51 protein-coding genes and 1 riboswitch (1 of these 52 running past the window's edge) are annotated in these 57,671 nt (G+C 53.0%); of the genes, 12 read left to right on the plus strand and 39 right to left on the minus strand.

The annotated features are described in order from the left end of the window. On the plus strand, positions 1–372 hold a 372-nt coding region (locus J2Z18_RS23320; protein WP_210095445.1), incomplete at its 5' end, for an IS3 family transposase. A gap of 152 nt (positions 373–524) precedes the next feature. On the opposite strand, the gene mnhG is transcribed toward J2Z18_RS23320, so the two are convergent. The 6 genes from mnhG to J2Z18_RS23350 are packed head-to-tail and all read right to left on the minus strand — an operon-like array spanning position 525 to position 6,361. Then, the gene (gene mnhG / locus J2Z18_RS23325) at positions 525–926 is read right to left on the minus strand and encodes a monovalent cation/H(+) antiporter subunit G (protein ID WP_040738260.1); all 402 of its coding nucleotides are present in this window, start codon (positions 924–926) and stop codon (positions 525–527) included. Between the two features lie 4 nt (positions 927–930). After that, entirely contained in the window at positions 931–1,203 is a 273-nt protein-coding gene (locus J2Z18_RS23330) for a Na(+)/H(+) antiporter subunit F1 (protein ID WP_007128406.1), read from the minus strand. Continuing rightward, on the minus strand, positions 1,200–1,679 hold the full coding sequence (locus tag J2Z18_RS23335) for a Na+/H+ antiporter subunit E (protein WP_007128407.1): 480 nt from the start codon (positions 1,677–1,679) through the stop codon (positions 1,200–1,202). Before J2Z18_RS23335 ends, J2Z18_RS23330 begins: the two co-directional genes overlap by 4 nt. A 5-nt stretch (positions 1,680–1,684) precedes the next feature. Then, complete coding sequence (locus tag J2Z18_RS23340; protein WP_007128408.1) at positions 1,685–3,166, minus strand: Na+/H+ antiporter subunit D; 1,482 nt, start codon at positions 3,164–3,166, stop codon at positions 1,685–1,687. Further along, complete coding sequence (locus J2Z18_RS23345) at positions 3,159–3,497, minus strand: Na(+)/H(+) antiporter subunit C (protein WP_007128409.1); 339 nt, start codon at positions 3,495–3,497, stop codon at positions 3,159–3,161. Before J2Z18_RS23345 ends, J2Z18_RS23340 begins: the two co-directional genes overlap by 8 nt. Positions 3,498–3,499: 2 nt before the next feature. Next, complete coding sequence (locus J2Z18_RS23350; protein ID WP_007128410.1) at positions 3,500–6,361, minus strand: Na+/H+ antiporter subunit A; 2,862 nt, start codon at positions 6,359–6,361, stop codon at positions 3,500–3,502. 245 nt (positions 6,362–6,606) lie between these two features. Here J2Z18_RS23350 and J2Z18_RS23355 point away from each other — a divergent pair, with 245 nt between their 5' ends. Next, the gene (locus tag J2Z18_RS23355) at positions 6,607–6,852 is read left to right on the plus strand and encodes a hypothetical protein (RefSeq protein ID WP_007128411.1); all 246 of its coding nucleotides are present in this window, start codon (positions 6,607–6,609) and stop codon (positions 6,850–6,852) included. A 31-nt stretch (positions 6,853–6,883) separates the two neighbouring features. Here J2Z18_RS23355 and J2Z18_RS23360 read toward each other — a convergent pair whose 3' ends face one another. From J2Z18_RS23360 to J2Z18_RS23370, 3 genes are all read right to left on the minus strand, one after another. Beyond that, entirely contained in the window at positions 6,884–7,510 is a 627-nt protein-coding gene (locus J2Z18_RS23360) for a DedA family protein (protein WP_007128412.1), read from the minus strand. Positions 7,511–7,635: 125 nt separating this feature from the next. Continuing rightward, positions 7,636–7,911, minus strand: coding sequence for a hypothetical protein (locus J2Z18_RS23365; RefSeq protein ID WP_007128413.1), 276 nt, complete (start codon positions 7,909–7,911; stop codon positions 7,636–7,638). Between the two features lie 27 nt (positions 7,912–7,938). Next, complete coding sequence (locus J2Z18_RS23370; RefSeq protein WP_007128414.1) at positions 7,939–8,145, minus strand: hypothetical protein; 207 nt, start codon at positions 8,143–8,145, stop codon at positions 7,939–7,941. A gap of 310 nt (positions 8,146–8,455) precedes the next feature. Between J2Z18_RS23370 and J2Z18_RS23375 the strand changes: the two genes are divergently transcribed. The 4 genes from J2Z18_RS23375 to J2Z18_RS23390 all read left to right on the plus strand — a co-directional run bounded on the left by J2Z18_RS23375 (position 8,456) and on the right by J2Z18_RS23390 (position 12,092). Next, positions 8,456–8,866, plus strand: coding sequence for a VOC family protein (locus tag J2Z18_RS23375; RefSeq protein WP_007128415.1), 411 nt, complete (start codon positions 8,456–8,458; stop codon positions 8,864–8,866). 284 nt (positions 8,867–9,150) lie between these two features. Beyond that, positions 9,151–10,191 carry a UCP032817 domain-containing protein gene (locus tag J2Z18_RS23380; RefSeq protein WP_007128416.1) on the plus strand — a complete coding sequence of 347 codons (1,041 nt, stop codon included), beginning with the start codon at positions 9,151–9,153 and terminating at the stop codon, positions 10,189–10,191. 280 nt (positions 10,192–10,471) lie between these two features. Then, a complete protein-coding gene (locus J2Z18_RS23385; RefSeq protein WP_007128417.1) occupies positions 10,472–11,047 on the plus strand; it encodes a sigma-70 family RNA polymerase sigma factor in 576 nt (191 codons plus the stop codon). Further along, on the plus strand, positions 11,037–12,092 hold the full coding sequence (locus J2Z18_RS23390) for a hypothetical protein (protein WP_208604278.1): 1,056 nt from the start codon (positions 11,037–11,039) through the stop codon (positions 12,090–12,092). The genes J2Z18_RS23385 and J2Z18_RS23390 overlap by 11 nt, the downstream gene beginning before the upstream one ends. Positions 12,093–12,212: 120 nt before the next feature. On the opposite strand, the gene J2Z18_RS23395 is transcribed toward J2Z18_RS23390, so the two are convergent. The 9 genes from J2Z18_RS23395 to J2Z18_RS23435 all read right to left on the minus strand — a co-directional run bounded on the left by J2Z18_RS23395 (position 12,213) and on the right by J2Z18_RS23435 (position 20,198). Continuing rightward, the gene (locus tag J2Z18_RS23395; RefSeq protein ID WP_210095446.1) at positions 12,213–12,869 is read right to left on the minus strand and encodes a GAP family protein; all 657 of its coding nucleotides are present in this window, start codon (positions 12,867–12,869) and stop codon (positions 12,213–12,215) included. Then, a complete protein-coding gene (locus J2Z18_RS23400) occupies positions 12,866–13,642 on the minus strand; it encodes a MerR family transcriptional regulator (RefSeq protein WP_007128420.1) in 777 nt (258 codons plus the stop codon). Before J2Z18_RS23400 ends, J2Z18_RS23395 begins: the two co-directional genes overlap by 4 nt. Before the next feature lie 374 nt (positions 13,643–14,016). Next, on the minus strand, positions 14,017–14,493 hold the full coding sequence (locus tag J2Z18_RS23405; protein ID WP_007128422.1) for a hypothetical protein: 477 nt from the start codon (positions 14,491–14,493) through the stop codon (positions 14,017–14,019). 249 nt (positions 14,494–14,742) lie between these two features. Continuing rightward, a complete protein-coding gene (locus J2Z18_RS23410) occupies positions 14,743–15,765 on the minus strand; it encodes a hypothetical protein (RefSeq protein WP_007128423.1) in 1,023 nt (340 codons plus the stop codon). After that, entirely contained in the window at positions 15,762–16,118 is a 357-nt protein-coding gene (locus tag J2Z18_RS23415) for a PadR family transcriptional regulator (protein WP_007128424.1), read from the minus strand. The genes J2Z18_RS23410 and J2Z18_RS23415 overlap by 4 nt, the downstream gene beginning before the upstream one ends. A gap of 278 nt (positions 16,119–16,396) precedes the next feature. After that, the gene (locus tag J2Z18_RS23420; RefSeq protein WP_007128425.1) at positions 16,397–17,434 is read right to left on the minus strand and encodes an NADH:flavin oxidoreductase/NADH oxidase; all 1,038 of its coding nucleotides are present in this window, start codon (positions 17,432–17,434) and stop codon (positions 16,397–16,399) included. Positions 17,435–17,539: 105 nt separating this feature from the next. After that, positions 17,540–17,974 carry a MarR family winged helix-turn-helix transcriptional regulator gene (locus J2Z18_RS23425; RefSeq protein ID WP_007128426.1) on the minus strand — a complete coding sequence of 145 codons (435 nt, stop codon included), beginning with the start codon at positions 17,972–17,974 and terminating at the stop codon, positions 17,540–17,542. A 302-nt stretch (positions 17,975–18,276) separates the two neighbouring features. Then, positions 18,277–19,077: a Cof-type HAD-IIB family hydrolase gene (locus tag J2Z18_RS23430; RefSeq protein ID WP_007128427.1), complete on the minus strand. Its 801-nt coding sequence runs from the start codon at positions 19,075–19,077 to the stop codon at positions 18,277–18,279. A gap of 272 nt (positions 19,078–19,349) precedes the next feature. Next, on the minus strand, positions 19,350–20,198 hold the full coding sequence (locus tag J2Z18_RS23435; protein WP_007128428.1) for a bifunctional 5,10-methylenetetrahydrofolate dehydrogenase/5,10-methenyltetrahydrofolate cyclohydrolase: 849 nt from the start codon (positions 20,196–20,198) through the stop codon (positions 19,350–19,352). Between the two features lie 71 nt (positions 20,199–20,269). Continuing rightward, a riboswitch (ZMP/ZTP riboswitch) is annotated at positions 20,270–20,349 on the minus strand. Positions 20,350–20,498: 149 nt separating this feature from the next. Here J2Z18_RS23435 and J2Z18_RS23440 point away from each other — a divergent pair. The 5 genes from J2Z18_RS23440 to J2Z18_RS23460 all read left to right on the plus strand — a co-directional run bounded on the left by J2Z18_RS23440 (position 20,499) and on the right by J2Z18_RS23460 (position 26,035). Further along, positions 20,499–21,509: a permease gene (locus tag J2Z18_RS23440; protein WP_007128429.1), complete on the plus strand. Its 1,011-nt coding sequence runs from the start codon at positions 20,499–20,501 to the stop codon at positions 21,507–21,509. 31 nt (positions 21,510–21,540) lie between these two features. Then, positions 21,541–22,491 carry a TIGR03943 family putative permease subunit gene (locus J2Z18_RS23445; RefSeq protein ID WP_007128430.1) on the plus strand — a complete coding sequence of 317 codons (951 nt, stop codon included), beginning with the start codon at positions 21,541–21,543 and terminating at the stop codon, positions 22,489–22,491. A 15-nt stretch (positions 22,492–22,506) separates the two neighbouring features. Further along, entirely contained in the window at positions 22,507–23,700 is a 1,194-nt protein-coding gene (locus tag J2Z18_RS23450; RefSeq protein WP_007128431.1) for a CobW family GTP-binding protein, read from the plus strand. A 398-nt stretch (positions 23,701–24,098) separates the two neighbouring features. Next, positions 24,099–24,650, plus strand: coding sequence for a P-loop nucleotide/nucleoside kinase family protein (locus tag J2Z18_RS23455; protein ID WP_007128432.1), 552 nt, complete (start codon positions 24,099–24,101; stop codon positions 24,648–24,650). A gap of 257 nt (positions 24,651–24,907) precedes the next feature. Beyond that, positions 24,908–26,035 (plus strand): hypothetical protein, encoded by a 1,128-nt coding sequence (locus tag J2Z18_RS23460; protein WP_007128433.1) that lies wholly within the window; start codon positions 24,908–24,910, stop codon positions 26,033–26,035. Positions 26,036–26,127: 92 nt separating this feature from the next. On the opposite strand, the gene J2Z18_RS23465 is transcribed toward J2Z18_RS23460, so the two are convergent. From J2Z18_RS23465 to J2Z18_RS23520, 12 genes are all read right to left on the minus strand, one after another. Beyond that, positions 26,128–26,577 carry a macro domain-containing protein gene (locus J2Z18_RS23465; RefSeq protein ID WP_007128434.1) on the minus strand — a complete coding sequence of 150 codons (450 nt, stop codon included), beginning with the start codon at positions 26,575–26,577 and terminating at the stop codon, positions 26,128–26,130. 328 nt (positions 26,578–26,905) lie between these two features. After that, the gene (locus J2Z18_RS23470; RefSeq protein WP_007128435.1) at positions 26,906–27,922 is read right to left on the minus strand and encodes an ABC transporter substrate-binding protein; all 1,017 of its coding nucleotides are present in this window, start codon (positions 27,920–27,922) and stop codon (positions 26,906–26,908) included. Positions 27,923–28,067: 145 nt separating this feature from the next. After that, positions 28,068–29,036, minus strand: coding sequence for an ABC transporter permease (locus tag J2Z18_RS23475; protein ID WP_007128436.1), 969 nt, complete (start codon positions 29,034–29,036; stop codon positions 28,068–28,070). 43 nt (positions 29,037–29,079) lie between these two features. After that, the gene (locus tag J2Z18_RS23480) at positions 29,080–30,579 is read right to left on the minus strand and encodes a sugar ABC transporter ATP-binding protein (RefSeq protein WP_007128437.1); all 1,500 of its coding nucleotides are present in this window, start codon (positions 30,577–30,579) and stop codon (positions 29,080–29,082) included. Positions 30,580–30,723: 144 nt separating this feature from the next. Beyond that, entirely contained in the window at positions 30,724–31,707 is a 984-nt protein-coding gene (locus tag J2Z18_RS23485) for a substrate-binding domain-containing protein (RefSeq protein WP_007128438.1), read from the minus strand. Further along, positions 31,704–33,500, minus strand: a complete 1,797-nt coding sequence (locus J2Z18_RS23490; RefSeq protein ID WP_007128439.1) for a cache domain-containing sensor histidine kinase — start codon at positions 33,498–33,500, stop codon at positions 31,704–31,706. The genes J2Z18_RS23485 and J2Z18_RS23490 overlap by 4 nt, the downstream gene beginning before the upstream one ends. After that, positions 33,497–35,116, minus strand: a complete 1,620-nt coding sequence (locus tag J2Z18_RS23495; RefSeq protein ID WP_007128440.1) for a response regulator transcription factor — start codon at positions 35,114–35,116, stop codon at positions 33,497–33,499. The genes J2Z18_RS23490 and J2Z18_RS23495 overlap by 4 nt, the downstream gene beginning before the upstream one ends. Positions 35,117–35,234: 118 nt before the next feature. Next, positions 35,235–35,777 (minus strand): NADPH-dependent FMN reductase, encoded by a 543-nt coding sequence (locus J2Z18_RS23500; protein ID WP_007128441.1) that lies wholly within the window; start codon positions 35,775–35,777, stop codon positions 35,235–35,237. A gap of 103 nt (positions 35,778–35,880) precedes the next feature. Then, positions 35,881–37,593 carry a VOC family protein gene (locus J2Z18_RS23505; protein WP_007128442.1) on the minus strand — a complete coding sequence of 571 codons (1,713 nt, stop codon included), beginning with the start codon at positions 37,591–37,593 and terminating at the stop codon, positions 35,881–35,883. Then, the gene (locus J2Z18_RS23510) at positions 37,590–38,150 is read right to left on the minus strand and encodes an NADPH-dependent FMN reductase (RefSeq protein WP_007128443.1); all 561 of its coding nucleotides are present in this window, start codon (positions 38,148–38,150) and stop codon (positions 37,590–37,592) included. The genes J2Z18_RS23505 and J2Z18_RS23510 overlap by 4 nt, the downstream gene beginning before the upstream one ends. A gap of 186 nt (positions 38,151–38,336) precedes the next feature. Next, entirely contained in the window at positions 38,337–39,005 is a 669-nt protein-coding gene (locus J2Z18_RS23515; RefSeq protein ID WP_007128444.1) for a response regulator, read from the minus strand. Further along, positions 39,002–40,699 (minus strand): GAF domain-containing sensor histidine kinase, encoded by a 1,698-nt coding sequence (locus tag J2Z18_RS23520; RefSeq protein WP_007128445.1) that lies wholly within the window; start codon positions 40,697–40,699, stop codon positions 39,002–39,004. The genes J2Z18_RS23515 and J2Z18_RS23520 overlap by 4 nt, the downstream gene beginning before the upstream one ends. Before the next feature lie 421 nt (positions 40,700–41,120). Between J2Z18_RS23520 and J2Z18_RS23525 the strand changes: the two genes are divergently transcribed. After that, entirely contained in the window at positions 41,121–41,408 is a 288-nt protein-coding gene (locus J2Z18_RS23525; protein ID WP_210095447.1) for a CD3324 family protein, read from the plus strand. Positions 41,409–41,820: 412 nt separating this feature from the next. Here the strand turns inward: J2Z18_RS23525 and J2Z18_RS23530 are convergent, their stop codons facing one another. The 9 genes from J2Z18_RS23530 to J2Z18_RS23565 form a co-directional block, all read right to left on the minus strand. Continuing rightward, positions 41,821–46,053: a glycoside hydrolase family 2 protein gene (locus tag J2Z18_RS23530; protein WP_210095448.1), complete on the minus strand. Its 4,233-nt coding sequence runs from the start codon at positions 46,051–46,053 to the stop codon at positions 41,821–41,823. Further along, positions 46,046–46,606 (minus strand): hypothetical protein, encoded by a 561-nt coding sequence (locus tag J2Z18_RS23535; RefSeq protein WP_007128449.1) that lies wholly within the window; start codon positions 46,604–46,606, stop codon positions 46,046–46,048. The genes J2Z18_RS23530 and J2Z18_RS23535 overlap by 8 nt, the downstream gene beginning before the upstream one ends. Continuing rightward, on the minus strand, positions 46,603–46,725 hold the full coding sequence (locus J2Z18_RS30835) for a hypothetical protein (RefSeq protein WP_007128450.1): 123 nt from the start codon (positions 46,723–46,725) through the stop codon (positions 46,603–46,605). The genes J2Z18_RS23535 and J2Z18_RS30835 overlap by 4 nt, the downstream gene beginning before the upstream one ends. Positions 46,726–46,852: 127 nt before the next feature. Beyond that, on the minus strand, positions 46,853–50,629 hold the full coding sequence (locus J2Z18_RS23540; protein ID WP_244152649.1) for an Ig-like domain-containing protein: 3,777 nt from the start codon (positions 50,627–50,629) through the stop codon (positions 46,853–46,855). A 126-nt stretch (positions 50,630–50,755) separates the two neighbouring features. Further along, on the minus strand, positions 50,756–52,282 hold the full coding sequence (locus J2Z18_RS23545; protein WP_007128452.1) for an ABC transporter substrate-binding protein: 1,527 nt from the start codon (positions 52,280–52,282) through the stop codon (positions 50,756–50,758). Between the two features lie 36 nt (positions 52,283–52,318). Next, positions 52,319–53,203, minus strand: coding sequence for a carbohydrate ABC transporter permease (locus J2Z18_RS23550; protein ID WP_007128453.1), 885 nt, complete (start codon positions 53,201–53,203; stop codon positions 52,319–52,321). An 18-nt stretch (positions 53,204–53,221) separates the two neighbouring features. Beyond that, on the minus strand, positions 53,222–54,241 hold the full coding sequence (locus J2Z18_RS23555; RefSeq protein WP_007128454.1) for an ABC transporter permease: 1,020 nt from the start codon (positions 54,239–54,241) through the stop codon (positions 53,222–53,224). 320 nt (positions 54,242–54,561) lie between these two features. Continuing rightward, complete coding sequence (locus J2Z18_RS23560; protein ID WP_007128455.1) at positions 54,562–56,871, minus strand: helix-turn-helix domain-containing protein; 2,310 nt, start codon at positions 56,869–56,871, stop codon at positions 54,562–54,564. Between the two features lie 35 nt (positions 56,872–56,906). Continuing rightward, on the minus strand, positions 56,907–57,671 hold the 3' portion of the coding sequence (locus tag J2Z18_RS23565) for an AraC family transcriptional regulator (protein ID WP_007128456.1). 168 nt of this gene lie beyond the right edge of the window; the window shows 765 of its 933 coding nt (coding positions 169–933); its start codon lies off the right edge, out of view; it ends in the stop codon at positions 56,907–56,909.

Consider the following 57,671-nt stretch of genomic DNA (forward strand, 5'->3'; position numbering starts at 1 on the left):
CGGATCGGACGCCACAACAATTTAAAGCTTGTGCTGGAGACCGTACAAGCAGCTGTACATAAACGCAAAGTAGCCAACCTGCTGCTCCACAGCGATCAGGGCTTCCAGTATACTCACAAGGAGTACCATGCTTTTTTGAAGCGTAAGAAAATTAAAGTGAGTATGTCGCGTAAGGGAAACTGCTGGGATAACGCTTGTATCGAGAGCTTCTTTGGACACCTGAAGTCAGAATGTCTTCGACTCGACACTTTCTCGACCGAGGAAGAGCTCGTAAAGGCAATTGAACGATATATCCATTTTTACAACCATGAACGTTTTCAACAAAAACTAAACAACCTTAGTCCGGTTGAGTACCGAACTAGGGTTGCTTAAGGCTGCTTTTTTAGGCTGTCTACTTGACAGGGTTAAGTTCAGGGTCGGCGGCTTGCAGAACATGCTTATTTATATCGTTTAAAACATTCCGTTTCTGGCGTTCCAATTTTAGCGTTCCGTCTTTTCCTTCGACGGGCAAGATCTTGCAGAGGCTACACATCCTTGATCTTCTCACCGGATTCGGCTTTCCCGGCTTGCAGCTGCTCCCGCTCGCGCCGGAGCACAGGCTTCAGATCGTCATGGACGCTCCCCTCCCACAGGGACACGCCTGAACGATAGGCTGCCCGTCCGTTCAGATGACCCGCCACCGGGCCGGTAATGAACACAAACACGATCCCAAGAAGAAGCTTAACGCTGATATGGTCCAGATAGAAAGCGAAATACAGGAAGGCTCCGGCCAAAATCATCAGAACACCGAGCGTAGCGCTCTTGGTAGCGGCATGGGAACGCATATACACGTCCGGCAGCCGGACGAGGCCAAAGGCGCTTAAAGCGCCTAGAAGCGCACCGAGAAGCACGATAATAGCAATCAGAAACTCACCGATCCGGCTCATCATTTCAGCGGTCAATGACATCACCCCTCTCAATGTATCTGGCCAGCGCTGTCGTTCCGATAAACGTTAATATCCCGATCAGCAGGATAATGTCAACATATACCGAGGTCCTGAACAGCATGCAGAGCACAGCGATGATCGAGAGCAGCAGAATGCCGATGGTGTCCAGCGACATGATCCGGTCATTCATGGACGGTCCCTTGATCAGCCGGTACAGACAGGCGAGAATCGCCAGCGACAATATGATGAGCGAAGCAATCAGTATCCCGTTAATCATGTCCGGGTCACCTCCTTAATCGCGCGCTCGAATGTTCCCCGGATCTGTTCCGACAGCTCGTCGGTATCTTCGATATCCATCGCGTGTATATACAGGGTCTGGCCGTCCGGGGATACTTCCAGTGTAAGGGTTCCCGGCGTCAAGCATATGAGGCATGAGAGCACGGTAATTTCCCAATCCGTCTTCAGCTCGGTCCTATACGCGAAGATGCCGGGCCGCACATTTAGCTTCGGCTGCAAAATCTGGCCAATCACGGTGACGCTCGACTTGAACAGCTCTTTGAAGAACAGGAGCAGCAGCAGCAAAATCGACCACAGCCTCCGCATATAAAAGCCATCCGGCCAGAATCTCCGCAGCAAGAAAATCATCAGCATGCCTATGATATAGCCGACAATGAATTGCTGCGGGGTCGGCTCGTCTTTCAAAAACATCCAAATCATCGCAATGACGATATTCAAAAGGATTTGTTGTCCCATAACCACTACTCCTTTAATACGGCGTTAATGTACAGGGACGGATCCGTCAGCACCGCTCCTGCCTGCGAGGTATACGAGTATACCCACTCGGAGCCGACACCCATCAGAATGACGATCAGCGTTAAGCCGATCGCCGCACCGTATGCCGTGCGAGGAATTTTGACCGGCTGCTGCTCCCGGCGGGCCGGTGAATCGCCCCAGAACGCGCCCATGAACACCTTGATGAGTGAATACAGCACGAGCAGACTGGATAGAAGCCCAATGCCGCTGAGCCAGTAATGCCCTTCCTGCAACCCGCCCTGGAGAATTAACACTTTCCCCAAAAATCCGCTGAGCGGCGGAATGCCGACGAGCGCAAGCAAGGCGATGAAGAACATCCAGCCAATCCAAGGATATCGCTTTATTAAACCGCCCATCTCACCCAGCTTGGCCGTGCCGGCGCTCGTAATGATCATGCCTCCCAGGATGAACAGCAGCGCCTTGGCAGCCATGTCGTGCAGCAGGTAGAATACCGTGCCGTTCAGCGATGCTTCGCTGACCGAGGCGATACCAAATGCGATAAATCCGACGCTGATCACGATGTTATAGTTCAAGACGCGGCCGATGTCTTTGTACGCTACAGCCCCGAGTCCTCCAAGAATCATCGTCGCAGCCGCCATCCATCCGATGATCATATGGATGCCGCCGGTTTCGTGATAGAAGATCAAGGTGAAGGTCCGAATAATGGCATATAGACCAACCTTCGTCAGAAGGGCACCGAACAGCGCCGTCACCGCGGCGGGAGGGGCGTTATACGAGCCCGGCAGCCAGAAGAACAGAAACAATCCGGCTTTTAATGCGAACACGATCAGGAACAGAATGCCGATCACCGACAGAATGCCCTCCTGCTGCACCTCGGCTACGCGCAGGGAGAGATGGGCCATGTTCAACGTGCCGACCGTGCCGTACAAATACGCAACAGCAGCTACGAATAGTGTGGATGAAATAATGTTGATCAGCATGTATTTGAGCGTTTCCCGCAGCTGTCGCTTGGTGCCCCCGAGGACGATCAGTGCATAGGAAGAGATCAGCATCACCTCGAAGCAGACGAACAAGTTGAACAGATCTCCGGTCAGAAACGAACCGATAACACCGGCAAGCAAAAACTGAAAAAACGTATAAAAATAATGCTTTTCCCTTTCCTCCCCGATGCTGCGAAAGGCGTAGAACAGACAGGCTGCCGCTACGAGAAGCGTCATGAGCACCAGCAAAGCCGCAAGCATATCCGCCACGAACACGATGCCGTGCGGCGGAAGCCATCCGCCCATATGAAGCGTCTGGATGCCTTCACTGTCCACCTGATATACGATAAACAGGGCAACAAGAACATTCAGTGCAACGCTGATTGCACTCATCCAGCGCTGAAGCCTAATATTCTTCGCACAGAAGATAAGAAGAACGGCGGTAACCAGCGGGATCAGCAGCGGAAGGACAATTACATTATTCATCGTCCTTCCCCCTTAGCTCTTCCATATTGTCCGTGCCGAGGCGCTGATACGCCTTGTAGGCTAGAACGAAGAAGAATGAAGTGACCCCGAAGCTGATTACGATGGATGTCAGAATGAGCGCCTGCGGCACGGGATCCACATAAGAGGATGCCTCCTCGCCCAGCAAGGGAGCGGCGCCGGTCTTCAAACGCGACATCGTCAGCAGAAGCAGATGGACTCCATGGGTCAGCAGGTTCGTGCCGAGTATGATGCGCAGGAGGCTTTTGGACAAGATCTGATACACACCGACCGCAAAGAGAATGCCAATGGCCAGCGACATGTATAATTCCACGGTTATTGATCCCTCCCGATTGAATTGATGATGGTCATGGTGACGCCTACAACCGCAAGATAGACCCCGAGATCAAACAGAACGGCAGTCGCTAGCTCGGTATCTCCTAGCAAAGGCAGATCGAAGTGCCCGAAGGCATGGCTCAGGAACGGCACACCGAGCACCAGCGAGCCGATGCCTGTAAGAAGCGCGATGAGCAGTCCCATGGCCGTCACCTTCCGGAATTGAACCGGAATGACATTGCGCGTCACGTCCATGCCGAACGCCATGGACAGCAGGACAAGCGCCGCCGCTGTCATTAATCCGCCGATAAATCCGCCTCCCGGCTCGTTGTGCCCGGCACTGAAGAGATACCAGGAGAAAGTGACCACGATGAAAATAACGACCTTCGACACCGTGCGCAGGATGACGTCGTTTCTGCTAGGCAGGTAAACCTCTTGGTATGGATCACGCTGTCCAAGTAATTGCTCACCCAAATCTACCCTGATCAACGCATAGATGCCTAGCGAAGCGATGCCGAGCACCATGATTTCGAGCAGCGTATCGAATCCGCGGAAGTCCACAAGAATAACGTTGACGATGTTCTTGCCGCCTGCGGATGGATAGCTTTCCTTAATGAAGAAATCAGCGATGGAATCGAACGAGCGTCCAGTGCTCGCCGCCAGCGCAATCAGTGTGACGACGACCCCGACGCCGGCTGATATCAGCAGATTCCTCCATTTCAATCCCATCGGAACCTTCTCCCGCTTCAGCTTCGGCAAATGATAGAAACACAGCAGGAACAGCATGACCGATACCGTCTCGACAATCATCTGCGTAAGCGCCAGGTCCGGTGCGCGAAACAGCACGAAGAACAACGTAACCATATAACCGGCCGCCCCCGTCAGGATGATGGCCATCAGACGCGTTCGAACGAAAGGCAGCACCAGCACAGGGATAACCAGCGCGATGATGGCCACGGCTTCATAGAAAGAGATCGGCGCGTACGAGCCGCTGCCGCCGAAATGGATATCTCCGATCAGCAGCAGTCCTCCCCCCAGAGCCAGGATGAAGAAAGCGAAAATATAAATCACATAATGACGAACCGATCCGGTCATATACGTCGACGTTATCGATTTCCCTCCTCCCTCCAGCGCGCGCAGCCCCCGGTCGTATAGACGATTCAAGGTAAAATTCTTGGTCAAGGCTTGGTTCAGCACGCCGACGGAACCATGCAGCTTATAGAGCAAGGAACCGATGACGATGATGCCGATCGTCATGAAAATTTCCGTCGTCCAGCCATGCCACATTTCGATCTTGACGTGGAAGGTGTCGCCGGGTTCGAGCAATGCGGGATGGATTGCCGTCATCGCCGGCTCGATCAACGAGTAGGACAGCAGATTCGGGAACAGCCCGAAGATAATCGCTAGCGAAGCCAGTACAACCGGCGGAATGAGCATGCCGATCGGGGCTTCGTGCGGCTTCTTCTCAAGCTTTTCAGGCTGATACTTCCCGGTGAAGGTTTTGAACACCAATATCATGCTGTACAAGAACGTGAATACGCTCGCTGTCCAAGCGACCACCGGAATAAGAATTCCCCAGGTTTCGGCATCCCAGAAGTTCATCTGTGACGCTTGAAGGACAGCTGTAAAGAACATCTCCTTACTAAGAAACCCGTTAAACGGCGGCAATCCCGCCATAGAAAATGCGCCAATCAACGCGACGGTGAACGTAATCGGCATGAGATTCAGCAGGCCGCCAAGCTTGCGCAGGTCGCGCGTTCCCGTCTCATGGTCCACAATGCCGACCACCATGAACAGCGCACCTTTAAAGATGGCATGGTTCATCAAGTGAAAGATCGCGGCCGTTGTCGCTTTGGCATAGATGACGGAATCCGGCCCTGCGCCGAAGTAGGCGGCAGCCGAGCCCAGTCCGAGCAAGCTCATGATCAGTCCAAGCTGGCTGACGGTCGAGAAGGCAAGCAGCGCCTTCAGATCCGTCTGCTTGATGGCTCTCAGTGACGCGTACATCAAAGTGGTCAAGCCGGTGATCGTGATGATCCAGAACCACCATGAATGGCCTGCAAATACCGGGCTGAAGCGGGCAACCAAATAAATGCCCGCCTTGACCATCGTTGCCGAATGAAGATAGGCGCTGACCGGGGTCGGCGCCTCCATGGCATCCGGAAGCCAGATATGGAACGGGAACTGGGCGGATTTCGTGAATGCACCCAGCAGGATCAAGATCATGGCCGGAAGGAACAGCGGTTCTCCCGTTATGGTTCTAATAGAAGCGACGATCTCCCGAATGCTGAAAGTTCCGGTCATCACGTAGAGCACGATGAAGCCTGCCAGCATGGCCAGCCCGCCGAACACCGTGATGAGCATGGATTTCAGCGCTCCATATCTTGAACGATCCCGGTGATGCCAGAAGGCGATCAGAAGAAACGACGAGATGCTCGTCAATTCCCAGAACCCGTACAAGACTAGCAGATTGTCAGACAATACGACGCCGAGCATAGCTCCCATGAACAAGAGCAGATAAACATAGAAGCGCTGGACGGCCTCTTTGGTGCGATCCATATAAAAGATAGAATACAAGACCACAAGGGAACCGATCCCCGATATTAATAGTGCAAATATTAAGCTGAGACCATCCAGGTACAACGTTATGTCGATACCGAGCGATGGAATCCACGCTGCCCGTACATGCTGCGGTTCACCTCCCTGAATGGTCGGTATTCGCCCCAGAAAGTACGCGAATAAGATGACGGGCACCGGCAGGACCGCCCAGCCGGCATGGATTCGACTCAAGGGCTTTCGCAGCAGCATAACCCCAAGGGCGACGATAAAAGGTGCCAGAACGGCGATGTGCAGCAATGACAAAATCTACTCCTCCTATAGTCTGAATTTTTCCTGCATTTAGTATTTCCCCAAATATCCGGTTCAAAGACCAGAAAAACACAAAAAGAGCCCGCTGTTGGCAGGCTCCTCCGGGTAAAACATATCGTATTGTCTCGCGTCACACTGATGAAAAGTATATATGCAGATCGCTGCTTTGTCAAAGATTTCTTCGGGAATGAAAATCATGGAATGGGGACAACACTGTAGGGAAAGGAGTGAGATGTATCATGGTAAAAAAAGCCATTCTATGCGTCTTGGTTTTCATCGTGCTGCTCGCCGCGGCATATTTGGCGGATTCCGCCTCGCGCACCCGATACCGGCCGGGAAGCTCCCAGATGATGCAGCAGCCGGGAGGAACCTTGGAAATCTATCAATCCGAAGATATCCGGAATACATCATCCGGCTTCTCGCCGCGTGAATATATTAAGATCCTCCGGGGCATGCCCGAACCCTCTTCCGACGACACTCCGTAATGAAGCCTATGAACCGTTGGATCGTCATGACTTAACCGTGGATCTGAACCTCCTTGTCGCACTTTAAGCGTTTGCTTCTTCTTCTGGACAAGATCAGGATGAGGGCCAATGCGAGTACGGCCACTGCCCCTGCCAGATAATATCCGTATCGGTTAATGAGCGCACCGATATGGTCAACCACTTGATCGCCGACGTACATGCCCAAGGAAAAATAGCCCACGGTCCATAACAATGATGCCGAATAGGAAAAAAGCGCAAATTTCCGGTAAGGCATCCCTTTCATGCCAACCGCATAGGGAGTCACGTTACGAAGAATCGGCAGAAACGCGCTGATGCAGATCGCATAATTGCCGTATTGGCGGGTCAGCCGTTCGGAGACGTCAAGGAATTGCCGGATACTCTTTTTGTCCCCAAAACGGTCCAACAGACGGCTAGCCGTAAAGCGGCTAAGCATAAAGCCTACGGTAGCTCCGGAGCATACCCCGAGATATAACATCACAAACGAAGGGAACGGCGCTAATATTTCGGATGCGGCCAGCGCCCCGCCCGTCATGGCAACGACCTCGTTGGGCACAGGCAGACCGATAACCCCAAGGCATAAGACGAGAAATAAAGCGTAATGCCCGATTTGTTCAATAAAATTAAGCAGCGTGTCCACGCGCCGGCCCCCTAATCCGTCCAAAAGTATATAACCAGCTTACTGAATGCTCGGCATTCGGAAAACGTGCTCAAGACGAGGTTCATAACTAGACCTGAGACTAGGAATTGTTGGGTGCGGGACGATTAAAGTTGTTTGAAAGCCTCGATGAATGTCCGGGGATCCTCTTTCACCGTATAGGAATATACGCCCTGCTGGGTATGCAAATACAAGAATCCCCCCTCCCCGCCAATCGTACGATACGAGAGATCAAACACCTGACCCAGCGGAAAAACCCGATACTTTGTAACGATTCTGTCTTCGTACAGGTACATCTTCCGCCTTTGCTCTTCGGTTCTTTGTTCGATGCCGTCCACGACGCGATTGATTTTGTAATAAGGCTGTACTGCGATCCAATTCATGGTCTCCCTCCTATTGGGCTGGGCTCCTCATTTGGAAGAAGGTTTTCGGTTGTTCTTGCTCCTCCCTCGCCTCTTGATCCATTCCATGAGCTCAAGGCACCCGATAAATAACACAAACACTGCAAATAACGCGCCTGCCCGCATGGGTTCAATGAGTCCCGCTGAAGAAGCGGCAATCCCGGCGATGCCTACGATAACGATCCCGAGCACGGATAGCTTCCATCCTGTAAACATATGTATGCTCCTATTAATTACGTAATTAGTGCATCTTATGAATCTTCAATGTGCCAATATATCGCTCGCGCCAGATTCAATGCACTTTAAAATTGTTTTCCATTTCAGTTATAGGGCCTATAAGCAACCATGTCAAATCTGCATTTGAATCTGGCTGCTGCACGATGCTCAGCGTCGACGCTCGGATCACAAGCCCTGCAGGCATGATCCGTAAGCACGAATAGCAATTGAGAAGAAATGCGATGCCGTCAGGTATGATAGATTAACATTGATCGATGCGATATCAAGTTGAAAGGATTGAGGAGAGCAAATGGGTACGCTGAAGCCATATCTTATTTCCGTAAATGCTAGGGAACAGGCGGATTTCTATTTAAAGTCGCTCAGCGGGAAGATCATATCCATCATGACGCATGAGGAGGCAATGGGCACGCAATCCGAACTGAAAGACAAGGTTATGCATATGTGTCTGAATCTTGCCGGTGATAATTACATTTTCATGGCGGATGCCATCGAGCCCTCGTCCCCCGGTAACGATATCTATCTGTCTATCGATTATGATAATATAACCGAGGCCGAAGAAGCTTTTCAGAAGCTTGCCGAGGGGGGAAAGGTGAACTATCCGTTTGAGCTCCAGCCGTTCGGCATCTATTTAGGCGAGGTTCGGGATAAGTATGGCGTACAATGGATGATTACCGCCGAGACGAAGGCGGACGCGACATAGATCCTTGTACGAAGCATCGGCTTTGCCTCAGTGCTTTGACGGGATAATTTGTGGGAGCGTTAAAGCAGCATTTCCATCCGGGAGGAGGAGCTGTTTCGGGAGAATTTCGCGATGTCCTGAGGCAGCGCCTCCTTTTTTTATGCTGTATTCACCACGGCTCTTACGCTTAAGCTGCTCTGCCGGCAAACTTTGAATTGCCAATATCGTGCTTCATTTGCCATAATTAAGGAAGGAGAGAACCTTTCTGCCTCCGGACCAACAAACAGAAACAGGAGGAATATGCGATGAATACGACGGGCTGGATCATTCTCATTTTGTTTATCATTGCGGATGTTTTCATCATATCTTACCTTGTGAGGCGATCGTCGCGGAAAGAGCGGGCAATAAGCCCAGTACGCCGGAGAAATCCTTTCCAGAATGCACCCGAACCGCCACAAGTGGCCGAGCCCGGGAGTCCCGCTTACGCACTTTCCAAGCGTCTGGAAGCTTCCCTGCCCTCCGCCTTGCCGGATGCCGTTAAGCAGCGAGTGATGACCGAATATCCCGAATTAACGGAGCGGGAATATGAATGGCGGTGGGTTGAGCTCAAGCGATTTTTTATCATGTGTGCCGTCATGGACCGCGTACCGATGTTCAGCAAAGCGGTCGACGAAGTATGGCATGAGATGCTGATGTATACATACGAGTATCAACAATTTTCGGACCGTTTCCTCGGACGGATGCTGCATCATGCGCCCAATACCGGCAGCGAGCAGGTATCCATGAAGAACGAGCGGGCATGGTTCGATGTTATATACGTGCAATTATTCGGGTGGAATGAATACAGCGCTGTCTTGTGGGGACCCTTCTTCCGTGTTCCCCTGCCGCTCGAAGAGCTGGAGGAGTTTCGTCACACCCATTCTTTCATCGAAAATGAGCGTTTCAATTCGTGGACGTATGAGCGACTGCCCGAAGCCGCCGAGGCCATCGACCAGGTTGTCGGCGGACTCAAGGAGCGGCTGTCGGAAGCCGAGAACGGCTCCCCGCCGGCAAGCCGTAAGGTGGATTACGGAAATAATGAGGTGCTCCTTGCCTCGGCAGTCTTCTTTGCCTGGCATTATTCCGATGATTTCATGCATCGGATGGAACCTGAAGAGAAGTATACGGAGAAGACTGCCGGAGCAACCGGCAGCAGCTGCACCTACGCCTCCGCCTGCGGTTCAGGGGGACATGATGACGCAGGTGACGGAGGCGGCAGCGGCAGCGATGCATCCTGCAGCAGCGGATCTTCCTGCAGCGGCGGCTCCTCTTGCAGCAGCTGCGGTGGAGGCGGCTGCAGCAGCTAATAACGCTTCGGTGAACAGAACAGATGCCACGTCGTGGGGTCTGCGTGGGTTGATTGGTAATACGTGTTATTTACTAACCATGTTAAAAAGATTTATGGGAATGGAGACTGTTCAATTTTTTAAAGGCCGGATTTTCCTACTTCTAAGGAATCCGGCTTTTGTTTTTTCTCTGATCGTGGTCGTGACGAATGTTTTGTAATGATCTGTATATCGGACCGAACCTTTTTTTCAAAGCGAGACAATATAGGGTGTAAGCTGCTTACTCAGGAGGGCCCTCTGAATGCAAAGTGATGATATGTACCAGTTACTCACAAAAATGAAAGATGGTGATCAACAGGCATTTCATTCGATCTATGATGCCACCTATCAGGACGTGTACCGTACAGTCTCGTTTCTGGTCGATCATCCGCAGGACCGGGAAGATGTCATGAACGAAATCTACATGCAAATGTGGACGTCCCTTGCAAATTACGATGCCAACCGGCCATTCCGCTTCTGGCTGCACGGCTTGGTCATCCGTCAGGTGCAGAGATTCCGGGTTAAACGCTGGCGGAGATTCCGGATTTTTGAACGCATTCGTGCCTTCTCGCGGGAAGAGTCTCATTGGGATCAGCCTGCCGTGTTGATGGATGGGACGAACCAGATGATATCACAAGCCATTCAAAAGCTGACCGACAAACAGCGAACCGTGATCATCCTCCGCTTTTTTCACGACTATACGCTTGAGGAAATCGCGACATTGCTCGATATTCCGCTCGGTACCGTCAAGTCCAGATATCATGCCGGCCTTCAGGCGCTTCGAAAACACATAGGGAATCTCCCCCCAGAGAGGATGGAAAAGATCTATGACTATTGAACACAAAATCCGTGAACATCTGCATCATGAAGCAGAAAAAATGGATTGCCCCCCGGCAATTTCCAAACGAATCGAACAATCCTATTCAAAATATTTGCTGAGAAAAAGGAGCCAAAAACCTATGAAAAAACGTATGATTGCCGGCATCGTTGCCACCGCGATTTTGATTCCCACCGCAGCGTTTGCTGCCCCTACCCTGATTGACATGCTGACGAGAACACCGATGACTGCTGAACAAATCAAGACAGATAAGGTTGGCAAAGCTACGCTCGAGAAGCTGTATCGCGCATTTCCCGAAACGAAATCGTTCGAGATCATCGAGGCAAGCGCCGTACAAGGTGTCCAAACCAGCATAATCCTCCAGGAAAAAGGTGGGGGCGGCAAGAAAATTACCCTTCATACAAACAGTGCTACCGGTGAGATTGAACACATAATTCAAGAGAATTGGGAGTCTAGGGAAAAGCCTCTTACGGATTTAACCGATCTTGAACTCAAGTCGAAGGTTGATCATCTCATCAGTACATTATATGGCAGCATCGAAGCGTATGAGTTTACTATGGAGCAAATGGAGAACCCGGATCAAAAAACGTTGATGTTGAATTACGCCCAAAAGGGATCAGAGAGACCGGTCTATCAGGTTATGGTTCAGGATAATACAATCAGCGTTTCTGTAATTGGAGGTGAGACTGCATCTTCGAATAGTAAAGTAGAAGGTTTCTTCTCTACAGATGGTCTGCCTGATTACTTTGCCGATGCCTATTTGAATGATGAAAAACTCTTTTCTCTGCTAAACATGAGTCCGTCCGAATTAAAACAAGAATTAGCCAAAGGAAAATCTGTAGTGGAGATTGCTGCAGCTAAAAATGTCTCAAAGCAGCAAGTGATCGATGTTATTTCGAAAACTCAGGTTGATGTACAACTTGAAGCTGAACATAATGGCGAAATTCCTAATAACAATCTTTCATATGAACAACTGTTAAAAGAGATTGAGCCCAAAGTGCTGCAAGTTATTGAATACAAAGCTGAAGCACCTTCGAACAAATAAGAAGCACTAAAGACGCCAGTCGTATGGACCCAGTCCATTCATAATTCAAATCAAGAGCGCAAAAACCCTGCGGGTTAATGCGCTCTTGTCGTTCCATGGCCAAACGAGAGTATCGGTTCATTACAAGTAATCCAGGCTATTTAGTATCAGCAGCAATCCAACGATACACATGATCCAGGATAGTGCGGAACTCGAATTATTGGAGACCTGCTTCTGGATATAATTGAGCGGTCTTTGCATTGACCTGCCCAGAAGCTTATGCAAGGCGTACAGAATCAATGGCGGGAGCACCATCACCACATTATATGCGATCAATAGAGGAAGCCATTGATAGAACGCCAACCCGGCATTCGTCATTAAACCGATCGCCGCGAAATAAGGAAAAGCCGTGCCGACCTCGATCAGCGATGTCGTAACGCCAAGCGCCACCATAGCGGCAATGCTTTTTGACCGGGGATTCGTTAAACTGGGTTGTTTCCTCTTGGGAACATAAAAGCTCCATACAAACAAAATGACGCCGATGATAAACAGAAGCCAACTAACTGCGCGGCTTTGGAAAAAGCCTGAGAATATTTCAAACACAACGCCCAGTCCGAGCTTGAGCGCGATGCTAACGGCAAAATAGAATCCGGCGACCGTCAGAAGATAAACCACTAATCTTGACCCTAATCTTCGCTTCTCGGTAAGCAGCAAGTAGACTGTTACGCCGAGTGTAGCCGGACTAAGGGTATCCAATAAGGATAGTCCGCCGATCATTAAGATTAACTCGGTACTCATGCTTCCCCTCCCTGTCTGAAGTCTCCTTCGGCCGTGTTTGAGATGTAAATCTCATACGCTCGCTCCAAGTATTCGAGTACCTCAGGCTCGATTGGATACATCCCCAGCTGCTCCGATGCGGAGGGGGATTTCCTCAGCTCCCATAGTTTATCGATAAACTCATCTTCCAGCGGAAATTCTTCGGCTTGTTTTTCCAGCATGCGCCTGATCACATTTTGCACATTAGGCGAGGAAGGTACTTCACTTGCATGGTATTTGATAATAAGGCCAATAAGCGCAATCCATTCCATGGATTCGGGATGCTCGCCATTCATATTCGGCAATTTGGTCCATAGCTTTAGCTCGGTATCACTGAACATCTTTTCCCTAAAGTGCATGGGTCTTTTCTTATCCTGCATGGATAGCTTGATCAGTTTTTGTACCGCCTGCTCTTGATTCCCCGCCTCAACCGCAATGCCGTTTAACAACGTGCGCAGGGACAGCTCCATTTCCTTTAATCTCGCCTGCTCCTCCTGAATATAGGTTAATTGATTCACGAGTCCGGTTGTCCAATTCCAATTCGGATCGGTAAGCATCTCCTGAATTTCTTGCAGTCGATACCCCATGCTTTTATAAAATTGGATCTGCTGAAGCTTCTGAAGATCCTCATCCGAATACAGACGATGGCCTCCCTCTGTTTTCGAAGAACATTCGAGCAAGCCGATTTGATCATAATATCGCAGCGTTCGGACGGTAATATGGGTCTGCTTCGCCACTTCGTTAATATGGATCATGCATTATTTCCTCCACGCCCTGATTTCTTTGATCATTCCTTATACAAAGCATACTTTAAGAGATAGCCCACTCCAAGGCCAACGCATACAGCCGGTAGAGGCTTATCGACCATCAGACCGATCCCCCCTCCTATAATGACGCATCCGTATATAATCATGTCGCCTTTTTTCAAACAATCGTCTCCTTTTCACATCATTTAGCATCCAGAGGATCCTCAGCAAGGCCATTATAATAAATGACGTAACGTCAGTTTCAAGCTTTTATTAAAATAAACTTGCTTACTGAGAGGAATTTTCCGTCCTCAACAAAAAAAGCACCTGCCCATCAATGATGGTTCAGATGCTTTCACATTAGTTATTGATAATCATGCGCATTACAAGTTTGACGAGAGGACCATATCGGACCGGGTTTGCGGGCCGATCTTGCGGACAGCGATACCATTGCGCTCCGCCCATTTTGTCAATTGGCGGATCCCTTCGCAGTTCTTATCTTCGAATTTAAAGCTGCAGAACAGCGGGGTTACATTCTTGTCTTTCAGGCTCAGATGGAATGCTGCTTTGTGACATCCGGAAACCTTGATCTCCCGGATCTGCTCAGCCTTCACCAAAGCACCGTTAATGGTAATGGTATCGGAATTCTCTTGAATCCGGATTTCCCGTTTGATCAACCGCGCATATCCCTCAATCGCGAGGGCTACCAGCATAACCGCATTCACTGCCATCTGCATATAGAATAAAACAGGATAGGAGTACTCCGTCAGGGTTGCGACTTGAAACATAATAATGCTGATGACCAGCGAAAAAATTAAAATGTCCTTCATTCTTGTGGAGTAATGGATGGCAAACTTCATTTTGATCAGCTCCGTTCCGTCTGTAAGGGTTTACATGTGCTTCTTCTCTTATTATAACACCATTGTACATAATTTTGACAGATTTAATTCATATTTTCGTCAAAAATATGCTGTGCACCACGCTCCATTCTATGCTTACCCCGATCATTTTGGCGGAGAGGATCGGCAGTTCCCGCAAAAAAAAGAAGATACCGGCCTACTCCTTAGGCTGGTATCTCCTTATGATTCTCTTGTATTCGGATGTCCTGTTTACTTGCTTAGTACTCTTGGCCCGTCTTTGTGACGGAACCATTTCATCCCAACAGAAACGGTATCCATTAGGTTGATGATTATGATGATGTAAATGAGCCCTTCCCTGGACTGATTCCAAATCCGATTTACGGTATTATACGATTCTTCGCCCGTGGTCAGCAGGTTGGCATCCACGAGCTGGTTCATAAACGTCGGGTTCATGATGGCCGGATCCGAAAGTATGACGATGGCAGCAATCGTAAATACGACATTGAAAATGAGATGTACAGCCACCAGCTGAGAGGTCCATTTTCGCAAGATGAGTTTCATTGTGTCCTTCAAAATGCCGATCGCCGTCACGGCCCAGATGAAAGGTAAATAGATCGCGAACGCTTCTTTATCAAACACCGGTATGTTAAAGGATTGCTCGCCCGAAAAACGGATCACCCCGATCCAATCGATTGAGAACGTGAACACGACAAAGAACAGGATCGATGCCAAAAAACCGATCATTGGCTCAATGGGCTTAATGCGCGTAGCAGAATCGGGGACGGGCTCCAGGTGCGACGGCTCCCAATCCTTCGCCTTGTCGGTTCGTGCTCCAAGGTATTCGATAAAGGCAAAAATCCCCGTTACCCATGCGAACCCTTGAATGCTAACACTCAATATCGTCACAAAATATTCAAGCAGCGTCTCCCCCGAGCTGTCTGTGCTCGAAAAATATTCAATAATATACGAAATGCTGAGGAAGATCACCAGAGAATATATGACAATCTTCAGCACTGACCAATATCCGTCGATCAATCCCGGACCGATCAAATACCTTTCCTTGACCCTATATCGAGCCGCCATTTCGTTTGGCGGGCCGAGCTTCAGCAGCACCTGTTCTACATCCTCACGGCTGGCTGCGTCACCTGGAGCCCCGCGGTCCTCCAACATGTCCTCTATAAGTCCCCGCAATTCCATTTCGATATCAGCCCTTTGCGGCACGGGCAGCTTTTGGGTTACGGCATATACATACCTGTTTATCAGATCCGTCATGGGTCTCTCTTCTCCTCCTTGGCGTCGACGAGTCCCTCGAGGCTCGTCATCATATCCTTCCATTCCCTGTACAGCTGGCTGTAGATTTCCTTGCCCATCTTACTAATGATGTAGTACTTTCTAGGTCTTGCCTCGTTCGTATCCCACTGACTTTCAAGCAGGCCTTGCTTCTCCAATCTTCGCAACAGCGGGTATAGCGTGCCCGCCTCGACGCCGATTCCCTTCTCCTGCAATATGGCAACGAGGGAGTAACCATACTGCGGTTCTGACAACTGGCTGAGCACGCCAATAATGATCGTGCCTCTTCGAAGCTCCTGTACCAGTCCATGCAATATCTCTTGATCTTCAGACATGTCATCAACTCCTGGAAATAATTATAGTGTACGTCACACAATATTGTAAAGATGACAATAATGAATTCTTAAAATATTTTTTTCGATTACACGCCATTCCACCCAGACGACAAACAAAAAAAGGTTATCGAAGGGTCGTCGTGACCCATCGATAACCTTTCATATCCAATAAATGAATGGAATCGGAATGGAGCATTGCTCATTTTGATATTATTTCGAGATCTCGTGTTACTTCCCGCTAGTTAACGCAGGCAAACCGTTCCATGCATTCTTCATGATTATTGCGCCTGTTTAGGAAATCCGTTGAGGTATTGTCTTGGAATGGATGTATCCTTCTTGAGAACGGCTGCCGCTTCCAACGCCCAATACGGGTTGCGCAGCATCCCTCTGCCAACGGCAACAAGATCCGCCTCTTCATTGCCGATGACTGCATTCGCCAGAGTCGGCTCATCCAGCCGGCCGACAGCAATCACCGGTACGCCCAGGGCTTCTTTGATTTGTCGAGCCAGCGGAACCTGGTATGCCGCATGGGTACCCGGTCTTCCCTCTGCAGCGATTGGGCCTTCGCCGCCAGCGCTGATATGGAACATATCCACCCCTGCAGCATGATATGCCTTGGAGAACGCAATGCTTTCCTCGATACCGTAGCCGCCATCCACGTATTCCCTTGCAGAGATACGCATGATCAGCGGCATATCGTCAGGCATTTCGCTCTTGGCCGCTTGAATCACCTCGACGCCGAATCTCGTTAAATCCTGGCCATATGCATCGGTTCTTGTATTCGTTAATGGTGAATGGAACTGGTGAATTAAGTATCCGTGAGCTCCATGCAGCTCGATGGCATCAAAGCCGGCTTGCACGGCACGGCGTACGGCCAACCGGAACTTCTCCACCATCTCTTGTACTTCTTCGGTCGTCAGGGCTCTCGGCGTTTTGGAATTATTGTCAAAAGGAATGGCCGACGGCGCGACAGGCGTCTGCGCGTCCTCCGCCTTCCGGCCGGCATGGGCAATTTGGATCGCAGCCTTCGCGCCATGCTGGTGGATTCCGTCAACGATGCGCGCAAGCGGCGCAATTTGTTCATCGGACCATAAACCAAGGTCGTAGTCCGAGATTCGTCCGTCAGGCTCTACGTCCGTCATCTCAACAATGACGAGCCCGGTTCCGCCGACCGCGCGGCTCACATAATGCAGATAATGCCAATCCGTTGCGATACCGTCCTTGTTCGTAACGGAATATTGACACATCGGCGGCATCACGATCCGGTTTTTCAGTTTCAAAGCTTTCAACGTAAAGGGGCTGAATAAATGTTCCATATGGTTTCCTTCACTCTCCTGATGTCATGTAATCCTCTAAATTAAATGCATGCGCATGCATTTAAAATAACAGACGAAGGAGCATTCGTCAATATTTCGATACAATCAGGACTTCATAATCTCCATCATATTCTGGACGCCTTGGCGGAATTTCGGAGAAGAGAATTGCTGCTCCAGCACATTCAGCACGGTAGCTCTTGCCCGTTGAAGTTTGTCTTCACCAATGGAGGTGAGCGACGTATATATCCCCCTGCGGTCATTCTCGCAGATCGCCCGCTGCATTGCACCGCAGCCCTTGGCTTCAAAGCGGCTGACCAGCCTCGAGATCGCGCTTTGACTGAGGCCGACCATCGCTTGCAATTGCTGCAGCCGCAGCTTTTTTTCAGGAGCCTCGAACAAAAATAACAGCACGTAAAACTCGTTCAGCGACAAGTCGTGCTGCTGCTGAAGCGTCTGTTCCAGTTCATTTGTGATCATCGCCTGTGTTTGCGTCAAGGACAGCCAGCTTGTAATGAGATCTTGTTTGTGATTGGTTGACATCGTTCCCACCTGCTCTAGGTTAATGGCCCTCAGATGGCAGGTCTCTCCCACCCGAAAGGCAGCTGTTGTTAACTTATCATATCAAGCTCACATTTCAGCCGTCAAACGGCTTTTCCTGTTGCATCGCATGATATCTCGCAAAAAGGCCCGCTCCTTATCATTTAAGGAACGAGCCTTTCGTGTGTTGATCGGAACGATAAGAAATGATGCGACGCCAAGCACCGTCTAAGCACGTCGTGCATGCAGCAGGCAATATCATACTGCGAGCCGGTCGGGAGAGGCACGCGCTTATAAAAGCTTGCTTATGCCATCACCTGCGGTTTTGGATCCAGCAGGCCCAGCATTTGAAGCCCGTGCCGGATGCCGTCCTCGCCTACATCCTTGGTAACGTGTCGGGCTGCGCGCTTGACGACGTCGGGCGCGTTCCCCATGGCTACGCCATGGCCGACATACGACAGCATTTCCAGATCATTCAGATAATCGCCAAAGGCGATGGTATCGGCTACGTCCATGCCCAGCGCTTGGATAAACTGCCGGATGCCTTCGGCTTTGGAACCGCCGACCGGAAGCACATCGGTGCCGTACGGACCCCAGCGGACCAGATCAAGCCTTCCTCCAAAGCTGGACCGATATGCCTCCTCTTCCTCCTCGGTGCAAAACACAATGGCCTGGAAAATATCCCGTCCAAGATAGTACTCCGGATCATATTCCGGGATCGTCAGCTTCAGCTCGCCCCAGCTGGAATCGATGTGCTCGTGGTGAGTCACGTTCATTTTCATTGCATCGCTTCCTGCATAGATGATCGGATGGTCCATCCGCACCGCCAGCTCGGTCAGCTGCTGCAGCTGCTCGGGAGGCATCGGGTTCCCGTAGATCGGCTTGCCCTGGTGAACGACATATTGCCCGTTCAAGGACACATAGGAATCGATGCCGAGCTGCTCGCGGATTTCATCGAAATGATAGGGAGCGCGACCGGTCGCAATCGCGACTTCATGCCCGTTGTCTTTTAATTGTTCAATGGACTCCAGCGTCGACTCCGGGATCCGCTTGTCGTGATCGAGCAGCGTTCCGTCGATGTCAAAGAAAATTAATTTTTTATTCAATAGCCCTCGCCCCTCTTTTCATAGCTGATGGGTGTATTGTAAATGATGAAAAGCATTTCAGAGCAAGCAACAATTTATACCTCATGATCTTCCAACAACACGAATCCATCATGCTTTTTAACTTATCCTAGGTGACCCAACCTTGGTGAAAGACAATCCGCACAAGGGCTCTCCGCATATAGCCGGAACGGGAAGTCTTCTCTCGGCATCCTATTCAAAAGAAAACCGAGCCTTCAAAAGGACCCGGTTCATTTGCATTGCATTATCCACGATTAGGACTTCAGTGTTCTTTCGGCCGCCTCAACCGTATGCTTCAGCAGCGTGGCAATCGTTACCGGCCCGACGCCTGCCGGAACCGGCGTGATGGCCGACGCGCGCTCCGCACACGCCTCATAATCGACATCTCCGACATTGCCTTTGTTGTAGCCGGCGTCAAGCACTACCGCCCCCGGCTTGATCCACTCGCCTTGAATGAACTTTGGCTTGCCGACCGCAGCAACGACAATATCCCCTTGCGCGACGATGTCGCCTAGATTGTTCGTTTTGGAGTGGCAGATCGTCACCGTAGCGTTGCGGTTTAGCAGCATCATCGAGACCGGCTTGCCGAGAATCGGGCTGCGGCCGATAACCACGGCATGCTTGCCTTCGATCGGAAGCTTGTAATAATCCATGATCGCGATAATCGCTGCCGGGGTGCAGGACGGATAGTCCGCGAAACCGAACGCATTTTGCGAGAAGCCGAGCGTGGTCACGCCGTCCACATCCTTTTCGATCGCGATCGCATCGAATGCCGCTCTTTCATCAATATGATGCGGAACCGGATGCTGGAGCAGAATGCCATGCACTGCCGAGTCCTCATTCAGCTGCCGAATGGCCGCGATGAGCTCCTCGGTGGTCGTCGACGCCTTCAGCTCGATTTTCCGGGATTCGATCCCCAGGCGCTGGCATGCATTCCCCTTCATTCGCACATAGGTTGCCGAAGCCGGATCATCCCCGACGAGGATCGTAGCCAAGCAAGGAGTGACTCCCTTGGCTTTAAGCTGCTCGACCTTGACGGCCAACTTAACCTTTAGATCATCCGATACCGCTTTCCCATCCAAAATCAACGTTTCTGTACTCATGTTCAACCCGCTCCTTCGCCATTGTTAGTCAATAAAAACATAAAGAGGCAAGGCGACATGATCGTCTCCTTACCTCTTGCCCAGGCGTACGGCATATGAAACTATGCGCTCCCTCTTGGTACCCCAAGCTACGCCAGTAACGCATAGTCTACGTACTACTACTATACCATGAGCTTGCGGGAATACGCCATAGCTTCGGTGGAAAGAGTTATTCGTAATTCTTTTGATTAAATTGGAAAGTTGTCTTTCGTCCAAGCATAGAATGTCCTCGTAGATGATTTTTTTCGTCAGGAGGCCTTCATGAAAATTCCGGCTTTTTTCAAATGGCTGCCGTTCTTCCTGCCGCTGCTCTTTCTGTTCCCGGCTCTCATGACGATGCCCCGGAGCGGGCTCGCCCTGCTTGGCAGCACCGAAGTGCAGCAGCTTAAAACTGTATTCATCGGCATTTTCCTTGAGGCCCTGCCGTTCGTGCTGCTCGGGGTGCTGATTTCTTCGCTGCTGCAAATCTTTGTCAAGGAAGAATGGGTTCGCCGCCTAACGCCGAAGCATCCAGTTCCCGGCGTCCTGTTCGCATCCCTGCTCGGGATGATCCTTCCCGTCTGCGAGTGCGGCATGATCCCTGTTGTGCGCCGGCTCATGTTAAAAGGCATGCCGGCTTATGTCGGGATCACCTTTCTTCTCAGCGGCCCGATTCTGAATCCGGTGGTGCTTGCCGCAACGATGATGGCATTCCGTTCGCATCCCGAGATCACGATCGGACGAATGGGACTGGCCTTCATGATTGCCGTTACGATCGGCTTGCTCGTATTTGCTTTCGTGAAGAATAACCCGCTAAAGCGCTCCTTCCATGATTTCACCGCCGAGGTCGAAGCCGCCGGAAGCCGGCCATCCCACGCACACAGCAAAACTTGGCGCAGCCTTTTTGTTCATGCTGGTGACGAAATGGTGGATATGGGCAAATATTTAGTGCTCGGTGCGTTTGTCACGGCCTGCATTCAAGCATTTATTCCGCGGGAGGAGCTGCTCTCTCTTGCGAGCGGTCCGATGTCCTCCTATCTGTTCATGATGGGTCTGGCGTTTGTCCTTTCGCTCTGCTCAACGTCGGATGCATTCGTCGCTTCGGCTTTTACGCATACCTTTACCGTGGGCCCTCTCGTGTCCTTTCTCGTGCTTGGCCCGATGCTCGATTTCAAAACGCTGCTCATGCTATCCGCCGCATTTAAGACGAGATTCGTCATTGCGCTAAGTGTCGTCATCGTCACGCTCGTGTTTGTCGGTTCCCTGATCGCGAACATACTGCTTGGCGGATAATCCGTGAACAAGAAGGAGGTGAGCTCTTTCCATGAACCATTCATCGGCAGGTGCGCGGTTTCATTATGTTGTTCGTGCGCTGCTGCTGGCTGCTCTTGCTATTTATGTCATGCACTTAAATGAATCGAATCTCCTTGAATACTACCTGGCTCCGCAGATGCAGACGCTTCTGCTGCTCTGTCCGGTACCGCTTTTGTTCATTGCCTTCGGCATGGTATATCATGCCGTAATGGGCGACGCCGGCGACGTATGCGATTGCGAGCACCCTCATCCCCGAGGCGTTGTCCGAAATTTAACGGTCTACGGATTGTTCGCCTTACCCCTGCTCTTCGGATTGCTGGTGCCCGATCAGCCTCTCGCGAGCAGCATGGCAGCCAAGAAGGGCATGGTGTACACCTATCCGAATCCGGATGTGCGGACCGGTTCTGAGAATGTACCCGGAGATTCCGATGCCGCTGGCAGCGCCCGCGCACCGAACCCAACCGGAAATGAAAGCAGCCCGGTCGATCCGTTCGCACCGAGGGATAAGTATAGCGTGGAGTTTGCGGAGCTGGCCAAGCGGCTGTACGCCATGCCCTCCGTCACGGTAAGGCCCGAAATATTTTCCGAGACCGTCGGCGCGATCGAGATGTATAAGCCTGTCTTTGCCGGCAAGCCCATCTCGGTCCAAGGCTTTGTGTTCAGGGATGACAGCATGGATAAGAACATGTTTGCCGTCAGCCGGTTCTTGCTGATGTGCTGCACGGCCGATGCCGTTCCGTTCGGCATTCTCGTGAGCGGAGAGCAAGCATCCCGTTTCGAGAATGATACCTGGGTATCGATTGAAGGCACGGTCCAGACCGTGAAAATCGAAGGCGAGGAGCGCCTGCTGATTCAAGCCGAATCGATCGAGGCGATTGAAGAGCCGGCTTCGCCGTATATTTTTACCAATCCTGACTCTGTAGCTGCGTTTGATGAGCTGTATCCGGCAGCTCAACCCTAACCGGAGGTGAAGAAGATGAACAAGACACCTGTCATCATCATCAGCGGCTTTCTTGGCAGCGGCAAAACAACCCTGCTCCTCAGACTGCTCGCCTACGCAAAGACTCAGCGGTGGAACACGGCCGTTATCATGAATGAAATGGGCGAAATGGACGTAGACGGAGCGGTTATTTCCGGTGACATGCCCGACGTTCCGGTGGAGAAGCTGCTCGATGGCTGCATCTGCTGCACGAAGCGCGGCGAGCTCGAACTGGCGATGGATGTGCAGCTCAAGCGGCGTCCCGATCTCATCCTGATCGAAACAACCGGCGTAGCGAACCCGCAGCTAATTCTTGAAGATTTGGCCGAACCATCATTGGCTGAACGCATATCTATAGCGCGCAAGGTGGCCGTCGTCGATGCCGGCAAAATGCTCGAATACAACAGCTTCTTCGCGTCGGATCGCAGTCTGGTGCGTACGCTCCGGGGGCAGATCGCTTTCGCCGATACCATTCTGCTGAACAAGGCAGGCGATTGCGATGCCAAGATGCTGAGAAAAGTGACGGCGGCGGTTCGGAACATCAACGGCACCGCCAAGCTACGTCTGACAGACTATGCCCACATTAACGAAGCCGAAGTTTTCGGAGTCATCTCGCTCCCCCCTCGAAACCAAGGCGGGATGGCGTCCGGCAGCGCCGCCGGAACAAGCTTCTCCCCTGTCCATATGGAAACCGCTGAGCCTGGAACTACTGCGGCTCCAAACAGTACGCATGCAGTTCCGCCCGGCTTGGCGGAAAATGCGGCTGGATTAGCGCCGGAGCCATCGGCTCCACAGGATCGGCTCCAAGGAAGACACTGGCATCAACATGAAGACGGCAGCATCAGACACCCTATCCATACTCATCGGGATCCCAACGAGCCGACCTCGTACGCCGGCCTGGATTCGTTAACCTTGTCCTTTCCGGACTCGTTTTTGTCGCCGGACTCGTTAACCGCCGGAAAACAGGAGCTAGAGGCCTTCTTCCAGGGCGTAACGGGTCTCCTTCGGGCCAAAGGCTATGTCCGCCTGGATTCAGGCTCTATGCTGGTGCAGTGGGCGGCGGGCAGGCTGGAGCACAAATCCAGCTCCCTGCCGCTGCAGCGGGGGTATCTCACGCTAATCGGAAGCGGGCTCGACAAGTCCCGCATCATCGAGGAATGGGACAGAAGGATGCGGAGCATCACCCGGTAAAGCATGCTCTAGAGTCACTTGAACAAAACACGGGTACTGGGTGATTCCCCCAGTACCCGTGTTTAATATGCAGTTATGCCGGAACATGAAACGCCATATACCCTGCTTCACAATCTCAATCCATATTCATATTTCAAGCACTTGTTTATCGTAATAACGACTAGTTTAGTTGTGAAGATTTAGCTCCCTTTTATCTATTAATAATCGTCGGTAAAAAATGTTTTGAACGATGCTCTCCCCTCCTCCGATGCGGTTTCTATGCTATCGTTGAAGACAGAAATGCATCAAGTCGACACGCGAGGGCACAAACAACCTTTTCTTTGGCGGACCAAAATGACCAAAAATTAGAATTGATTTATCGAATGCGAATCCAATGCATCAATAAGGAGGTTTTACGAATGTCTGATATACAAAATCCTGGCGTCATCATAGTGACAGGGGCCATGGCTTCCGGCAAATCCACCATCGCCCAGCTATTGGCGGAAAAATTTGATCGTGCCGTTCATTTACGGGGAGATACCTTTCGAAGGATGATTGTCAAAGGAAGGGAAGAACTGCTACCTGTCGCCTCAGAGGAAGCGTTAGCCCAGCTTGAGCTGCGGTATCGTCTTTCCGCTTCCGCCGCGGCCGCCTATGTCGCTGCCGGGTTCCAGGTCGTGCTTCAGGATATCATCATCGGGGCTCACTTGCAGACTATGGGCAACCACTTAAAGGGCGTCCCGGTATATATCGTCGTTTTGACGCCTAACCCCGAAGTCCTCCTTCAGAGGGAAGCGCAGCGGAATAAGAAAGGATACGGCATTTGGGAAGCCGAAGAGCTGGACCGGCGGCTGCGTGAGGAAACGCCAAAAATCGGTTTATGGCTCGATACGTCGGATTTGACCATTGAACAGACGGTAGATGCCATCTGGGAGCGGGTTTGGAGCGAGGGAAAGCTTGAACGGCTATAAGCTGTATGCGCGTGTGAAACTCCGAGCGAATCGCGTTGAATCAGTTCCTCGGCAGTTCTTCGTCCCAACGAATATGACGCATTCCATTGATCTATCATCCTTTGGTATATACGTATTGGTTGATGTACGCTCGATTCTGGCTAAAGACCGGGAAAGAATGGACAAGCGGTACTCACTTTACTTTTATTTCCTACTAACCGTTAACCATTTATGGTACTTTACTCATAGACCATAATGACTATAATCTTGGAGGCCGTATGAAAAAACTACTAAAAGCAAAAGTGCTTATCATTTTTTTGTTTACCTCATTCTTTTCCATATTCTTATCACCTGAATCAAACGCAACGTCAAACGTTGTACCTGGCAATGCTTATTTATCAGAAGAAAAGGCCATTTTCTTAGACGGCGAAATTCTTATAACGCGTGAAAAAGCCTATTCCATCGATAAAATAAAAAATCCGGGTACGTATGTTCCTGTGAAATTATTATCCAAACTTAAAAACATTTCAATCGACTACTCTAAACCAATCACAGTAAAGTCAAATAAGGGTACATACAAAATTAATGAAAGTAATTCCGTTTTATTAGACGGGACCACTTATATAAAATTAGACTACTTTTATAAGATATCAGGTCTGTCCGGTAAGGAGTTTTACGAATCTCATACTATTTTTCTGTGGAGCAACAAAGAAGGTAAAGCCAAATCAGAGAAATTAATGTCCCAGATCAAAAGGGTATCCGATGACTATCTTAAGACCTATATGGGGAAAAAGGTATACATCTATGAAGGAGAAAAGGTTGGGCGGGTCATTGAGATGGCAGTAATCAGCAAACAAACAACGAGTTTTAAAATATTGCTGAATAATGGAGTAGTCGTTGAAGAGCTGGTAAGTGGTTCTACACCTGATACATTCTGTACCTATTTTTATTATGAAAATGTTAACGGCTTTTATTCCGGCAAGTATTACTGGGCAAATAAAAACCTATTACCTTCATCCAATCCTCTTTTAAATATTGAAAAGGTCTACTTTAAATCTGTGAAGATGAAGGGAAATAAGCTCATTGTAACTGCAAAGAGATCAAACGGCGCTAATGTTACTTTTAAGCTTCCCTTTTATGATGACCCCAGCACGGTAATACAACAAGGTTTCTACACCGTTAATCCCAAGAGCGTATTCCCTAAGTGGGACTCTGCTACCTGGAATCGGATCGTTCAGCAAAAGATAGCTATAGGCATGAATCAGGAACAGGTGCTGCTATCCTGGGGGGCCCCCGATGATCATAGTTCGTACACGGGCAGCTATTTAACTATGGATCAATGGATTTATGGCGACACTTACTTGCACTTCTATAATGGTATACTTGATTCTTGGTCGGATTATTAAACTCGATCTCTAGGGCAGCAACGGACTGCCCTTTTTTTCGTCCATTCTTAAAAAACTTCTGACGTTCCGGCTGGCCCTAGCGAACAAATCATTCATTCTACCTTGTACAAAGTTACCTCGTAATCATGAAAAACATCCTCAATGATTCCATATACAACACTCCAATCCCCATTTGCCAGGCCGCAGCCAATGTTGAACGGTAAAGCTACGCTAAGACCGTCTTTTTGTGCTTCCGTCTTAAGTGCGGCTAGGGACTCCTTCAAAGCTTCATAATACGTGTACCTCACTTTTTGTCTTCCATAATTGAGCTGACCAAACAGATTGGCAACGGATTTGTTATCGGTTTTGACGATCAGGCACTTGCCTAATACATCATGTGGATCGTGGTTTTGGCAAAATTCTTTATAAGCAGGAAATAAGCTCGGATACTTGTTTCGCAGCAGCTTAGCGATTCCGGACCCCATAACCCCTTGACAATTTACTTGGTGCCCAATGATATCCTCAGCAGCTTCAAGCAAGCTCCCTTCAACCATTTTAATCATCCCGACTCCTCCATGCTTCATGCATTCATTCATGCTTGTATTCCCCAAGCATTAGTACCTTATTGTATCCCTCTTCCGGAAGTTGGTAAAGGGCCCCAAGACTAGGGTCGCTGGTAAAAAACAATTAAGCCTATTTATTCACTACAACCTGCTCCAGGGCTATGGTTTAATATAGATGTCCGGCCGGACGGAATTCACCGGAAAGGAGGCTGAACGAATTGATTCAGAATACGGAGGTGGCATTCGCGTAAAGCGGATGCTGCACGAACAAGGGGAGCCTCTAGGGCTCCCCTTTTGTATGATTGACACCCTGGTTTGCTTATGGTGCCTATTCGTAAATTACCGCCTTGATCTCCTCGCTGTCGATGTTGTTCTTGTCGTACCAGTAGAAGCCTGTGTCAATCTGCGGCTCCAGCTTCTCGCCTTTGATGGCAGCCAAGGCGGCTTTCACGGTTTCATAGCCGATGCCAACCGGATTTTGCGTAATGGCTCCAGCCATCGTACCATTCTTGATCGCATCGATCTGGGCTTTGCCCGAATCAAAGCCGATCACGACAATCTGGCCTTCCTTCTTCATTTCGGTCACGGCGTTAATGACGCCGACGGCCGAGCCTTCATTCGCACCGAATATGCCTTTCAGATCCGGATGCGCCTGCATCATCGCCTTGGCCAGGTCCGTCGATTTCAGATGGTCCCCGCCGCCGTACTGGATATCGACGATCTGGATATTCGGATACTTCTCCTCAATCTGCTTCTTGAAGCCGTCGCGGCGGCTGACGCCCGTGACACTCGTCTGATCATGAACAACCATGGCGATTTTGCCTTCGCCACCGATCAGCTCCGCCATTTTATCGGCTGCCAGTGCCGATGCTGCCATATTATCGGTCGACGCCGTCGTCACCGGAATATCGCTTTCCACCCCGGAGTCAAATGCGATGACCGGAATGTTGTTCTCCTGGGCTTTCTTCAGCAGCGGGATCGAAGCCTGGCTGTCCAGCGCGGCGAATCCGATCGCGCTTGGCTTTTTGTCCAGCGCAGCCTGCAGCATCTCAATCTGCTTATCCACTTGGGATTCCGTCTCCGGCCCTTCGAAGGTAATGCGCACGCCAAGCTCTTGGCCGGCTTGCTCAGCCCCTGACTTTACGGCTTGCCAGAACTGGTGCTGGAACCCTTTGGAAATGATCGGAATGTAGATTTCTCCTTCTGCGGCTGAACCTCCGCTGCCCGAGCCCCCTTCGCTTGGACTGTCACCGCCGGATGCTCCATTGCCTGCATTGCCGCAGGCGGACAGCAGACTCGCTGCGAGCATGAGCACGAGCGCAAATACCGATAGCTTTTTTCCCATCTTCAATCTCCCCTTGTTCTTTGAATGAAATGTCCATCTATAGAACTTCCTGAAGGAAGGTCTACAAACATGTGATTCGCTGCAATCCGCCCGTCGGATGAGGGCGCTGATCCCTCCGCATGAGTTTCCTCCCGAACGAAGCTTCCTACGCTTTCCTTCTGCGGAGCATATCCGCATACACGGCCAAAATAATGACGAATCCGACGACGACCGTCTGCCACTCCTGCGGTACGGACAAGATGCGCAATCCGTTCGTCAGCACGCTCATGATCAGCGCGCCGATAACCGTACCCATGATCGTGCCCTTTCCTCCGCTGAGCGAGGTGCCTCCAAGCACGACGGCCGCGATCGCCTCCAGCTCATATCCGGCGCCTAGGGCCGGGTTCGCCGAATTCAGCCGGGAAGCCATCATAACGCCGGCAAGTCCAGTGAACGCACCCGTCAGGGTGTATATGACAATTTTCCAGTAACCGACGTTGACCCCCGACAACCGCGTTGCTTCCTCGTTGCTGCCGAGCGCGACATTGTACCGGCCGATAATGGTTTTTGACAAAATCAGAAAGCCGAGAATCGCGGCAATGAAGAATATAAGCACCGCATTCGGAATATCGAAGCCCGGAATCAGCGAGCCCAGCACGCTTCCCTGGGAAATGTTCGCAAAGCTTTCCGCTTCGGTAAAATAAATTGGCTTCGCGCCCGAGATGATCAATGCCAGCCCTTTCGCGATCATCATCATGGCCAAGGTGGCGATGAACGGCGGTATCTTCATCTTAGCAACCGCCGTTCCCGACAGCAGCCCGCACAGCGCGCCCGTCAGGATGCCGCCGAGAATGCCGACCGGGACGGGCAGCCCCCAGAACGTAATGAATACGCCGGTCATGACCGCACTTAAGGTCATGACCGTGCCAACAGACAGGTCGATGCCTCCCGTTATGATCACGAAGGTCGAGCCAAGAGCCAGTACGCCGATGACCGCCGTGGACAACAGAATGCCGATCAGATTGGAGAATTGAAAAAAGTTGCCTGACGAAATCGAAAAAGTGACAAGAAGCACAACCAAGCTTGCAAGAGCGAGCACCTGCTGCAGTGCGCCTGATTTCAGCTGTAGATTCATGGCTTGTATCTTTCCTTTCGTATGGTTAGATTCCGTAAATCGCTCACATCGCTGCCGTTGCCAATTGCATGATGTTCTCCTGCGTTGCTTCCTCATGCCCAAGCTCGCCGGTTATTCTGCCTTCGCACATCACGATGATCCGGTGGCTCATCCGAAGAATCTCCGGCAGCTCCGACGAGATCATGATGATCGATTTGCCTTGAGCAGCCAGCTCGTTCAGCAATTTGTAGATCTCGCTCTTCGCGCCTACGTCAATGCCGCGCGTCGGCTCGTCGAAGATGAGAATATCGCAGTCACGGGTCAGCCACTTTCCGATGACGACCTTCTGTTGATTCCCGCCGGAGAGAAACTTGACTTCCTGGTCAACATGCGGCGTTTTCACCCTTAGTCGATCTACGATCCGCTCCGCTTCTTGCCGGATTCGGCCGGTGTCCATCCATCCCGCCGGCTTCAGAAAGCGCCGGTAGGAAGCGATCGCAACGTTGCTCTTCACGTCCAGATCAACGATACAGCCGAAGCGCTTCCGGTCCTCGGATAAATAACCGATGCCGTGGCGCACCGCATCATGGGGTCCCTTCATTCGCACGGGCTGTCCGTGAACGCGGATCTCTCCCGCATCCGGCCGGTCTGCCCCGAAGATCACCCGGGCTAATTCCGTGCGCCCAGCGCCGACCAGCCCGGCAACGCCCAGAATTTCTCCTTTTTTCAAGGTGAAGCTGACGTCGCTCAGGACCCTTCCGCGGCTTACCCCCTGGACCTCAAGCACGGTCTCCCGATCACGTGAGACGCCCTCGGGCTTGGACGTATCGTAAATCTGGCGCCCGACCATCATGGAGATGATGTCCTGCGTGGAGACTTCCGCGGTCGGGACGGTGGCGATGTATTGACCGTCGCGCATCACGGTGATGCGATCCGTAATCCGTTTGATTTCATCCATCCGGTGCGAGATGTAAACGATTCCAACTCCTTCGGCGCGAAGCTGCCGGATGATGCGGAACAAATCCTCGATCTCCGCTTCGCTCAATGCTGCCGTCGGCTCATCCATCACCAGCACATCGGCGTTGTAAGACAACGCCTTCGCGATTTCGACCATCTGCTGCCTCGCAACCGTTAAATCCGCCACCAGCGCGGAAGGGTCCATAACGAGTCCCATGCGCTCGAACAGCGCCTCCACTTGGCGGTTGAGCGCCTTTTCGTCGAGGAACAGCCCGAGTTTCCGCCGCGGCTCCCGTCCGATGTAAATATTTTGAGCGACGGTCAGATCGGGCGCGAGGTTCAATTCTTGGTGAATCATGCTGATCCCCGCATCCTGAGCCGCTTTCGGGTGGTTGATTTCGACGGTCCTGCCTTTGTACGTGATGCTGCCCTCATCCTTCTGGTATACGCCCGTCAATATCTTCATCATCGTGGACTTGCCGGCCCCGTTTTCGCCCATAAGCGCATGAACCTCGCCTTTCCTCAGCTCGAAGCGGCATCCGTTCAGCGCCATCACGCCGGGAAATTTCTTGGTGATTCCTTCCATATGCACAAGTATTTCGCTCACAGTCATTCACCTCTCTAGCAGTGGAGCCTTTTACGATCATTCTACCTGTGGAGTGCAGCCCGCCGGAATGGAATATTCTCTTCGCGATGTTGAAAAATCTATGATTTTTCTCTCATTGAAAAACCCACTCGATAAAGGAAAAAGCTACTCCTCCACAAAGGGAAAGAGCAGCTTCTGATTTTCTTCGGTATACATATTGCTTTTGTGAATGACGACCGAGTCGGTATACACCTTGTCTGGAACCTTATCGCCTTCCAGTACGGAAAGGGCGGTTTTTACACCCAAATAGCCGATGTTAAACGGCTTTTGCACGATAATCGATTGAATGACCCCCTCCTCGAGCAGCTTGACCTCCTTGATTGAGCTGTCGAAGCCGACCAGCTTGACTTGTCCCGTGAGACCCAGCTCGCGAATGGCTCTTCCGGCGCCGACGGTGGACGGTTCGTTCAAGCCAACGATCCCATCCAGGTCCGGACGCTCCTGCAGCAGCTTCATCGTGATCTCGTAAGCGCGCTCTTCCATGCCTTCGCTGAAATAGGTGCCGACAATCTCCGTCCCGGCTCTCCCTTCAAGGATGCTGCGAACGCCCTGCTCCCTCTCAATTTGAGTCGAGGCGCCTTGTACAAAGCTTACAATCGCGACTTGCGCATTCCCAGGAAGCAGAGCGGCAAGTTCTTTGCCGGCTTTCTGCCCGGCACCGAAATTATCGGTTGCAATCAGGGTTTCCGCGTAGCTTCCCTGCACGGCCGAGTCGATCATGACTAAGGGAATCCCCGCCTGGTGAATTTTCTCTGCCACCGGAACAAGGCGATGATAGTCGCCTGCAGCCATGACGATAGCGTCCGGTTTCTCCGGTATCGCCGCCTCGATCAGCTCGATCTGCCGGTCGACGTCGACCTCCTTCGGCGGACCAATGACGGATACCTCCACATTGAACTCCCGCGAAGCCGTATGAACGCCGTCAATCAAGACGCGCCAAAATTCGATTTCGTCCATCGCTTTAACGGCTACGGTTATTTTAGGGGGGGCCTGACGTCCCCCGCCGATCAGCTGATACAAGGCAACTCCGAAGACCAAAGCCGCGACGGCGGCCAGCAGAACATATCGCAAACGAATCGTTGATCTCACGACAGCTTCTCCCCCCTTCCTGCAAGCTCCTCGACTCGGATGGCCGGAATGGTGACAGTAACGGTCGTTCCGGCACCTGGCTCGCTTTCATAGGACAAGCCGTATTCGGGACCAAAATACAGCTGGATCCGCTGATGCACATTCGCGATGCCTACGCTCGTCTTGGATCGCTCCTTCCCCGGAGCGGTCAACAGCTTGGAAAGCTTGTCCGGGGCCATCCCGATCCCGTCATCCGCCACCCGCAGCATAATGCGGTCGCCTTGCAGCTCGCCGCTGATGACGATGCTGCCGGGTCCCTGCTTGTTCTTGATGCCGTGGTAAATCGCGTTCTCCACGAGGGGCTGAAGGAGCACCTTCAGCGTCACGTACGGGTAAAGGCTCGGATCAACACTCTGCGTGAACCGGATTTTATCCTGATACCGCATCTGCTGGATGTTTAAATAACTCGTAATATGCTCGATCTCCGTAGCAATCGGGATCATTTCCCTGCCCTTGCTGAGCGACGCCCGGAACAGTCTGGCTAGCGCCGACGTCATTAGAATCACCTCGTCATGCTTTTTGCTCTCCGCCATCCAAATGATGGAATCCAGCGTGTTATACAGAAAATGCGGGTTAATCTGCGCTTGCAGCGCATTCAGCTCGCTTTTTCGTTTGACCTCCTGCTCGACGACGATCTGGTTCATGAGCTCCTTGATCTTGAGCACCATGACATTAAAGCTGCGGGCCAAGCTGGAAATTTCCTTGGAATGGCCGACCGGAACCCGGATATCGAAATTCCCCTTCTCAACCTCCGCCATCGTTTCCTGCAGGCGTTTGATCGGGCGCGTCAAGTTACGGGAAAGAAGGAATGATAACAGCACCCCGACGCCGAGGCAGAGCATCCCCGCAATGGCAAATGAGCGCTGCATCTGCCTTTTGTTGTCAACAAGCTCATTCTCGTAGAACACGCCGACGATTTTCCACCCGAAATCCGTGTCTTTGATGCTGTAAATCCGACTGCCTCCGTCTTCCTTCACTACAAATCCGCCCCGGGTATCTTGCAGCACTTGCTCCAACCGTTCAGTCTTCAAATTGCTGTAGAGCAGCTGCTGCTGCGGATGGTAGACGATACGGCCTTCCTTGTCGATTACAAATACGTACCCCCGGTTGCCAAGGTCCAGCTTGCTGAGCATGTCGTTGATGACTTTGAAGTTCAAGTCGATCAAAAGAATGCCGATCCCCTTGTCCGGATCCGATCCGCTCAGCTCCCGGCTAAGCGAGACGACCCATCGGTACTCGTCCTTAACGACAGGCTGCACATGCGAGGAGGAGATGACCGCCTGTCCTTTATGCTCTTGCGCCTGCCGGTACCAGTCCTGTTCCTGCAGCGAGATGTTCGGATTCAGCTCCGTATCCATGCGGTCCGAGATGAAGGTCCCGTTGTATCCGAAGATATGGATGGAGGCGATATCCTTACGGGAGACGAGGATGGAGTGGAAGTAGCCGGAGATCTTCCTCTTCAGCTTGGCCAGCTCTTCCGGCTCAAGCCCGCCGCCGGAAACGAGATATTCACGTACATTCGGATTGTTCATGGCCGCCAAAGACATGTCCTTCATGCCGGTGATATAGGTCTCAATATTCGCATTCACTTGGTTAATCAGCTCGGAGGTGTAATTTTCCGCTGTCTCCCGGACCGCCGATTCCGACAACGGGTAGGAGATAAAAATCAGCAGCAGCGCCGTGAACAGAACGAGCATGACGAAGGAGCCGGCGATGCGGGACTGAATGCTTTTGATGCGGGTGGACGGTCTCATCGCCGCTCTCCCCCAGCCGTGATCCGGTTTCGATATTCCGTCGGTGTATCGCCCGTATGCTTCTTGAACAGGACGCTAAAATACTGCGGATCCTGGTACCCCGTGCTCGCAGCAATCTCGTACGTCTTCATTCCCGAATGCTTGAGCAGCTCCTTCGCCTTATCCATCCGGATATCGGTCACGTATTCCACGAAGGTCCGGCCGGTATGCGCCTTAAAGAGCGCGCTGAAATAGCTGGTACTCATGAAAATGCGGCTGCTGACCGTCTTTACGGACAGATCCGGATCGCTATAGTGGGAATGTATGTAATCCACAGCCTCCATCATTTGACTGCGGGTTAGATCCTTACGGGTCTGCGCCACGCCTCGCAGCGCCTCCCCGCATACGCCTTTCAGCCACACCTCGATCTGCTCCAGCGATCGGAAGGAATACAAGTCGGACAGCAGCCTCTTCTCCATCCCGAACAGATCATGATCGTTGCTTCCCATCTCCATCAAGGTCTGCAGCACGGCCAGCATCACGCGCAGAATCCGCACATGGCATAATTCAATCGGCATTGAAGCGCTTCCAATTTCCTGGATCAGCCGCTGGATGCAATGGTCGACCTCGGAAGCGGTCCCCGCACGGATCGCCGACACAAGCGCCGCCTCAGCTTCGAAGCCGTCTTGAAGAGGCTTCCCCCCGCGCACCTCCAGGTCCGTAATGTTCACGACCTGATCAGGCCCCATCAGCAGCCGGTACTCCAGGGCGGCTTCGGAAGCGCGGCAGGAATGCCGGATCTCGGCTACATCGCTGCGTACGGTCCCAATACCGACCGTTACCGTAAACTTCATATATTCCTTCACGGAATTACGAATGTCTTCGGCCAGCTTATATGCCTGTGCATGCAGCTCTTCCGCATTTGATCCTGACAGCACTGCCATGACCTTATGTTCTTTGAAACGAAAAACCGCCGATTCTTGCGCGCTCCCTGCAATCTCTTGAACAATGTTGTAAAGGGCAAAGGCATACAGCTCCACATCAGCCGTCTCCCCATACAGCGACGGCTCGTCTATCTCAGCTGTCATGGCGATATATAACGGCCCGTTTAGCGGAATATTGAAGTACGCCAGCTTGGCCGTGATATCCGCTCTTCGCATCGGCGATGAAGCCAGGCGTTCCAGAAAGCGCTCCGAGAGCAGCGCCATGCTGTTCTTCAGCTCCTGCTTCATCCTTAGAAGATGCTCGTTGCGGCCGCTCTCCTCGTCCATTTCCAGTTTGATTTTGTCCAGCAGCTCGCGCAGTTCTGCGGATGTAATCGGTTTCAAAATAAAGTCTGTTACCTGCAGCTTCACCGCCTGCTGCGCGTAATCGAAATCATCAAAGCCGGTCAAAATAATAATCCGCGTCTTCGGATACTTCTCCACGATATGACGGGACAGCTCCAGCCCGTCCATGTATGGCATGCAGATGTCCGTCAGCACCACGTCCGGCCGTTCTTGGGCCATTACCTCCAGCGCTTCGCGTCCGTTCTCGCAGGCTCCGATGCATTCATATCCATGTTTGGCCCATTGAATCCGCTCTCTAATGCCTTCCCTTACGATCGGTTCATCATCCACGATCAGGATTTTGTACACGCAGCATCTCCCCCATCCGAAGCAATTCACATTTTTGTTGATTTTGTCGCGTTATGAGGTGAATATACAGGAAAAGCCCTTCGGCAGGCAACTGCCAAAGGGCTCCATGATCTGTTATCTACTTGCGGGTATTCATCCATGTGATGAAATTGTTGACCACGAGATCGAGGAAACGGATCGTCGGTTCATGAATCAGCTTACCGGATTCATCCATCTTCTCATGGACGGCGCCGATATAAACCTCATTGTTCGGCAGCAGCGGAGATGTGATGCCCACGGAAAAAAGGATATCCCGCAGATGCTCTTGTGCGCGAACCGTTCCCAGCTGACCCATCGATGCGCCCATGATCCATGACGGCTTTCCGTTCATAACCTTATCGACGCGCGATAACCAATCCAGCGCGTTCTTGAGCACGCCCGGTATGGAATAATTATACTCCGGCGTGATCCATAATACCGCGTCCGCGGCAGCAATCTGCTCTTTAAACTCCTTGACGGCCTTAGGCGGGTCCAGCTCAATGTCTTCATCGTAAAAAGGAAGCGGGCGAATATCCGCAATTTCAAATGTGATCTGATCCGCATACCGCTTTTTCAAATATTCCGCCAGCTTCCGGTTGTACGACTCTTTTCTAATGCTTCCTACAACGATTGCAACTTTCATGATTCCCTCCAGTTCCGTGCTTTTTTAGCACATAAATGTTCCATTGACGATACCCTGCTTGATATGATTACCATATCTTCCGACGTTTAAAATAACTTTTATCCTACTTCATTAACGACAGCAGCCTACACACACCGCGTTCCATATCTGATCTTCTCTCCGGCGGCACATATTGGAGCAGGGACAATGCAGCATAAGGCACTTTGATGGCATGTGGATCTTCATATTGTCTGTTCCAATAGCTTGCTTCCGTAATCGAGGCTTCCTCGGCGATGTTTACCCCCTGGTTCGATAGCGCTTCAGGCCTTAGGCGGTTAAGCTTCATTTGCAGCCGATGATTGCCTTGACCGAGCTTTGCCAGCTCGGCGTATCCGAGCCGTTCCAGTTCAATCAGCGCATGGGCATGGGTAACGCCATGCTCCAGTTCACCGGCAAAAAAGTAAAACTCGCCTTCAACATGTTGATCCGGCAGGACGAGTTCCAGCTCGGAAAGGGCACGAACTGCCAGATCCGATGCATCCCGGTAAGGCGGGATGTCCGAGAGCAAATTTTCCGATCGATTCAGCTGCGTATAATCATCGATTCCGTAATAGCGTGCAAGTTTATGTTCTCCGCCTGCATCTTCCATCAGCTTTAGGATGCCTCGAACGATGGACGGAGTCAGCAAGTCCGGACGGTCCCGCAGCGCCTTTAGCGCGAGTACGCCTAAGGTTACCCCATGTCCGGAGGTGCTCAGATTTGTCAGGTTAGGCAGCAAGCCTTCAATCAATCGTTCCATCAGCTCTGGCTGCGCAGTTTCGGGAGGATAGGGCTTAAACCAATCTTCATGCCGACTGCGCAAGTGGCGGCAATTGGCAGCCAGCCCCTGCAATACCTCCTGCGGAAGGTCATGCTCTTTTTGCATATAATAAGCTGCCAAATAAGCTCCGCCGACATGCCCTTCAAACCATCCGACCTCGCCGCCCCGGCTCAAAGCCGTCAGACCTTCCTCAAGAAATTCGTCGCCAATGACCGAATTCACCTCCTCCCCTTCGGCTGCGTGCGGCAAATTCAGCCTGACCGCAATATCCTTGGGGAAGCTAGTGACCTTCAATCGGATGCTGTACCCGTACATTCTGAAATGAAGACCTGCTTCGGTATCCGATATAATCATCCGGCGATCCAAGGATGACCGAACCCGATCCAGAAAGCGTTCGTCTGTCACGCCATATGTTATTTCCAGTGAAGGCGCCAGCGCATACATCGCGATTGGGATCCATTTGCGCATGGTTGATACAACAACGGCGTGGGCCGTTCCGCCAATAACAAAAGCAAATTGATCAGACTCCTTGGCAATCGTTAACCCGAGCGTCTGTTTCATCCATAATCTTGCAGCTACCGGGTCTTCCACGGGCAGCCCTACCTCCCGCAAATACAGGACACCGTAAGTGCCATACGGAACGAGCACATCTTCCTTCAAATACGGATGGGCAAGAAATTCGAGCAAATTCCCGTCTCCATCCCTGAAGTACACGTTCACACTGGAATCGATTGAAGCAACAATTTTTCCGTCCGGCCCTTTTAATAAGGGCATCTGCTCCCCAAGCTTCTGAACAATGAATTCAAACTGGGAATAAGCCACCTCAAACGCCATGTGGACAGGGGTTATCGGTTCACCAGCTTCCTCAAATTTCAGCGTAAAATCAGGCGTTGGCTGAAACTCGATCTCGTTCTCGCTTTCCCTTGCGACAGGGAAATGAAGCAGATCATGGTAGAATTGCTTCACCCCCTGGATCGAAACCGTCTTTAATTTCAAACAGGCGAAATGGGTAATCATAAGGCTTCGACCTCCTCTTTGCTGCTGATCTTCTTGACCAGCTCCATGAAGATAGCGAGGGCTTCCTTGGCTCGATAATCCAGGACGATCGTTCCTTCTGCCGCTTCCGATTCGTAAAGATTGCGCTGAGACCCCCCGATGGAAATCCACTCCGGACTGTTAATTCCGTGCAGATTGCGTACCGTAGCCTGCATCTGCTGCAACGAACTCACACCGACCGCGCCGCCCGCCGAGCTTACGGATAGAACCGGCTTACCCGAGAAATGCATCTGCCCCATATGATCCAAGGCGTTCTTCAGCACTCCGCTCATCCCTCCGTGATACTCCGGTGTAGTCAAAATAATGCCGTCGGCCTCCATTAACAGACGCTGCAGCTCACGAACGCCCTCATGACGGTTAAATATCTCGTCTGGGGAATAGAAGGGAAGCGGAGTTTCATACAAGTTAAACAGCTCCGTTTCCACGGACCCCAGGTTCATTTGTGCTTGAAGGGCTTTCGCCAAAATGGTGCTTGTTGCTTCCTTGCGGTTGCTGCCCGCGATGATCACGATCTTCATTTGTACTGCCTCCCCTGCTCGTATTTGAAAGCTTGTTATGTACATTGTAGAGGAGGCAAGCGATCGAAATCGTCAGCATATGGAGTGATTTTACAAGCAAAAGCTCTCATGCCTTCGGCTGAGAGCTTCTACAACTTTAGTCTTAGAAAAGTTGGCGTTCATCAGATCCAATTCATTCCCGACACCTTATACAATTCCATGCTTTAGCGCGTAAATGGCTGCCTGCGTCCGGTCGGCAACCCCCAGCTTATCGAGCAGATGACTGACATGGGTTTTGACCGTTTTCTCCGTAATGTGAAGAGCGTCACTGATTTCCCTATTATTCATGCCTGATGCTATCAGCTGCAGGACCTCTTGCTCGCGCCGGGTGAGCTTATCCAGCTCCTGTGCAGCCTTTCCCGAATGAGCGGGTCCGCTGGCTTCTTCAGCTCCTGCCGGCGAAGTCACATGCGTCATAAGCAGACCTGCAGCATCAGGATGCAGCTCGACCTGCCCTTGGAACACCCGTCTGATCGCGGCTACAAGCTCCTCCGGCTCAATATCCTTCAAGAGATATCCGCGGGCTCCCGCCCGAATGGCGGGCAGAACGTGGTCATAATCGACAAACGAGGTCAGCACAATGACTTTAATGTCAGGCTGTTCTTTTTTTAATCGTGCCGTCGTATCGATGCCATTGAGAACAGGCATATTCAAGTCCATTAACACGATATCGGGATTTACTTGTTTGGCCGTCTCCAGCGTCTCCTCGCCATTCGCGGCTTCACCGACCATTTCGATATCCGGCTGCGTTGCCAGAAAAACCTGAAGCCCCCGGCGAACCATGGCATGATCGTCAGCGATCATCAATCGAATCATCGGTCCCCCTCCTTCTCTGTTAATCTCTCCCTCAAGGGCAGCATAACCTCAATGATGGTTCCCTCCCTGTGTACACTGTATAACCGGAATCGTCCTCCTAGCGTTTCAGCGCGCTCGCGCATGCTGGACAGCCCGATGGAATGCTTTGTCAGCTCGTTCAATCGCTGCTTGGTAATCCCTCGCCCACGGTCCTCAATCCGAAGCTCGACTTCATCCTCCTGGAGGGATAAAGCTATCGTTACTTCCTTGGTATCCGCATGCTTGCTCACATTGTTCAGCGCCTCTTGGCCGATCCTCCACAAAGCTTCTTCCACGATACGAGGAAGCTCCTGTATCCCGCTGATATGCGAACGCACATGAAGCCTCAATCGTTCCCCGTATTGCTTAAGCCCTGTCATAAGCCCTTCCTCGAGTCCGGGCGGACGAAGCTGCATGATCAGCTCCCGCATTTCCTTCAGAGCGCTTTGCGATAACGACTGAATATCATGGATCGTGTCCTGCAGCATACTGTTTGTTTCGTTCGGCTCCCCGGCAAGCATACCGCCTACCCCCTTGGACATCATCACCAGGGAGAAGAGGGTTTGACTTACCGAGTCGTGCAGGTCCCGGGCTAGACGATTTCGCTCATCCATCCTTGCGAGCTCCCGTCGGTTCTCCTCCAGACGGAACCGCTGAAGCGTCATCCCGATATGTTCAGCCAGAGCCTCAATCACCCCGAGGTCCGCCCGGTACGAATCCCGGTAGGGGTTATACGCTACCAGAAGCAGTCCCTTTTCGGAATCACCTGCTGCCGCCAGCGGGACAGCAACCGCTCGGGTAACGGATGAGATCCATCCCTCTTTAGCCAAGTGATCCGCAAGCCGCTGGGCGTCTTCGGCACTTATCGGATCCGTCGTGACACTCCCCTTCCGGGAGCGGGTTCGTGCGGTATCGGCAAGTGGAAATTTGGCATGGGGCAGCGTGGTTTGCCCTCCGCTGTATAGGGCTCTGAGCGTCACTTCGTTGCCGGCGGGTTCCAGCAATGCGGCCACAGGCCAATCAAAATAACGGCCGATTAAGCTCATGACCTGCTTCGTTAATTCGGCCCGATCCACCGCTTGGGAAGCATAAGCACCGAGTGCGCCGCTATACTCTCCGAGCCGGGCGAACAAATCCGCGCGACGCTGCTCGGCTGTGTATAGACGCATGCGTTCGATAGCGCTGCCGATTTGGTAAGCCACCGACTCCAAGAGCGCCAGCTCCTCTTTGGAGAAGTGCAGCTTCCCGGGGGCAGCTACATTCAACACGCCGAACCTGCGGCTGCCGGATCGCAAAGGAACGGTTGCATGGTGGGTAATGCCTTCCGTATCGCCCCACTGGTACCGGACGGCGTTATCCAGACGTTTGCAATTCAAAATGTTTACGGCATTCCTCAAACGGCCGTCGTCATAACGCTCCAGGCACCAACAGCTGCCGCAGCGCATGGGCTTGTCGTCCTCCCTGCGGAGGGCAGGCGGCAAATTCCGGCCGGCAATGAATTCATGCGTTCCCGGATCCTCCACTAAGAACAGCCAACCGGTCGTAAGTCCTGTCAGCTCCAGCAGCTTCCCAATCACCACATCCAGCATGGGGATTAACTCATTCGATTCGTTCAACGTTTCGGCAATGGTCTTCAGCGTGATTAACTCCTGAACATGCGTATCGTGTGTGGACATACGCGAAAGCTCCTTTTATTTTGCATTCTGAAGTAACTATATTATATAATCCAGTCACGCACCACCTTCCCTCGGCTCCCTTGACCAGAATCCAACGTTCACCTTACGAATGTCTGGTAAAAAACAATTATTATTGTTTTATCTATTGCAAATTTCCACCAATCTATGGCTTAATATAGAGGTCGGGCCGACGAAATGAGCGGAAAGGAGGCTGAAGCGCAATGATTCAGATCCACGAGGTGGTATTCGCTTAAAGCGAATACCCGTTCCCATGGGAGCCCCCGGGGCTCCCTATATCTGTTTTCCAATTCGTAAACACAACAAATTATAAATTCGAAAGGAGGAGGGCAAGCATGATCAATACAATTGTTTTGACACTCAGCGATAGCTTGAACATTCATACAGAAAGAGGAGGGCATCGATGGGCCATTACAAAAACGGTAGAGAAGTGCTTCCCCCCGAGCTGCTGCAGCAAATTCAACAGTATATAGACGGAGAACTTCTCTACATACCGAAACAAAGCGAGCAAAGAGCCGGCTGGGGTGAATTAAGCGGTTCCCGAGAACGCATCGAACGTCGCAATAAGGAAATGTACCGGGCCTACTGCAAGGGCCGGACCATTGAAGAATTAGAACGGACCTACTTCCTGTCCGGAGAAAGCGTCCGCAAAATCATCAGTAAACTTACCCGCGTTGGGACTAGAACCTAAATCTATGAGACTTCCAAATGGCTCACGCGGATTACGATAGGACTGTTCCCCAGAGGGAGCAGTCCCTTTCAATTTACATAGCTATGATCGGCAATGGCCAAGATCGAGAGGGTGCCAAAGGCAGCTCAATATGTCCTATCGCACCGTTGCTCATGTTGGCTCGTATCCGCCCTGTCGAACAGATCAACATCTTTTCAAAAAAAAACGAAAAACAATCAGCCCTTTCGCTTCCCTTAAGGAAGTCGGAAGGGCTGTGTTGTTCCTGTCCACGTTACCTAGTGCCTCTATTCGATTCACACGCAAGAAGCCGCTTGATTTTGAAGATGGGTATTCGGCACCATCACGGTCAGGATCCTAAGCGGCCGTCGTTCGCCGGGGCAACCTCAAACTTCAGCCCCCGTAAAGACCCCCGTCATTTCGGCTCAACCTCGTTCAGCGTCATTCGGTATTCCAAATCCTTCATGTACGTCCCATCCGCATGCCGGAAGATCATTCCGATCGCCAAATCTCCGCCCGTTCCGCGAACAATCGCGATCAGCCGGTTAAGTCCTCCCGCCAGGGTAATCTCGCGTTCCGGATTCGGGACCCGTTCGCCGTTCAAATAGATAACGTACGGCGCGCCGGTCTGAATCTGCAGTCGTCCCGCGCGAGGCGCTGCGGATTCACCCGGCACCCATACGAAGCAGCTCAAAAACCACGGATCCTTGCCCGCATCCCGGATGAGCAAAGCTCCATCCGCTCTCCTGCGCTCTTTTTTCTGCATCCAGCCGTAAAGGCCCTCTCCTAAATTGTTCAGCGAAAAATCAGGATCGGTATAATATGCCTTCATCGCTTCGTAGTCGGCATAGGTCGGGCAGGGCAGCGCCATGACCGCCTCCACGGACCATGCCCCGTCATCCTTCTCGCTCTCAAGGAAGCCGTCGTCAAAGTCCGCGCCAAGATTGGCCAACAAACGTGCGTACAGCCTTCGTGCCTTGTCGCTGTCAGCGTCAAGCGACAGCTGTGAGCACAGGATGGAGCCGCCGCCCGCCTTGACCTCGATCAGGAATGCCCCGGATCCGCGCGCCTTGCTGCGATTCAGCTCAACCAGCGCGAGGCGGCTGTACTCCGAAGTGTAGCCGTTCACGAAGTAATCCTTCCAGGCGGTCCCTTCGGCGCTGGCCAACAATGTCGTTGCTTCCTGCACCTCCAGCCGGTGCGAGGCTAGCGGCCGGTTGGCGGCGTCCCGCGGCGACAGAAACACTTTGTCAAAGCCGAACAGATCAACCGGACTGAAGCCGCTCACCAGCTCCCCGGCGTCGCCCGCAGCCAGATGGAACGTTTCATGCGGCTCCACAAGCACCGGCCGGCCCAGCAGCCGGGCAAGCGCCTCCTGGTCGCAAGGCTCCGCCGGCAGGACAAGCACCCGTCCACCGGCTTCGGCATAATGCCTGATTGCCTCGGCGAGACCAGGGGCATCGAGCAGGCAAGCCTCTACAACCAGCATGCGGAGATCTTTTGCAGATTGGGCAAAGCCGTCACCTTCACCAGCCGGTGCAGATTCCATGAGCGCCTCGGCATCAAGCAAAGCGCAGCGCAGCTGCAGCTTGTCGAGAAATGCCGCAGCCTCTCCGCCAGGCCGAACCAACGCGCCTGAGGGCCCAGCGTCATCCCCGGTTAATCCATCTGCGCGGCCCGCGTAAGCAAGCAGGTTGCGAAGCAGCAAGCAGGCTTGCGGAGCACGAGCGATATTGGCCATCAGCTCCAGCTGGTTCGCCAGCAACAAGCCGCGGCCGTTTCGGTATTCCAAGAGCGGGGTCCATAGATCCCCGCCGTCGCCGAAATCGCCTGCGCCGCATTCCAGAAGCATGGTGAAATCCCCGGCTGCCGGCTTCTCGAATGCTGCGCGAATGATCGGCAGCGGTCCTTCCTCGCATAGCTCCTCCTGCCAGAACATTAAGTCCTCGTCTCCGATTCCCGACAGAACCGGATGGCGGTAATCGCCGGCATGGGCACGAAGGAACGGTCTTCGCGACAGCGTTAGCCGTCCCAGCGACAGCCCGGTCTGCTCCAGCATCACCAGATGTCCGCCTCGAGCAACGAAGTCTTTCAGCAAATCCTCGAGCGAGCCGTCCGGGTCCACCGTCCTGCTGCCGATGATGAGCAAGCCAGCGGCCGGCAGCTGGGCGATCGCCTCCCGATCCACCCGTTCGCAGCCGGGAACGAGCCTGCGGAGGATGTCGTAATCCTCTTCCGATCCCCAGTAGGCGGCCGGACGTTCGACGTCGACGGGATCGTGGAGCAAACTGGCTGACACGAGCCGGAACTCTACGCGAAGCTCATGCATCCGCCGCCCGCCATGGAGCAGCACTGCCGAAAGCACGGCCACCCCTTCTCTCTTGACGGGTGCGGGAGTCCAGGTTATCCCGATTGTTCTAGATTCGGCAGGCTCTTGACGGAAGGCGAAGACCTGCTCATGAACGACCGCCTCTCCCTGTATGATCTTGCATTCAATCCGTACCTCTTGCTCCGAGAGCGTATCATTGAAGACGTCAAAATGTCGGGTGATGGGCGCATCATCATAGAAGCAGCGATTATATTCAGACGCGAACATCGTGACCGGCTTAAACGCCTCGGCCATGATGGCGAACGCCGGATTGGGCGCGTACATCGGATGATCAGGCAGCAGTCCGTTGTTGATCGTCAGCGAATAAGCCGGGATCCTTCGGGGCATTACACCGGGCAAGCCCGGTACCGATGGCGGAACCGCAGCATCGCGCTCCGGCATCGCCCTCATGAAGTAATGCGCGAAATTGAACGTCGATATGCCGGAGACGCCTTGCCGCCGCGCATACTCTACGAATAAGCGCTCCTTCTGAGCCAGTCCTGCCGCACTCTCGTCTGTATCCCGGTATGCCCTCAGCCCAACATACTGGCTGCTGTTCTGCGGACAGATGTACCACCATCCTCCGTGTTCGCCGTAGGTCAGCGGAACGGACCGGTCCCACTGAGCTATCGTGCCGTCGATGTTGTAATGTCGGCTTTCCACCTCCGTATGCGCTTTGGGCAGCAGCCGGTTGTCTCCTTCGGCGACGATCGGTCGCGTTGCGTCCAGTTCCCGGATCGCTTGGATGAAGCAGGGCATATGCAGCTTGTAACCGTCCCGTCCGTCCACCCAGCGCATTTCGTTCTGGAGGCTCCACATGATGACCGACGGGTGATTCTTGTCCCGGCGAACGAGCCGCAAAACATGCATGCGGCAGTTGGCTATATAGTCGGGATGGTCGGCAAGCATCGATTTGGCCGATCCATATATTGCCGTTTCGTCGACGATCAGCATCCCTTCTTCGTCGGCGATCCGCACGTAATCCTCCGGATACGGCTCGGCATGCAGACGAACGCTGTTGATCCCGATGGAACGGCACATCCGGTACCAATTACGGATGTACGCTTCCGTCTGCTGCAGCCCACCTTGAAAATGCCATGAATCGCCGCGAAGCCGGATCGGGATGCCATTCAGCATAAACCGCGGGCCTTCGCACCAAAACTCGCGGAAGCCAAACACTTCAACACGTTGATCGACAACCTGCCCGCCATCCAGCAATTCAACTTCGGCCGCATACAGAAACGGCGTATCCGGGTCCCACAGCTTGGCATCCCGCCAATCCAGGCTGAAAGCGGCACGGTAAACAGCTCCGCCGCGATCGTTTACGCACAGCCGGAGATGTGAAGCCGCTTCAAAAACGAAGTGCTCCGCCGGCCGCTCCGCTTGAAGGACCGGCGGTCCCCCTTGGGCGAGCCCTCTTCGAGCCGTGCCGCTTCCGTGTTCGAGCATCTCACGCTCCGTGCCCGTTCCTCCGAGCGTGCAAACCTGCAGCGGTTTGCCATCATCAGCCGCTTGCCGGCCGCTCCCGCTGCCAGGGAAATCTCGATGATTCAGCAGCTGATCATCCCGCTGCGATATCACTCCGATTTTCCGGATATTCACTCTGACGCGGAGCGAGTCTGAGGCCGCCTCCGGATCGGTTGTTCCGGCCAACACATCCAGCTCAAACCGGCCTTTCCGGACGGATGTACGGATCGTAACATCCTCTATGGATAGGGGAGGATAGCTCTCCAAATATATATCCTGCCATATCCCCCGGGCGACATTGCCAAACCAGGAGCCCGTCAGACCTGTCACCTTCTCCATGCCAGACGGGAGCGTCACTTTGTCGAAGCTTCCGCATACGACATGGAGATGATGCTCACTCCCCTGGCCGACCTTAGGCGTAATATCTAATCGCAGCGGCAGATAGCCGTCTTCCCATACGGCAACTTCTTCCCGATCGAGAAAGATGACGGCCTTTTGCATAATGCCGTCCAGGCGCAGCACGATTCGCTGCCCGGCCATGTCCTCGGGAATCCGAAAGCTTCGATGCAGCACGCCAGCCTCCGCTTCGTCCCATTCTTTCGGGTAGCCGTAAAGGTCCATCGGAGCATATCCGTGCTCGGGAATTTCACCGAACGTTTTGCCATTCGCCTGCCTGTAGGAGCGCCGCCAGCTGGACGGGACTTGCACCCGCCGCGATTCGTATACAAGCTCATCCGGCAGCCGCCTCCACTGCGTCTGGCCATACAACGGCATAAAATCCCATTCCCCGTTCAGACACACCCGATTACGCATCGTTCATTCCCTTCCTTTCATCATAAACTCGCAAGTCCAGCACCAGCTCCAGCTCCCGCCAAATCTCCTGTCCAGCTGGAACATCCCCCCATTTGATGAAATGCGGCTCCATCACCTCTGCCCAATTGTCCGGTCGAAGCTTCGTGTTCAGCTTTCCTTCGTACGGGGCGGGCTCGATCGTGGCCGGGAGCTCGGAATAGAAGAAGAGCACCGTCTCGTGCATGCCGATGATCCCATACTTGTCGCCGTCGCCCGGCCGCTCTTCCTGGTATTGATAATGGTAATACACGTAGCTTGCAGCCTCTTTCGGCTTTAAACGAGCGATCCTTCCGTACGGCAAGCTGTTTTCGTTCCTGCGCTTCCAGTGCAGCTCCGAAACGGGGGATTGATAATGAAAAATATCGATCATCGGCGCCCACCTCCGTCCCGGTTCTGCGCCGGGCCATGCCGCCAGCCAGGCATCGGCTTCCGGCAGCAAGCTTTCCGGGCGTACCGGCCCGCGTAGGCATTCGTAATATAGGAACAATCCGCTTCCGTTCGCAAACAAGCTCATTCTGGATCATGCTGACGTTCCATGGCTTTCTCGGCCGCGAACCTAATCCGCTCCTCGCGTAAACCGGAAACGGCGTCCATATTGCCGATTCCTTCGGCTCTATATAAGCAGCGCTTCATAACACACCTCCAAACGTGAAATTATGAGTTAGCCACTGTCACAGGAATTGTGTCTGCTACAAACTTCACTTGCCCGATTCCGGATATAAAAGGCGCTGCCCCCCGATCGCGGGAGGAAGCGCCGCATTTAAGAGACCACGGTGAAGCGAATGTTGTCAAACAGCATATAATCGAAACCGCTCACGTAAAAGCCCACTTTCCCGGATGGCCTGTGATTCGGATCAGTGCCGGCCAGTCTTGACTCGCCGTCGACGTAAACCGCAACGTCTCCGTCCTTCACGATAATCTTGACTGCATATTCCGTGTCCGGCTGCAGGTCCCGATGCGGCAAGGCGGACTCGGCGATCTTCTGCCAAGCCGTATCATACAGGATCCAGGCGGATGTTCCGTCCGGACGCGTACGATAGCCGATTCGAGTCGAGCCGGTGGCATCCTGCCGATCAAAGACATACATCGTGCCGTCGTCCGGCATGACAGCCGGGGTCTTCAGGGTGAAATCAAGCTCATACGATTGGAAAGCCCTGTCCAGCAGCCCCGTTGCCCCGTTCAAGATTTTGTAGCGCCGATTGCCGTCCGGATCCACAGCGATGCTCCGGTTCGGGTCTACCGGCCATCCATTGCCCCCTGTCTCAAAATCGGTTTCATGCATGATGCTCGAAACGGTTACCTTGATATCCGCTTTGACGAGCGGATTGGCAACGGATACGGCCGTGACGGTCGTCTCGCCTTCATATACGGCGCTGACGACCCCCGTATCGCTCACCTCCGCTACGGCCGGATCGGCGGATTGCCAGATCACGCCGGTGTCCGGGGTGCCGGCGGGGTCGAACGTCAGCTCAAGCTGCCGCTGCTCCCCGGCGGCAAGCCGCACTTCGCGTTCCGAAGGAATAATGCCGGCCAGCTCCGTCGTCAGCGCTTTGAACCGGATGTCGTCAAACAGCATGTGGGTGACGTTGTTCACGTAGAATCCGACCTTGCCCGCCTCGTTATGGCCGGGATCGGCAGCCTTCAGGCGGAATTGGCCGTCCACGTACACGCTGATCTCGCCGCCATGCACAAGGATTTTGATCTCGTACTCCGTATTCGGCTTTAAATCGTGGCCGGGCAGCTTCAGTTCGTGAAGAATCGTCCAAGCGGCGTTATACAGCAGCCAGGATGATGTGCCGTCCGGGCGGGTTTTGTAGCCGACGCGGGTAGAGCCGCTGCCGGCCTGGCGGTTGAACACGTACAGGGTCGCGTTTTCCCCGATCGACTCCGGCGTCTTCAGCTTGAAGCTCAGCTCATAATCGGAAAAGGTTTTGGCGCTTAGAGCGGTAGCGCCATTAAGAATTTTGTACCAGCGGTTGTCCCCTTCCTTGACGATGCTGCGGTTCGCATCCTGCGGCCAGCCGTTAGCCCCTGACTCGAAATCGGTGAAATCCATGATGCCGTCTCCGGCCTCGACCGTAACGTCCACCGTTGCCGTGAGCTGCGGATTCTCCGCCGATGCCACCGTAATGACCGTCTGGCCGACCTCCTGACCTGTAACGATGCCGTTATCGTCGACCGCAGCGATGGCGGGATCCGTCGATGTGAAGACCAGCTTCGGATTATCGGCGTTCCATGGCAGAACCGCCGTGCGCAGCTTTACCGTTTTCCACCGGTCCACCGTAACCTCGTCGTCATAAACCACGACGCCTTCGACCGGGTATCCGTCCGGGCTGTTGGTCGTGCCCGCTTTCCCGTGGATGCCGATCTCATGGAACGGGATATCGGGAAAGCCGGGTATCGCCTCGAATACTTGAGCATCCATTCGAAGCGACAGGTCGCCTCCCGCCAAGTTGACGAAGCCGGGATCCTCGTCGGTTACCCAGTTATCCGCATATTGGACAAGATTGAATTTGTCGTACGCGCCTTCCTCGTTCGTCGTCGAACTGCGTGGTACCGTCGGATTGTAGACGACGTTGCCGTGGAATGTATTCGTATCCGGATAATAGCGGTTTTCCGTGAAAAAGTTCGCGAGTTCCGGATACTTGGCCAGGTACGGCGTGCCGACAAAGTCGTTGTTGGCTTCGAACAGCGCCCTCCATTTCGGCATGTAATTCAGCGGCACCTGATCATCCGGCTCGTCGCCGAGGAACAAGTCGGCATAGTCGTACGGAACCTTGCTGTCTACGAATATATTGTTGCGGGTCAAGATATGGGCCCCGCCGTTATTTTTGATCGCCGAGTTGCCCATTTTGTAGAATATATTCTCGTCGATCTTCAGTCCCATCGTGAAGTTGTCGGGATAGACGCCTTCAACGCCAGGCTTGCTCTCCCCGATATGGTGGAAGTAATTGCGGCGGATGACGGTGCCGCGCTGCTGCGGCGTCTCGCCCGCGTTCATATAAATGGCGCCGAGATCGGAGAACGTTTTGCATACGTCGTAAATGTTGTTGTACTCCACCAGATGATCATTGCCGAATATCAGCACGCCGGGATGCGGTGCGTCATGCAGCTCGTTGTTCGACATGCGGTTGCCCACTCCGGACAAGAGCACGCCGGGGTTGTAAGCTTTATGATAATAAGCGAAGTCATGAATGTGCGAATTCTCCACCGCGTTGTTGCCCGGAGCGAGGGTAGTCTTGTCGCCACCGGTGAGCGTAACGGCAGTGCCCCCGATATGATGGATGTGGGTGTTCTCGATTTTATGATCTGTTCCCGGCACTCCGGCAAAGTCGTTATAATGGAATCGGCTCTGGGTGTTCACCAGCACGCCGCTGTTGGTGAAATTGCGGATTTCGCTTTGCAGAATGCGCATGTGGCTTCCGCCCATGAACACAACCGCCGAATCGCGCCCATTCTCCAGAATAAGCTCGGAGAAATCAATATAGGATGCATCGATCGCATTGATCATCGGTGTTTTCAGCATCGTTACTTCAATGGATGGATCGGCGGTCATAAATTCGGCGTTCGGCAGAAAATACAGCTTCCCGGTTTGGCGGTCGATATAATACTCGCCTGGCATATCGATCTCCTCGAGCAGGTTTTGCGCAAAATGGAAATCCGGGTACCAATTCTTGAAGATGCCGCTCATCTCGCCGTAACGGAGCGTTATGCTCTTGGCTTCCGTGTCGATGGCGGCGATTTGGTTGTAGGACCATTCCCAGCTATACCCGAAAATGCCGTCCAGCCAAATATCATCCGCCTGCGTCCAATATTGCGGCCTGTCATACGTGTAAGTGAAAGTGCCGCCCCGCTTATGAACCTCCCCGTCCGGACTTTTTCGAGTCGGTCCGGGATCGAGGATTTCGTCCATTTGCACCGTTCCCTCGTTCGGCCAGCGTGCCAATGTCATCCCTTCCCCACCGACGTACAGCTCCATCGGCGGAACCTTGCTCAAATCGTTGGCCAAATAATATCCGTGCCGGCTCATCTCTCCGTAATCCGTGATGCCGAGTGAAGCCAGGTCGGCGACCAGGACTTTGCTTCTGGCCTCCTCGCTAATGATGCGATTCAGAATGGCCGTGTCGGTAACCGGAACGAACGCGGATTTCTCAAGCCTCCTTGAGCCGGACAATATGACCGTCTCACCCGGATAAGCCGTGTACGTGATCGGCTTGCCGGCTTCCCCCGAATCCTGGGCGTTCAGCTCGAAGCTTGCCGTCCGCTCGTAACGCCCTTCGCGAAGATAGACCGTGACGCCTCCCCTCGGCAGCCCTTTCTTTGCTTTCAGCGCACGGATGGTATCCCGCGCTTTTTCCAACGTTCGAAACGGTTTGTTCTTCGTCCCTTTGTTCGAATCACTTCCGTCCGGAGCGACGTAATAGGCCGTCCCGTGCGGATTGCCGTAGGCCGATGCCGTGTCGGTCATCATTGCAAACGGATGCAGCGCGAATAGCAGGCTTGCAGCCAGCGCAGCAAGCAAAAGCTTTTTCATCATTTGCTCTCCTTCCTCCAAGTGGGGTACGGACAGCCATACCGCGAAGCACGGCATAGTCGTCCCAGGACAGCAGGTTTCTCTCGGGCGCTTAGGTGCCTATCCCTTAACGTTTGTCCGGGCCGACGATTATTTCAAGCCCTTCTCTTTCAGGAATTGCTCAAATTGTCGCGTCACCTCCTCCACATACCGATCTTCACCCGCTTCCTTCAGCTTGCCGTACAGCACGGGCCAAGTCTCCTCGAAATCAAGCGTGCCGGTCACGAGCCCCCGCTTGTATTCGCCCCATACGGCGTTCAGGTTGGCGATCTCCGTGCTGACCGGCTCCGAATTGAACTTGAAAGCACCCACCGGGTTAATTTCGGAGCTCGTGTTGATTTTTTTCGTTTCCTCCCAAATGTTTTCCGGCTGTCCTTCCTTCAGGTAGGAATTGAAGACGCTGCCGAACACCCAATCCATGTTCGGGCGGTATCTGGAATCCGCCATCGGCTTGATGTACTCGCCGCTCAGCTTCTCGTAATGTACGCCCTCCAAGCCGTTGCACAGCAGATTATAAAGCTCCTTGTCGGTGTTGATCAGATTCAGCAGCATCATGGCCCGTTCCGGATTTGGCGAAGTGCGGCTGATCGACTGATTGGTCGTCGCCGAATAGCCGTTGGAGAACCAATCGCTAAGCGGGATGATGACGACGTCGTTGCCGCCGTTCTTCGCTTTCACTTCCGCCTCGACGCCCGGCTTTAACGTGACGTCGAACTCTACCGCAATCTGGCCTTTGGATTGATAGTCGGTCATTTTTTCCGTAGCGGCGTCCTTGTGGATGTAGCCTGCCTTATACCACTTGCTGGCCAAACGGAAATTGTCCAGCTCCTCCTCGGGGTAGCGGTAAAGCGTATAGGTCGGGTCATCTGTTTTGATGTAGAAGTGATCGTCCAGTCCCGGAACGACCCAATACTCATCATCATGCGCCTGAGGGTTGACGAATGAGCCGCCGAACAGGCCGATCGGAATGATGCCCGGCTCGTTTTGCTTGATTTGTTCGAGGAACGGCTCGATATCCGCTATGCTTTTAATTGTCGAAGGATCCAGGCCGTATTTATCGGCAAACCGCTTCTGTACGATGAACCCGTAACGCGAACCGTTGATCTGCTGATTCGGGACGCCGTAAATTTCCCCGTCAACCGAGAGGCCCTCCCACATGACCTGCGGAACGTCCGCTTTCAGCTCCGGCGCGTATTGGTCCAAGAGCCCGTTCAGCGGCTGAATGGCACCCTTGCGTACCAGCTCCTCCGGTTTCAGCATGTAGCCGGTCCACAGGATATCGAACTTCTCGCCCGCAGCCAGAACGGTGTTCATCTTCTGCACGTAATCCCCCAGGGCGACCGGCATCAGCTTGACGGTGGCGTTCAGCTTTTCTTTGACGATTTTGTTGATCTCCTCTTCGACCTTCTTCTGGTCCGGCTGAAGCTGAAGCAGCGGATAATACCATGTGAGCTCGACGGGCTCAAGCCCGCTTGTTCCGCCTGCCTCCGGCGTTGTTCCTTGCGCTTCCGGCGTTCCTCCGCCGTCCGTGCCGCTTCCGCCATTCCCGCCGCAGCCGGCGAGCGCGGTCATCGCGATCAAGGCGATCGCCAGCAGCCCTAACAGTCTTTTTTTCATGACATGACCTCCTACACGTTTATTGGTTGTTCTATGTTAACCCTTGAGGGAGCCAACCGTAAGCCCTTTCACGAAAAATCGCTGGAAAAACGGAAAGATGACCAGCATCGGCCCGCCGGCCAGCACCGCAATCGCCATTCTTGCCGAATTGTTCGGAAAGCTGGATAGATCGATCCCCAGCTGCTGCGTAAATTCCGAATTGGAGGTGATGAACTCGATGCTGGACAACGTCCGCACGAGCAGCAGCTGCAGCGGCACCTTGTTCGGATCGTCGATGTACAGCATGGCGTTAAACCACTCGTTCCAGTACGTAAACGATATCAGCAACCCGAGCGTGGCCAGGGCCGGTGTGGACAGAGGCAGAATAATCCCGAAAAAGATGCGGAGCTCCCGCGCGCCGTCGATTTTCGCGGATTCCACGATTTCCAGCGGAATTTTGGACATGAAGCCTTTCATGACCATAATGTTGAACGGGGACAGCAGCACCGGAAGAATCAGAGCAAGCAAGCTGTCTTTCAAATGCAGGTACTGCGTGATCAGAATGTAGGAAGGAACGAGGCCTCCGCTGAACAGCATCGTGAAAAAGACGTAAAACGTTGTCGCCCGGTTGTAGCGGTAATCCGGCCTGGAAATGACGTATGCGGTCATCGCGGTAAGCAGCAGACCCGCCAGCGCTCCGATCACGGTCACCGTGACCGTTACCCCGTATGACCGCAGCAGAATGTCGGGTGCATCCAGAAGGTAGCGGTACGCTTCCAAGCTGAAGGATTCGGGCAAAAACTGATACCCGTTTTCGGTGAGCGACGCTTCGTCGGTGAAAGACACGGCGATAACAAGCAGGAACGGAAGGACAACCGCCAAGGAAAGCAGGGCAAACAGCAAGTGAATGATCATTTTGGAAAGCTCGAACTTTTTAGGCACCGGGTGTCTCCTCCTTTCTTACCACAGGGAATGGTCGGGATTGATTTTGCGCACGATTCCGTTCGCGACAAGCACAAGCACGAAGCCGACCACCGACTGGTAAAAGCCCGTAGCCGCCGACATGCTGACATTGCCGATCTCGCGCAGCGCCCGGTACACGTACGTGTCGATAATATCCGTGGAGCCGTACAGGAACCCGGAGTTGTTCGGAATGAAGTAATGCAGACCGAAATCGCCGCGGAACATGCTGCCGATTGAGAGAATCAATAGGATGATGACCAGCGGGGCCAGCAGCGGGACGGTAATTTTGGCAGCCATCTGCCACTTCGTCGCCCCGTCGATGCGGGCCGCTTCGTAATACTCGCTGTTAATGCCGATAATGCCGGCGAAATAGATGAGCGTGTTGAACCCGACCGCTTTCCATAAATGGACAAGGATGAGGATTGCCGGCCACGCCTCGGCCGTCTGGTACCAGCTGACCGGATCGATGCCGAACATCTGCAGGGTCCGGTTGATGAAGCCGTCGGAATGGTTCAGGAAGGCGTAGGCCACGTATCCGACGAGCACCCATGACAAGAAGTGCGGCAGGAATAAAGCGGTCTGATAAAATTTGCTCCATTTCGCCCGGATCTCGTTCATAAAGATCGCCAGCAGCAGCGCGGCCACGGTCGTCACAACGATGTAAGCGGCATTGTACAGCACGGTGTTGCGTGTGATACGCCAAGCCGTATCGGTCGAGAACAGATAGCGGAAGTTCTCCAATCCTACCCATTCGCTGCCAAATATGCCGAGATCGTAGCGGTAATGCTTGAAGGCAATGATCAAGCCGACCATCGGAATATAAGCAAAAATCAACTTATACAAAATCCCCGGCAGGGAGAGCAGGAACAGCTCCCGATTGTTCCGAAAATGCTGCAGCTCCCTGCGTATCACCGACTTTCGCTTACGTGCCCCTGGGGGCGCGGGCGTCCGTTCGGGTTCCGGAACCGACCGGTGAGCCGTCCCGGTCTCGACCGATCGTGAAACATTGTTCAACATAGCCAAAGCCCCTCTCTTTCGTTATGCGCTTCTCGCCTGCATCCCAGGCTTTGCATGTTTAACGATAGCGCAAGCCTCGGCCATGCGTTACTGTACATTTTTTGGATAGCTGTACGGGCGGACTGTAGGGATTCCCGATTGCTGTACAGCTGCCTGTAAGGATTCAGGTTTACTGTACAGATGTCCTCTCCCTTCGAAAGGGTGCAGGACGAATCGGGCTAAGGCACAGAAGACGGCCGAATTGAAGACAAGGGCATGCCAAAAACCCGCAAACGGTCATCTTCATTTGCGGGTCGTATGGAAAGCTGCCGATTCTCGGATTAAGTGCTGCGGTCGATGGCCGACTTCAGGCGGTACTCCTTCGGTGTCGTGCCATAACGGCGCTTGAACAGCCGATAGAAATAGCTTTCATTGCCGAAGCCCACCTTCTCCATAATTTCGGCTACGGTCAAATGCTGCTGTTCCAAATAATGCTGAGCCCGGGCCAGGCGGGTAGCGTTAATCTGGTCGACGACAGTCGTTCCCTCCTGGGCTTTGAACACCTGTCCCAAGTAGACGGCGCTCATCTTCAGCATGTCGGCAATCTTCTGAACGTTGAGGTCCGGGTCGGCGTAATGCTTGTCGATCATCTCTTTGACAGTGTCAGCCAGCAGACGGTTCTTGTCTTCGCGTGCGCTGCGCCGCTGCTCGAACACATCCCGAACGACGTCAAGAAGAACGCCCTCGATCTCGTCCAGCGTCTCTTTCTCGAGAATGCGCCGATTGATGGCCTGCAGATCGACCGATACCGGATTCAGATTATGGTTATTCATTTCGCTCAGCGTATGGCTCAGGGTCATCGTCAGATGGAGCAGCGCCGAGAACATGTTGTCAAAGCTGAGCTCGCCAAGCAGCTCCCGCAAGCTTCGGATGGCTTGCTCCGTCTCGTCGGGATTCCCGCCTTTCAGCCCTTCGGTCAACCGGCGCTCCAGCTCCTTCGGAATGCCGAACGACGGGTTCCGTTCGTTTCGGATGATCATCTCAGGCCGAATCACCGCTCCTTTGCCAAAAATCATACGATAGCTGGCATGCTTCTGGGCTAGATGGTAATGCTTCGTCAGCTGACGGTAATCCTCGAACGTTTCGCTCAGCGTTACGGTAAACGTGATCCGATAATAGCGGAAGATCGTTTGCTGTAGCTCCCTGAACCGTTCATGCAGCGATTCGAGCGTCGCTTGTTCGCCGCCTGCGATAAAGACAAGATGGCCGCTCTTCATATCCGCAGCTTCACACGTTCCGCCGCGCGAGAGCAGCTCCTGGCCGATGTTCGCTATGGCGAAGTAATACAGCGACTCGGACTGCGAGCCCGGCTGCCGCGCCAAGCCCTGCAGATCGTCAATCTGCACGAGCGCTAACCGCAGCGGCGAAGGAAACGCGATATCCATTCCGTACTGATCCTTGATGCGCAGGAAGGCAGCTTCGTCCATGCTCTCGCTGTGACTGATCAAACTCCGCATATGATATGCCTTGGCGATATTCCACTGTGAGAGGCGCTCCTGCTCCAGCCCCTTGAGCTTGCCGATCATTTCCGTAACATTCTCCGTGATGAGCGACAGCTCATCCTTCGCTTTGGCGTGACCGCGTCCGTCGTGGGGAACGAGTGTGAGCAGCCGACCGACCGGCTTATACAGCCGCAGCGAAATGAATACCGACAGGAGTAATGCCAATAGGGACACGGAGAAGGTGACGGTTATTTCCGTCCACCTCATTTGCCGGACGCTCCCGAGCACGTCATCATAGTCCTGCAGGCTGATGATCTGCCAGTGGTTCAAGCCTTTGCTCAAATAGGTGACCTTGTATTTTTTCTCCCCCTGCTCATGAATAAAGGAGCCCGGCGTGTTTTCCGCTGCGCCCATGCGTCCGAGCAGATCGTTCTTGATGTCCAGTCCGTCCGGCAGTGTGCGATCCCCCGCCATCAGCACTTGCCCTTCGCCGTCGGTGACGAACAGAACGTCGTCTTCCCGTTCAGCCACACGATTAAGCGCTTTCACATTGTCAAGCATCCACCCCGGCTTCACCGTCAAGATGAGCGCGTTGCGATTGACCGAACCGAGACTCGGTCCGTCGTAGACAAAAAAAGCAAACACATCGACGCCTTCCTGCTCCCCATCAAGATCGAGCGGGATGAGCTGCAGCTTCGGCAAATCGGCACGGGAAGCCATATACGCTTCCAGTGCTCCGTACAGGACGCTCGTGTCCATGTCGTGGCTTAGCGACGAGAAGAACCGGCTCTGCTTGCCGTTGTAAAAAACGGCTGCATGCAAATACGGCGATGCGGCAACCGTCCGGTTGAGCCGCTCAATCTTTAAGATGCTTTGCTTATAGTCCGACCCGGATTTGAGCGCGATCAGCTCCTCGTCATTGTACAACGAGACCGCCAAATCCTTCACGATGCCGTTCATGTTCTCGATATTGTAATCGATTTGGGTGAGCAGCTTGCGATCGGCTTCATTCTGCAGGCTTAACACCTTATCGCGTGCAGATGCATTCAGTAGTAAGGAAGCCACGGCCAGCATCGCGACAACGAGCATAAAACTTAACAAGATCCGCTGCAAATATTTGCGAGAGCGGAGCGTCTGCAGCATGTTCATTGGACCACTCTCCATGCATAAGTTGGGTGGCTTTACTATAAGCCTGCGGGAAAATCGTTGTCAATCGGGATTTTCGGCCCCGCCTCCCCTTCATCCCGCTGCCGCTGCAGCATCCGCCGATACGCCCCCGGCGTCACACCATGCTTGGCGGTAAATAGGCGAGTCATGTAATTGGCATCTCGAATCCCCACCCTGTACGCGATCTCGGAAATGCCAAGCACCGTGCCGCCCAGCAGTTTCTTGGCCTCCTCCAGGCGCAAATGCAGCACGTATTGAAGCGGCGTTTTGCCGATATGCTTTTTCATGCATCTCGCAATATAGCCTGCCTGGAAATGCAGCTCCTCCTCGAGCGACGCTCTGTCGAACGGCTCCTTCCAATGTTCATTCAAATATGCAACGGCAGCCCGGGCCAGCCGTTCGGAGGGCTCGGGTGCAGACGTCCGCGCGCATTCCGCCTGCAATGCGGCGAACAGTTTGGCGAGCAGAAGATGGAGCAGAATCGCGTTTTCCCCGTTCAGTCTGTTATGGGTATCGTTCAACCCGCGGAGGATCGGCTCGATCGCCTGCACGTCCACAGCGGCAAACTTCGGCAAATACATGCGCTGCTGCGCTGGGGGCTCGACGTCCTCGACCGTGCCTTTGGACAGCAGCACGGACCAGGGAATGTCTTCTTGCCGGATGCGCGTCGCAGCATGCCCATGGATGAAATGCACCCAGTAAATCTCCGTATCCTCTTCGCAGGATCGATGCCCGATATGAGGCAGGCCCGCCTCCAGCACAAGCAGCTTGCCCGGGCTGAT

It is taken from the genome of Paenibacillus lactis (assembly GCF_017873605.1).
In the GTDB taxonomy this organism is placed as follows: Bacteria; Bacillota; Bacilli; order Paenibacillales; family Paenibacillaceae; genus Paenibacillus_AQ; species Paenibacillus_AQ lactis.

What these genes read in the sequence shown, in the direction of transcription:
- mnhG (WP_040738260.1), bottom strand. Translation starts at nt 926, where the DNA reads ATGAGCCGGATCGGTGAGTTTCTGATTGCTATTATCGTGCTTCTCGGT.
- J2Z18_RS30835 (WP_007128450.1), bottom strand. Translation starts at nt 46,725, where the DNA reads ATGAAGCGCTGCTTATATAGAGCCGAAGGAATCGGCAATATGGACGCC.
- J2Z18_RS23395 (WP_210095446.1), bottom strand. Translation starts at nt 12,869, where the DNA reads ATGAGTACCGAGTTAATCTTAATGATCGGCGGACTATCCTTATTGGAT.
- J2Z18_RS23520 (WP_007128445.1), bottom strand. Translation starts at nt 40,699, where the DNA reads ATGTCCACACACGATACGCATGTTCAGGAGTTAATCACGCTGAAGACC.
- J2Z18_RS23385 (WP_007128417.1), top strand. Translation starts at nt 10,472, where the DNA reads ATGCAAAGTGATGATATGTACCAGTTACTCACAAAAATGAAAGATGGT.
- J2Z18_RS23355 (WP_007128411.1), top strand. Translation starts at nt 6,607, where the DNA reads ATGGTAAAAAAAGCCATTCTATGCGTCTTGGTTTTCATCGTGCTGCTC.
- J2Z18_RS23420 (WP_007128425.1), bottom strand. Translation starts at nt 17,434, where the DNA reads ATGGAACATTTATTCAGCCCCTTTACGTTGAAAGCTTTGAAACTGAAA.
- J2Z18_RS23510 (WP_007128443.1), bottom strand. Translation starts at nt 38,150, where the DNA reads ATGAAGATCGTGATCATCGCGGGCAGCAACCGCAAGGAAGCAACAAGC.
- J2Z18_RS23440 (WP_007128429.1), top strand. Translation starts at nt 20,499, where the DNA reads ATGAAAATTCCGGCTTTTTTCAAATGGCTGCCGTTCTTCCTGCCGCTG.
- J2Z18_RS23380 (WP_007128416.1), top strand. Translation starts at nt 9,151, where the DNA reads ATGAATACGACGGGCTGGATCATTCTCATTTTGTTTATCATTGCGGAT.
- J2Z18_RS23470 (WP_007128435.1), bottom strand. Translation starts at nt 27,922, where the DNA reads ATGGGAAAAAAGCTATCGGTATTTGCGCTCGTGCTCATGCTCGCAGCG.
- J2Z18_RS23530 (WP_210095448.1), bottom strand. Translation starts at nt 46,053, where the DNA reads ATGCGTAATCGGGTGTGTCTGAACGGGGAATGGGATTTTATGCCGTTG.
- J2Z18_RS23555 (WP_007128454.1), bottom strand. Translation starts at nt 54,241, where the DNA reads ATGTTGAACAATGTTTCACGATCGGTCGAGACCGGGACGGCTCACCGG.
- J2Z18_RS23460 (WP_007128433.1), top strand. Translation starts at nt 24,908, where the DNA reads ATGAAAAAACTACTAAAAGCAAAAGTGCTTATCATTTTTTTGTTTACC.
- J2Z18_RS23435 (WP_007128428.1), bottom strand. Translation starts at nt 20,198, where the DNA reads ATGAGTACAGAAACGTTGATTTTGGATGGGAAAGCGGTATCGGATGAT.
- J2Z18_RS23335 (WP_007128407.1), bottom strand. Translation starts at nt 1,679, where the DNA reads ATGGGACAACAAATCCTTTTGAATATCGTCATTGCGATGATTTGGATG.
- J2Z18_RS23465 (WP_007128434.1), bottom strand. Translation starts at nt 26,577, where the DNA reads ATGATTAAAATGGTTGAAGGGAGCTTGCTTGAAGCTGCTGAGGATATC.
- J2Z18_RS23425 (WP_007128426.1), bottom strand. Translation starts at nt 17,974, where the DNA reads ATGTCAACCAATCACAAACAAGATCTCATTACAAGCTGGCTGTCCTTG.
- J2Z18_RS23475 (WP_007128436.1), bottom strand. Translation starts at nt 29,036, where the DNA reads ATGAATCTACAGCTGAAATCAGGCGCACTGCAGCAGGTGCTCGCTCTT.
- J2Z18_RS23505 (WP_007128442.1), bottom strand. Translation starts at nt 37,593, where the DNA reads ATGATTACCCATTTCGCCTGTTTGAAATTAAAGACGGTTTCGATCCAG.
- J2Z18_RS23545 (WP_007128452.1), bottom strand. Translation starts at nt 52,282, where the DNA reads ATGAAAAAAAGACTGTTAGGGCTGCTGGCGATCGCCTTGATCGCGATG.
- J2Z18_RS23450 (WP_007128431.1), top strand. Translation starts at nt 22,507, where the DNA reads ATGAACAAGACACCTGTCATCATCATCAGCGGCTTTCTTGGCAGCGGC.
- J2Z18_RS23500 (WP_007128441.1), bottom strand. Translation starts at nt 35,777, where the DNA reads ATGAAAGTTGCAATCGTTGTAGGAAGCATTAGAAAAGAGTCGTACAAC.
- J2Z18_RS23375 (WP_007128415.1), top strand. Translation starts at nt 8,456, where the DNA reads ATGGGTACGCTGAAGCCATATCTTATTTCCGTAAATGCTAGGGAACAG.
- J2Z18_RS23370 (WP_007128414.1), bottom strand. Translation starts at nt 8,145, where the DNA reads ATGTTTACAGGATGGAAGCTATCCGTGCTCGGGATCGTTATCGTAGGC.
- J2Z18_RS23515 (WP_007128444.1), bottom strand. Translation starts at nt 39,005, where the DNA reads ATGATTCGATTGATGATCGCTGACGATCATGCCATGGTTCGCCGGGGG.
- J2Z18_RS23340 (WP_007128408.1), bottom strand. Translation starts at nt 3,166, where the DNA reads ATGAATAATGTAATTGTCCTTCCGCTGCTGATCCCGCTGGTTACCGCC.
- J2Z18_RS23525 (WP_210095447.1), top strand. Translation starts at nt 41,121, where the DNA reads ATGGGCCATTACAAAAACGGTAGAGAAGTGCTTCCCCCCGAGCTGCTG.
- J2Z18_RS23365 (WP_007128413.1), bottom strand. Translation starts at nt 7,911, where the DNA reads ATGAATTGGATCGCAGTACAGCCTTATTACAAAATCAATCGCGTCGTG.
- J2Z18_RS23410 (WP_007128423.1), bottom strand. Translation starts at nt 15,765, where the DNA reads ATGACGGATCTGATAAACAGGTATGTATATGCCGTAACCCAAAAGCTG.
- J2Z18_RS23535 (WP_007128449.1), bottom strand. Translation starts at nt 46,606, where the DNA reads ATGAGCTTGTTTGCGAACGGAAGCGGATTGTTCCTATATTACGAATGC.
- J2Z18_RS23455 (WP_007128432.1), top strand. Translation starts at nt 24,099, where the DNA reads ATGTCTGATATACAAAATCCTGGCGTCATCATAGTGACAGGGGCCATG.
- J2Z18_RS23540 (WP_244152649.1), bottom strand. Translation starts at nt 50,629, where the DNA reads ATGATGAAAAAGCTTTTGCTTGCTGCGCTGGCTGCAAGCCTGCTATTC.
- J2Z18_RS23560 (WP_007128455.1), bottom strand. Translation starts at nt 56,871, where the DNA reads ATGAACATGCTGCAGACGCTCCGCTCTCGCAAATATTTGCAGCGGATC.
- J2Z18_RS23330 (WP_007128406.1), bottom strand. Translation starts at nt 1,203, where the DNA reads ATGATTAACGGGATACTGATTGCTTCGCTCATCATATTGTCGCTGGCG.
- J2Z18_RS23400 (WP_007128420.1), bottom strand. Translation starts at nt 13,642, where the DNA reads ATGATCCATATTAACGAAGTGGCGAAGCAGACCCATATTACCGTCCGA.
- J2Z18_RS23415 (WP_007128424.1), bottom strand. Translation starts at nt 16,118, where the DNA reads ATGTCTGAAGATCAAGAGATATTGCATGGACTGGTACAGGAGCTTCGA.
- J2Z18_RS23445 (WP_007128430.1), top strand. Translation starts at nt 21,541, where the DNA reads ATGAACCATTCATCGGCAGGTGCGCGGTTTCATTATGTTGTTCGTGCG.
- J2Z18_RS23490 (WP_007128439.1), bottom strand. Translation starts at nt 33,500, where the DNA reads ATGAGACCGTCCACCCGCATCAAAAGCATTCAGTCCCGCATCGCCGGC.
- J2Z18_RS23405 (WP_007128422.1), bottom strand. Translation starts at nt 14,493, where the DNA reads ATGAAGTTTGCCATCCATTACTCCACAAGAATGAAGGACATTTTAATT.
- J2Z18_RS23390 (WP_208604278.1), top strand. Translation starts at nt 11,037, where the DNA reads ATGACTATTGAACACAAAATCCGTGAACATCTGCATCATGAAGCAGAA.